The 57,671-nt window shown below is 67.0% G+C and carries 40 protein-coding genes and 1 pseudogene (1 of these 41 running past the window's edge); 15 read left to right on the top strand and 26 right to left on the bottom strand.

The window, feature by feature from the left end; translation table 11 throughout:
• The 6 genes from AC1D1A_RS14535 to AC1D1A_RS14510 form a co-directional block, all read right to left on the bottom strand.
• A protein-coding gene (locus tag AC1D1A_RS14535; protein ID WP_476948018.1) for an HAD hydrolase-like protein crosses the window boundary here: on the bottom strand, window positions 1-489 show its 5' portion. 273 nt of this gene lie to the left of the window's left edge; only the first 489 of its 762 coding nucleotides appear in the window; its start codon is at window positions 487-489; its stop codon lies off the left edge, out of view.
• Window positions 490-678: 189 nt separating this feature from the next.
• Complete coding sequence (gene uvrA, locus AC1D1A_RS14530; protein WP_476855939.1) at window positions 679-3,627, bottom strand: excinuclease ABC subunit UvrA; 2,949 nt, start codon at window positions 3,625-3,627, stop codon at window positions 679-681.
• A gap of 67 nt (window positions 3,628-3,694) precedes the next feature.
• Window positions 3,695-4,087: a GntR family transcriptional regulator gene (locus tag AC1D1A_RS14525; protein WP_476849612.1), complete on the bottom strand. Its 393-nt coding sequence runs from the start codon at window positions 4,085-4,087 to the stop codon at window positions 3,695-3,697.
• Window positions 4,084-5,925: an ABC transporter ATP-binding protein gene (locus AC1D1A_RS14520; protein ID WP_476948056.1), complete on the bottom strand. Its 1,842-nt coding sequence runs from the start codon at window positions 5,923-5,925 to the stop codon at window positions 4,084-4,086. The genes AC1D1A_RS14525 and AC1D1A_RS14520 overlap by 4 nt, the downstream gene beginning before the upstream one ends.
• 113 nt (window positions 5,926-6,038) lie before the next feature.
• Window positions 6,039-7,844, bottom strand: a complete 1,806-nt coding sequence (locus AC1D1A_RS14515) for an ABC transporter ATP-binding protein (protein ID WP_476948017.1) — start codon at window positions 7,842-7,844, stop codon at window positions 6,039-6,041.
• A 119-nt stretch (window positions 7,845-7,963) separates the two neighbouring features.
• Window positions 7,964-8,743, bottom strand: a complete 780-nt coding sequence (locus tag AC1D1A_RS14510; RefSeq protein ID WP_476948016.1) for a trans-aconitate 2-methyltransferase — start codon at window positions 8,741-8,743, stop codon at window positions 7,964-7,966.
• 156 nt (window positions 8,744-8,899) lie between these two features.
• Here AC1D1A_RS14510 and AC1D1A_RS14505 point away from each other — a divergent pair, with 156 nt between their 5' ends.
• From AC1D1A_RS14505 to AC1D1A_RS14495, 3 genes are all read left to right on the top strand, one after another.
• Window positions 8,900-11,446 carry a DEAD/DEAH box helicase gene (locus tag AC1D1A_RS14505; protein WP_476855940.1) on the top strand — a complete coding sequence of 849 codons (2,547 nt, stop codon included), beginning with the start codon at window positions 8,900-8,902 and terminating at the stop codon, window positions 11,444-11,446.
• A gap of 112 nt (window positions 11,447-11,558) precedes the next feature.
• The gene (locus AC1D1A_RS14500) at window positions 11,559-12,107 is read left to right on the top strand and encodes an N-acetyltransferase family protein (RefSeq protein ID WP_476948015.1); all 549 of its coding nucleotides are present in this window, start codon (window positions 11,559-11,561) and stop codon (window positions 12,105-12,107) included.
• Between the two features lie 19 nt (window positions 12,108-12,126).
• Window positions 12,127-13,485 (top strand): alpha/beta fold hydrolase, encoded by a 1,359-nt coding sequence (locus tag AC1D1A_RS14495; protein ID WP_476948055.1) that lies wholly within the window; start codon window positions 12,127-12,129, stop codon window positions 13,483-13,485.
• Between the two features lie 151 nt (window positions 13,486-13,636).
• On the opposite strand, the gene AC1D1A_RS14490 is transcribed toward AC1D1A_RS14495, so the two are convergent.
• The 3 genes from AC1D1A_RS14490 to coaE all read right to left on the bottom strand — a co-directional run bounded on the left by AC1D1A_RS14490 (window position 13,637) and on the right by coaE (window position 18,252).
• A complete protein-coding gene (locus tag AC1D1A_RS14490) occupies window positions 13,637-14,665 on the bottom strand; it encodes a TerC family protein (RefSeq protein WP_028276830.1) in 1,029 nt (342 codons plus the stop codon).
• A gap of 163 nt (window positions 14,666-14,828) precedes the next feature.
• Window positions 14,829-16,910, bottom strand: a complete 2,082-nt coding sequence (gene uvrB / locus AC1D1A_RS14485; protein ID WP_476948014.1) for an excinuclease ABC subunit UvrB — start codon at window positions 16,908-16,910, stop codon at window positions 14,829-14,831.
• Window positions 16,911-16,950: 40 nt separating this feature from the next.
• Entirely contained in the window at window positions 16,951-18,252 is a 1,302-nt protein-coding gene (gene coaE / locus AC1D1A_RS14480) for a dephospho-CoA kinase (protein WP_476948013.1), read from the bottom strand.
• A gap of 22 nt (window positions 18,253-18,274) precedes the next feature.
• Here coaE and AC1D1A_RS14475 point away from each other — a divergent pair, with 22 nt between their 5' ends.
• Both AC1D1A_RS14475 and AC1D1A_RS14470 read left to right on the top strand, forming a co-directional pair.
• Window positions 18,275-18,976, top strand: coding sequence for an IMPACT family protein (locus tag AC1D1A_RS14475; protein ID WP_476948012.1), 702 nt, complete (start codon window positions 18,275-18,277; stop codon window positions 18,974-18,976).
• A 4-nt stretch (window positions 18,977-18,980) separates the two neighbouring features.
• Window positions 18,981-19,610, top strand: coding sequence for a GNAT family N-acetyltransferase (locus AC1D1A_RS14470; protein WP_476948011.1), 630 nt, complete (start codon window positions 18,981-18,983; stop codon window positions 19,608-19,610).
• Between the two features lie 595 nt (window positions 19,611-20,205).
• On the opposite strand, the gene rpsA is transcribed toward AC1D1A_RS14470, so the two are convergent.
• The 3 genes from rpsA to polA form a co-directional block, all read right to left on the bottom strand.
• On the bottom strand, window positions 20,206-21,681 hold the full coding sequence (gene rpsA / locus AC1D1A_RS14465) for a 30S ribosomal protein S1 (RefSeq protein ID WP_018773018.1): 1,476 nt from the start codon (window positions 21,679-21,681) through the stop codon (window positions 20,206-20,208).
• A gap of 238 nt (window positions 21,682-21,919) precedes the next feature.
• Window positions 21,920-23,206: a GNAT family N-acetyltransferase gene (locus AC1D1A_RS14460; RefSeq protein WP_476948010.1), complete on the bottom strand. Its 1,287-nt coding sequence runs from the start codon at window positions 23,204-23,206 to the stop codon at window positions 21,920-21,922.
• A gap of 85 nt (window positions 23,207-23,291) precedes the next feature.
• Complete coding sequence (gene polA, locus AC1D1A_RS14455; RefSeq protein WP_476872571.1) at window positions 23,292-26,171, bottom strand: DNA polymerase I; 2,880 nt, start codon at window positions 26,169-26,171, stop codon at window positions 23,292-23,294.
• Between polA and AC1D1A_RS14450 the strand changes: the two genes are divergently transcribed.
• Window positions 26,170-26,634, top strand: a complete 465-nt coding sequence (locus AC1D1A_RS14450) for a hotdog fold thioesterase (RefSeq protein ID WP_476849603.1) — start codon at window positions 26,170-26,172, stop codon at window positions 26,632-26,634. The genes polA and AC1D1A_RS14450 overlap by 2 nt on opposite strands.
• Window positions 26,635-26,681: 47 nt before the next feature.
• On the opposite strand, the gene AC1D1A_RS14445 is transcribed toward AC1D1A_RS14450, so the two are convergent.
• From AC1D1A_RS14445 to AC1D1A_RS14415, 7 genes are all read right to left on the bottom strand, one after another.
• Entirely contained in the window at window positions 26,682-27,230 is a 549-nt protein-coding gene (locus AC1D1A_RS14445; RefSeq protein ID WP_476886588.1) for a dihydrofolate reductase family protein, read from the bottom strand.
• Window positions 27,231-27,304: 74 nt separating this feature from the next.
• The gene (locus AC1D1A_RS14440; protein ID WP_028276822.1) at window positions 27,305-27,526 is read right to left on the bottom strand and encodes a hypothetical protein; all 222 of its coding nucleotides are present in this window, start codon (window positions 27,524-27,526) and stop codon (window positions 27,305-27,307) included.
• The gene (locus AC1D1A_RS14435; RefSeq protein ID WP_230010221.1) at window positions 27,523-28,728 is read right to left on the bottom strand and encodes an inorganic phosphate transporter; all 1,206 of its coding nucleotides are present in this window, start codon (window positions 28,726-28,728) and stop codon (window positions 27,523-27,525) included. Before AC1D1A_RS14435 ends, AC1D1A_RS14440 begins: the two co-directional genes overlap by 4 nt.
• Window positions 28,729-28,993: 265 nt before the next feature.
• A complete protein-coding gene (locus AC1D1A_RS14430; protein WP_223917392.1) occupies window positions 28,994-29,680 on the bottom strand; it encodes a hypothetical protein in 687 nt (228 codons plus the stop codon).
• Window positions 29,681-29,783: 103 nt separating this feature from the next.
• Window positions 29,784-30,653, bottom strand: a complete 870-nt coding sequence (locus AC1D1A_RS14425; protein ID WP_223917390.1) for a universal stress protein — start codon at window positions 30,651-30,653, stop codon at window positions 29,784-29,786.
• Window positions 30,654-30,686: 33 nt separating this feature from the next.
• Window positions 30,687-32,003, bottom strand: a complete 1,317-nt coding sequence (locus AC1D1A_RS14420) for an erythromycin esterase family protein (protein WP_476849600.1) — start codon at window positions 32,001-32,003, stop codon at window positions 30,687-30,689.
• Complete coding sequence (locus AC1D1A_RS14415) at window positions 32,000-33,382, bottom strand: MBL fold metallo-hydrolase (RefSeq protein WP_476872578.1); 1,383 nt, start codon at window positions 33,380-33,382, stop codon at window positions 32,000-32,002. The genes AC1D1A_RS14420 and AC1D1A_RS14415 overlap by 4 nt, the downstream gene beginning before the upstream one ends.
• Window positions 33,383-33,721: 339 nt before the next feature.
• Here AC1D1A_RS14415 and AC1D1A_RS14410 point away from each other — a divergent pair, with 339 nt between their 5' ends.
• The gene (locus tag AC1D1A_RS14410) at window positions 33,722-35,461 is read left to right on the top strand and encodes a long-chain-fatty-acid--CoA ligase (protein ID WP_476858622.1); all 1,740 of its coding nucleotides are present in this window, start codon (window positions 33,722-33,724) and stop codon (window positions 35,459-35,461) included.
• A 43-nt stretch (window positions 35,462-35,504) separates the two neighbouring features.
• On the opposite strand, the gene AC1D1A_RS14405 is transcribed toward AC1D1A_RS14410, so the two are convergent.
• From AC1D1A_RS14405 to AC1D1A_RS14385, 5 genes are all read right to left on the bottom strand, one after another.
• Window positions 35,505-36,389 (bottom strand): hypothetical protein, encoded by an 885-nt coding sequence (locus AC1D1A_RS14405; protein ID WP_476886592.1) that lies wholly within the window; start codon window positions 36,387-36,389, stop codon window positions 35,505-35,507.
• Between the two features lies 1 nt (window position 36,390).
• Window positions 36,391-38,100, bottom strand: a complete 1,710-nt coding sequence (locus AC1D1A_RS14400; RefSeq protein WP_476931746.1) for a multicopper oxidase family protein — start codon at window positions 38,098-38,100, stop codon at window positions 36,391-36,393.
• 117 nt (window positions 38,101-38,217) lie between these two features.
• The gene (locus AC1D1A_RS14395; RefSeq protein WP_476948009.1) at window positions 38,218-43,596 is read right to left on the bottom strand and encodes a peroxidase family protein; all 5,379 of its coding nucleotides are present in this window, start codon (window positions 43,594-43,596) and stop codon (window positions 38,218-38,220) included.
• A 613-nt stretch (window positions 43,597-44,209) separates the two neighbouring features.
• Window positions 44,210-45,406, bottom strand: a complete 1,197-nt coding sequence (locus AC1D1A_RS14390) for a glycosyltransferase family 2 protein (RefSeq protein ID WP_253906778.1) — start codon at window positions 45,404-45,406, stop codon at window positions 44,210-44,212.
• Window positions 45,345-46,457: an SDR family NAD(P)-dependent oxidoreductase gene (locus tag AC1D1A_RS14385; RefSeq protein WP_476948008.1), complete on the bottom strand. Its 1,113-nt coding sequence runs from the start codon at window positions 46,455-46,457 to the stop codon at window positions 45,345-45,347. Before AC1D1A_RS14385 ends, AC1D1A_RS14390 begins: the two co-directional genes overlap by 62 nt.
• A 382-nt stretch (window positions 46,458-46,839) precedes the next feature.
• Here AC1D1A_RS14385 and AC1D1A_RS14380 point away from each other — a divergent pair, with 382 nt between their 5' ends.
• Window positions 46,840-49,188 carry an FdhF/YdeP family oxidoreductase gene (locus AC1D1A_RS14380; protein ID WP_476948007.1) on the top strand — a complete coding sequence of 783 codons (2,349 nt, stop codon included), beginning with the start codon at window positions 46,840-46,842 and terminating at the stop codon, window positions 49,186-49,188.
• A 202-nt stretch (window positions 49,189-49,390) separates the two neighbouring features.
• Here AC1D1A_RS14380 and AC1D1A_RS14375 read toward each other — a convergent pair whose 3' ends face one another.
• Complete coding sequence (locus AC1D1A_RS14375; RefSeq protein WP_476871529.1) at window positions 49,391-49,708, bottom strand: DUF6457 domain-containing protein; 318 nt, start codon at window positions 49,706-49,708, stop codon at window positions 49,391-49,393.
• A gap of 115 nt (window positions 49,709-49,823) precedes the next feature.
• On the bottom strand, window positions 49,824-50,813 hold the full coding sequence (locus AC1D1A_RS14370; protein WP_476871539.1) for a LysR family transcriptional regulator: 990 nt from the start codon (window positions 50,811-50,813) through the stop codon (window positions 49,824-49,826).
• Between the two features lie 131 nt (window positions 50,814-50,944).
• Here AC1D1A_RS14370 and AC1D1A_RS14365 point away from each other — a divergent pair, with 131 nt between their 5' ends.
• From AC1D1A_RS14365 to AC1D1A_RS14335, 7 genes and pseudogenes are all read left to right on the top strand, one after another.
• On the top strand, window positions 50,945-51,823 hold the full coding sequence (locus AC1D1A_RS14365; RefSeq protein ID WP_476871528.1) for an FAD binding domain-containing protein: 879 nt from the start codon (window positions 50,945-50,947) through the stop codon (window positions 51,821-51,823).
• A 5-nt stretch (window positions 51,824-51,828) separates the two neighbouring features.
• The gene (locus AC1D1A_RS14360) at window positions 51,829-52,410 is read left to right on the top strand and encodes a (2Fe-2S)-binding protein (protein ID WP_476871527.1); all 582 of its coding nucleotides are present in this window, start codon (window positions 51,829-51,831) and stop codon (window positions 52,408-52,410) included.
• On the top strand, window positions 52,407-54,800 hold the full coding sequence (locus AC1D1A_RS14355) for an aerobic carbon-monoxide dehydrogenase large subunit (RefSeq protein WP_476948006.1): 2,394 nt from the start codon (window positions 52,407-52,409) through the stop codon (window positions 54,798-54,800). The genes AC1D1A_RS14360 and AC1D1A_RS14355 overlap by 4 nt, the downstream gene beginning before the upstream one ends.
• Entirely contained in the window at window positions 54,800-55,783 is a 984-nt protein-coding gene (locus tag AC1D1A_RS14350; RefSeq protein ID WP_476849590.1) for an XdhC family protein, read from the top strand. The genes AC1D1A_RS14355 and AC1D1A_RS14350 overlap by 1 nt, the downstream gene beginning before the upstream one ends.
• Window positions 55,767-56,417 carry a nucleotidyltransferase family protein gene (locus AC1D1A_RS14345; protein ID WP_476849589.1) on the top strand — a complete coding sequence of 217 codons (651 nt, stop codon included), beginning with the start codon at window positions 55,767-55,769 and terminating at the stop codon, window positions 56,415-56,417. Before AC1D1A_RS14350 ends, AC1D1A_RS14345 begins: the two co-directional genes overlap by 17 nt.
• Window positions 56,414-57,337: an AAA family ATPase gene (locus AC1D1A_RS14340; protein WP_476849588.1), complete on the top strand. Its 924-nt coding sequence runs from the start codon at window positions 56,414-56,416 to the stop codon at window positions 57,335-57,337. Before AC1D1A_RS14345 ends, AC1D1A_RS14340 begins: the two co-directional genes overlap by 4 nt.
• Window positions 57,330-57,671, top strand: a pseudogene (locus AC1D1A_RS14335) (hypothetical protein); the annotation flags it as partial. The gene AC1D1A_RS14340 and the pseudogene AC1D1A_RS14335, both read left to right, overlap by 8 nt.

Here is a 57,671-nt window from a genome sequence, read left to right as displayed (position 1 = left end):
GGCGACGATGCCGACCTTACCTTCGGGAACGGAGCCTTCGGGGGCGGAGCCCGCTCCCGGGCTGGCGGCCTCGTCGGCGGCGGAGCCCCGGATGCTGTGGAAGAGCCCGGCGATGCCGTGATGCGCCAGTACAATGCGGGCAAGCCCTTCCGGCTTCTGGGTCGCGACGGCGATGGGCCGGCCCGCGGCGACGAAGTCCTCGAGGAGGCCGCGGATTCCCGGGTACAGCCTGCTCTGCGCGATTCCCGTGGATGCGTAGTGAGCACGGTAGATGCGAATGGCGTCGTCCAGCTGTGCGGCCGGAACGCCGGCGATTTCCGTCAGGGAATGGCTGAGCTTGGGCCCAATCATGGCGTCCATCCGGGACTTGTCCGGAACCGGCAGGCCAAGCTCGGTGAGGGCCGCGGCGATACCGTCGGTAATACCCCCGGCGGGATCGACAAGAGTGCCGTCAAGGTCAAAGATTACGGGCACTGTTGTATGCGTCACCGGCTTAGTTTCTCATGAGTGTGCGGTTGCCAGAAATTCGCATGCTCCTTCAGGAATACATCGGGAATACATCAGGGGCTACATCACGCGATCCATCAGCGGATACATCCGGTGGAGACGTCCCTGCGGGCGGGGACGCGTGCGGCGGAAGCTTACCTGGCCCGCCGCACGGTCCCTGGCAGCCGGTGTTCAGGCGAGGAGCTCGGCGAGGAACGCAGCCGTGTGGCTCTCGCTCGACTTGGCCACCTGCTCGGGGGTGCCGGAGGCGACCACACGGCCGCCACCGGACCCGCCGTCGGGGCCAAGGTCCACGATCCAGTCGGCGCTCTTGATGACGTCGAGGTTGTGTTCGATCGTGATCACCGTGTTGCCCTTCTCTACGAGGCCCTGGAGCACCATGAGGAGCTTGCGGATGTCCTCGAAGTGCAGGCCCGTGGTGGGCTCGTCCAGGACGTAGACGCTGCGGCCGTTGGAGCGTTTCTGAAGCTCGGCTGCGAGCTTCACGCGCTGGGCCTCGCCGCCGGAGAGCGTGGTGGCGGGCTGGCCCAGCCGGACGTAGCCAAGGCCGACGTCGACGAGCGTGTTGAGGTGCCGAGCGATCGGCGAGAAGGCCGCGAAGAACTCGGCCCCTTCCTCGATGGGCATGTTCAGCACGTCCGCGATGGTCTTGCCCTTGTAGTGGACCTCCAGGGTTTCGCGGTTGTACCGGGCGCCGTGGCAGACCTCGCAGGGGACGTAGACGTCCGGCAGGAAGTTCATCTCGATCTTCAGGGTGCCGTCGCCGGAGCAGGCCTCGCAGCGGCCGCCCTTGACGTTGAAGGAGAACCGGCCCGGGAGGTAGCCGCGGACCTTGGCCTCGGTGGTCTCGGCGAAGAGCTTGCGGATGTTGTCGAACACGCCGGTATAAGTGGCCGGGTTCGAGCGCGGGGTGCGGCCGATCGGGCTCTGGTCGACGTGCACCACCTTGTCCAGGTGTTCGAGGCCCTGGACGGACTTGTGCCTGCCGGCCACCTGCTTGGCGCCGTTGAGCTTGTTGGCGAGCACCTTGTAGAGGATCTCGTTGACCAGGGTGGACTTGCCCGAGCCGCTGACGCCGGTGACGGCGGTGAAGAGGCCCAGCGGGAAACTGGCGTCGATGTTCAGGAGGTTGTTCTCCTTCGCCCCGACCACCTTGAGCTCGCGCTTCTTGTCGTATTTGCGCCGCTTCTTCGGGATCTCGATTTTCCGCCGGCCGGAGAGGTAGTCGCCGGTGAGCGAATCCGTGTTTTCCAGCAGCTCCTGGTAGGACCCGGAATGGACCACCATGCCGCCGTGCTCGCCGGCGCCCGGTCCGATGTCCACCACCCAGTCGGCCTCGTGGATGGTGTCCTCGTCATGCTCCACGACGATCAGGGTGTTGCCGAGGTCCCGGAGCCGGGTGAGTGTCTCGATCAGGCGGCGGTTGTCCCGCTGGTGCAGGCCAATCGAGGGCTCGTCGAGGACGTACAGTACGCCCACGAGGCCGGAGCCGATCTGGGTGGCCAAACGGATGCGCTGGGCTTCGCCGCCGGACAGGGTGCCGGAGGGCCGCTCCAGGTTCAGGTACTCGAGTCCGACGTCGAGGAGGAAGGTCAGGCGGGCCTGGATCTCCTTGAGGACCTGGTGGGCGATCTGGGCCTCGCGGCCGGTGAGGACGAGGTTTTCGAGGAAGTCGGCGCATTCCCGCATGGGCAGCGCGGCGACCTCGGCGATTGACTTGCCGTTGATCAGCACCGAGAGCGACGCAGGGTTCAGCCGGGCACCGTTGCAGGCCGGGCACGGGACCTGGCGCATGTATTCCTCGTAGCGGTCGCGCGCATAGTCGGAATCGGTCTCGCCATGCTTGCGGTGGACGTACTGCACGACGCCCTCAAAACCGGTGCTGTACTTGCGTTCCCGGCCGAAGCGGTTGCGGTATTGCACCACCACCTTGTGGTCCTTGCCGTGCAGGACGGTCTGCCGGACGTCGGTGTCGAGCTTCTCCCACGCCGTCGTCATGGAGAAGCCGAGTTCCTCGGCGAGACCGGCCAGCAGCCGGTTCCAGTACTCCGTGGTGGCGGTGCCCAGGGACCACGGCGCAATGGCCCCCTCGGAGAGCGAGAGCTCGGGGTTGGGGATGAGGAGTTCCTCGTCGACCTCCAGCTTGGTGCCGATGCCGCTGCACGCGCTGCAGGCGCCGAAAGGGTTGTTGAATGAGAAGGAGCGGGGCTCGATCTCGTCGATCGCCAGGGGGTGCTCGTTGGGGCAGGCGAGGTGTTCTGAGAACGCCCTGATCCGCTCGGGATCGTCTGCTTCGAGGTCGACGAATTCGGCCAATATGCGGCCCTCCGCCAGTCCGAGGGCGGTTTCGACCGAGTCGGTCAGGCGCTGGCTGATACCTTCCTTGACCACGAGGCGGTCCACCACCACTTCGATGGTGTGCTTGAACTGCTTGCCCAGCTTCGGCGGATCACTCAGGTGGACGAGCTCGCCGTCCACCCGGGCCCGCGAGTAGCCCTTGGCGGTGAGTTCCTTGAAGAGGTCCACGAATTCGCCCTTGCGGCCGCGGACCACGGGTGCCAGCACCTGGAAGCGGGTGCCGTCCGGGAGCTCGAGCAGCTGGTCGACGATCTGCTGCGGGGTCTGCTTGGTCACGGGCTCCCCGCAGACGGGGCAGTGCGGCCGGCCCACACGGGCCCAGAGCAGGCGCATGTAGTCGTAAATCTCGGTGATGGTGCCCACGGTCGAGCGAGGGTTCTTGGACGTGGACTTCTGGTCGATGGACACCGCCGGCGAGAGGCCCTCGATGAAGTCGACGTCGGGCTTGTCCACCTGGCCCAGGAACTGCCGGGCGTAGGCGGAGAGGGATTCGACGTAGCGGCGCTGGCCCTCGGCGAAGATGGTGTCGAACGCGAGGGAGGACTTTCCGGAGCCGGACAGGCCGGTGAACACGATCATGGCATCGCGCGGCAGGTCCAGGTCCACGTTGCGCAGGTTGTGCTCGCGGGCGCCCTTGACGACGAGGCGCGTCATGTCCGGACGCTTCAGGACGGGGCGGGACGGGGCCGCATCCCGGACTGCCAGCGGCTCGACGGCGGAATGGACTTCAACGGCTGGATCTTCAGCTACAGCTTTAGGCACGAATCTAATGCTAATCGAAAACTTCTTCGAAAAACTATTCCGCGCGCCACGGGCGGCGCCGGATGTGCTATTGGCGGTCGTAGGCGGCGGCCAGCAGCTGCACGGCCTCGGCGAAACTGGCGCCCTGGGCTTTGGCGGCCGCGGCGAACTCGGCGGCGGCGGCGGACAGCGAACTCCAGGCGGCATCGCGGGCACACACAACGGTCCCGTTGCGGCCCTTCGTCACTACGACGCCGGCGGCCTCGAGTTCCTTGTAGGCCCGCGCCACGGTGTGCGGGGCCACGCCCAGTTCGCCGGCCAGGCTCCGCACGGCCGGAAGCCTGGTGCCCGGCGCGAGTGTGCCGTTGTCGGCGCGTTCGATCACGTAGAGCCGCAGCTGTTCGAAGAGCGGGACGGAGCTGGCCGGATTGGTCCGCCAGGATCCGGGAAAACGCTCCCCCACGGCGTCCGCGGGGCTCACTGTTCGGCCTCCTGGACGGCCGGGACCTGTTCGCGGCCGGCGAACTGGGCCTCGTACAAATCCTTGTAGAGCCCCTGCCGGGCCACCAGCTGCGGGTGGGTGCCGTGTTCAACGATTCGTCCGTGGTCCATGACGAGAATTAGATCAGCGTCCCGGACCGTGGACAAACGGTGCGCGATCACGAAGCTCGTGTGACCGGCCCGCAGCTGCTCCATGGCATGCCGGATCTGCACCTCAGTGCGGCTGTCGACGGAGCTCGTCGCCTCGTCCAGCACCATGATGCTGCGCCCGGCGAGCTGCGCCCGTGCGATCGAGACGAGCTGGCGCTGGCCCCGGCTCAGGGAATCGCCGTCGTTGCCGAGCATCGTGGCGTAGCCGGCCGGCAGGGACCGGACAAACTGGTCCACGTGGCTGGCGCGGGCCGCCGCGACGATATCGGCTTCGGCGGCGCCGGGCCGGCCGTATTCGATGTTCTCCCGGATGCTGCCGGTAAACAGCCAGGCATCCTGCAGGACGATTCCGAAGGCGCGCCGCAGCTCGTCCCGCGGGATGGTGGCGATGTCCGTCGAGTCCACCAGGATCCGGCCGGAGTCGAGTTCGTAGAAGCGCATCAGGAGGTTGACCACGGTGGTCTTGCCGGCACCGGTGTGTCCCACGATCGCCACGGTCTGTCCCGGGTCCACCGTGAAGGAGAGGTCCTTCACCACGGGGGTGCCGGGGCTGTAGCTGAAGCTGACGTGCTCGAACGTGACCCGGCCCGCCACTGCGCCGGGATCCAGCAGGTCCCCGGGCGTGCCCGGGGCAGGGGCTTTGCGTCCGTTGGAGGATTTGCGCGGGACATGGAGCTTTCGCGCGGCCGTGAAGCCTTGCAGCTTGCCGGCGCCGTTCGCCAAAACGGCCGGCACGGCGCTGTCCGCAGGGATCTCCGGGGCGTCCAGCAGCTCAAACACCCGCTCCGCCGAGGCCAGGCAGGACTGCACGAGAGTCAGCATGCCGCCGATCTGGCTCACCGGCTGGCTAAAGAGACGGGAGAACTGGACAAAGGCCTGGATGCCGCCGATCGTCAAGAGCCCCGCGGTGACCTGCAGCGCCCCCACAACAGCAATTGCGATGTAGTTGAGGTTGGCGACAAACACCAGCAGCGGCTGCACGATGCCGGACAAATACTGGGCGCGGGTGCTCGATCGGGTGAGCTTCTCGTTGCGCTCCCGGAAGCTCGCCGCCGACTCTTCCTGCCGGCCGAAGGCCTTGACCACTTCATGCCCGGTGAAGAACTCCTCGAGTTGGGCAGTCAGCGCCCCCGTGCTGCTCCACTGCTCCTTGAAATGCGCCTGGGAGTGCCGGGCCACGAGCACGGTGATCATCGTGGACACGGGCACCGAGAGGATCGCGATCAGCGCCAGCAGCGGCGAGAGCCACAGCATCATGGCGAGAGCGGCCGAGAGCATCAGGACGGCCATGATCAGCTGGTTGAGGAGCTGGTTGAGCGCCTGGGAGATATTGTCGACGTCGTTCGTGGCCCGGCTGAGCACGTCGCCGCGGCGCTGCTCCTCGAAATGGCTGGACGGCAGCACATGGAGTTTTTGTTCCACGGAGCCGCGGAGGCCGTAGCTGAGGCGCTGCACCGCGGTGGCGGTCAGGCTGCCCTGGATCCAGCTGAACAGCGACGCCCCGACGTACATGGCCGAAACGGCCAGTAGCCGCTCGGCCAGCTGTTGCTCGTCGAGGGAGCCGCCCAGGAAGCCGTCGACGACGACGTCGGTGGCGTCGCCCAGCACCTTGGGCGCCGCCACGTTGAGTGTCACGAACGCGCAGGTCGCGGCGATGACGCCGGCCATCCGCCACTTCAGCGGCAACAGCAGGCCAAGCAGCCGGGCGGCGGTGTGCCATTTGATGCGCTCCGGCACGCCGGGTCCCGCAACGGTCCCGGCGCGGTGTGCCCGCGCGCGGCTCACGGGGCTTCCTCCAGCACCAGCTGGGACGCGGCAATTTCCTGGTAGCTGGGCGAGGACTCCATGAGTTCGCTGTGCGTGCCCTGCGCGACCACCCGGCCGCCCTCCAGGACGAGGATCAGCCCGGCGTCCACGATTGTTGACACCCGCTCGGCCACGATCAGCACGGTCGCCGAGCGCAGCAGCGGCTCGATCGCCGCCCGGAGCCTGATGTCGGTGCCGTAGTCCAGAGCCGAGAAACTGTCGTCGAAGAGGTAGGCGGGGGCCCGCTTGAGCAGGGCCCGCGCGATGCACAGGCGCTGCCGTTCGCCGCCGGAGAAGTTGGTGCCGCCCTGGCTTACGGGCGTGTCGAGCCCGAGCGGCAGGGCGCGGACAAAGTCGGCGGCCTGGGCAGCTTCAAGCGCCTGCCATATTTCGGGCTCGCTCGCGGCGGGCGCCCCGAACCGGAGGTTCCCCGCGACCGTGTCCGCGAACAGGTAGGACTGCTGCGGGACTATTGCGATCAGGCCGCGCAGGTCGTCCAGGGGCATCGCCCGCACGTTCTCCCCGCCGATGCTGATCTCTCCGGCCGTCGCGTCGAGGAAACGCGGCAGCAGGTTCAGGAGTGTCGTCTTGCCGCTGCCGGTCGCGCCGATGATCGCCGTCGTGGTACCGGCCCTGGCGGTGAAGGAGACGCCGTCCAGCACGGGTGCTTCGGCGCCGGGGTAAGCGAAGGACACGTTCCGGAACTCGACAGCGCCGGAGCGGCCCGGGGCGCCGGCGACGGCGGGCGCACCGGCGGTGCCCGCCGCACTGGCCCCGCCGGCCGGAATGGTGGCAGCGGTGGCCCCGGCGGGAACGGCCGGATCCGCGATGGCCGGTTCCGTGTCCAGCACCTCGCGGATCCGTTCCGCGCAGGCCGCCGCCCGGGGGGCGGTCATGAAGACGTACATCGCCATCATGATGGCAATCAGGATCTGCAGGATGTAGGCGATGAACGCCGTCAGCGCCCCCAGCCGCATTTCGCCGGCGTCGATGCGATGGCCGCCGAACCACACCACGAACACGGAGGAGATGTTGACCACGAACATGATCATCGGCATCATCGCCGCCACCAGGAGGGCGGATTGCAGATTGTTCCGGGTGAGGTCCTTGTTGGCTTCATCGAACCGGCGGACCTCGTGGTCCTGCCGGACAAAGCCGCGGATGACATTCGCGCCGATGATCTGCTCCCGCAGCACCCGGCCGATCCGGTCCAGAAGGCCCTGGCCCTGGCGGTACAGGGGAATCAGGCGGCGGACGATCACCGTCATGATCACCGTCAGGACCGGGATCACCACAACCACAATCCAGGACAGCACCACGTCCTGGTGCACGGCCAGCACGATGCCGCCGATGAAGATCGCCGGTGCGGCAATCAGCATGATGAACACCAGGACGGCGAGGTTTTGGATCTGGGCGACGTCGTTGGTGGCACGGGTCACGAGGCTGGGCGCACCGAAAAGGCCCACCTCCTGGGAGGAGAAGGACTGCACCTTCGCGAAGAGCTCCCCGCGCAGCTGGCCGCCAATCTCCATGGCGACCACGGCGCCCAGATATCCGGCCGCGACGGCCGTGATCACCTGGACGGCAGCGATTCCGGCCATCCAGGCCCCGAGGTGGAGGATCTCCCCGGTGTCCCCGCCGATGATGCCGTCGTCGATGATCGCGGCATTCAGGGTGGGCAGGAGCAGGTTGGCGGTGGCTTGCACGAGCTGCAGCACAACGATGGCCAGCACGGTCCCTTTATGCGCGGACAACAGCCGCGACGTCAGGCCTATAAGCACTGAACCTCCATTACTAGCCCAGGGCCCGGAATGGTGATCAGCCTAACGGCCGCCCCACACCGCCACGTCATTGTAAGCCCCATTCCGGAGTGCTTCGTGTCATGCGGCTGACACGCCGCCTACCCGATCTTCTGCGCCACCGCGAACGTGCGGCGGAACGGGAAGACCGTCCCGTGCCGGCCTGCCGGATATGCGTCGTCCAGCCGTGCCGAATACTCGGCCTCGAACTCCCTGGCCTCGTCGTCGGGGAGGGCCGCGAGGACCGGCCTGAGTCCGGTTCCGCGGACCCACTCCAAAACGGGGTTGGCGCCTGGGAGCAGCTGAAGGTACGTGGTCTCCCAGGCGTCGGCGGCACAACCGGCGTCGAGCATGATCTCCAGATATTCCGCTGCCTCCCCCACCACGTCGTCGTGGCGGAGCACCCCGGCGAGCCGCCCCGCCCAGGCCGGAGAATCGGCCAGCTCCCGCATCAGGGTGTGCGACGGTGCATTGAAGTTCCCCGGCACTTGCAGCGCGAACCAGGCGCCCGGTTTGAGGGCATCGAGCCATAGGGGCAGGAGCTTTCGGTGGCCGGGCACCCACTGCAGGGCCGCGTTGGTGACCACCACGTCCGTGTCCCCGGACGGCAGCCAGTGCTCAATGTCGGCCAGCTCGTAGGAAAGATTGGCCGCCGCGGCTGCGTGGTCCTTGGAAGTGGCCAGCATTTCCGGCGACGAATCCAGACCCACCACCTGCGCGCCCGGCCAGCGGTCCGCGAGCGTCGCGGTCAGGTTGCCGGGACCGCAGCCGAGGTCCACCACGTGCCGCGGGGCTTCGGCGTGAATCCGACCGGTCAGATCAAAAAATGGTCTGTCCCGGTAGTCCCCGAACTGCACATATTTCTCCGGATCCCACTTCATGGCTGCCTCCAGTTCCCGGCACGTTGTCCTAACCGAAGCCTAGTCCCGGCCCGTGGGCCAGCCAAGGAAGCACGCCTGCGCTGCGGGCGGCTCACGGCGCGCGCCCGCACTGCGTGCGGTGCCGCGGCTACCACGCGGGCACTAAGCTGGACAGCAATGAAACTCGTTGATCAGCTCCCCGCCCCGGCCGCCCGTATCCCCGGCAGGACGGGCCTGGACCCGGACGAGCTCTACACCCGGTTTGTCGAGTGGACCGAGACCCGCGGCCTGGCCCTGTACACCGCCCAGGACGAGGCCATCATGGAGCTGGCCACCGGCTCAAACGTCATCCTGGCCACCCCGACCGGGTCCGGGAAATCCCTCGTGGCCATTGCCGCGCACTTCCAGGCCATGGCCCGCGGGCAGCGGAGCTACTACACCGCCCCGATCAAGGCCCTCGTCTCGGAAAAGTTCTTCGCCCTCTGTGAGATCTTCGGCGCCGACAACGTCGGCATGATCACCGGCGACTCCGGCGTGAACCAGGACGCCCCAATCATCTGCTGCACGGCCGAGATCCTGGCCAACATCGCCCTGCGTGAAGGTTCTGCGGCGCAGCTCGGCGCCGTGATCATGGACGAGTTCCACTTCTACTCGGACCCGCAGCGCGGCTGGGCGTGGCAGGTGCCGCTGCTTGAACTGCCCCAGGCGCAGTTCCTGCTGATGTCGGCGACGCTCGGCGATGTCAGCCGGTTCGAGGACGGCCTCAGCGACCTGACCGGCCGCACGACGACGACCGTCAGTTCCGCGGAACGCCCCATCCCGCTGCACTACTACTACGAGCAGACTCCGGTCCACGAGACGCTGGAGGAGCTGCTCGCCACCAAGCAGGTCCCGGTCTACGTGGTCCACTTCAGCCAGGTCGAGGCGATCGACCGGGCCCAAAACCTGATGAGCATCAACGTCTGCACCCGCGAGGAAAAAGACAAGATCGCCGAGCTCATTGCGGGGTTCCGCTTCGCCGCAGGCTTCGGCAAGACCCTTAACCGCCTGGTCCGGCACGGGATCGGCGTTCACCACGCCGGCATGCTGCCGAAGTACCGCCGGCTGGTCGAACAGCTTGCCCAGGCCGGTCTGCTGAAGGTCATCTGTGGCACGGATACGCTCGGGGTGGGCATCAACGTGCCCATCCGCACCGTGCTGCTGACGGCACTGAGCAAATACGACGGCGTCCGCACCCGTCTGCTGAACTCCCGTGAGTTCCACCAGATCGCCGGGCGCGCCGGCCGCGCCGGCTATGACACCGCAGGAACCGTGGTGGTCCAGGCCCCGGAGCACGTGACGGAAAACGTGAAGGCGATGGCCAAGGCCACGGCCAAGTTCGGCGACGACCAGAAGAAGCTGCGACAGGTGGTCAAGAAGAAGCCCCCGGAAGGCTTCGTGTCCTGGGGCGAACCGACGTACAAGCGGCTGGTCGAGTCCGTTCCGGATCCGCTGACGTCGAGTTTCACCGTGACGCATGCGATGCTGATGAACCTGATGGAACGCCCCGGCGACCCGTTCCAGGCCGCCCGCCGCCTCCTCACCGAAAACCACGAGACCCGTCCGGCCCAGCTGCGGCTCATGAAGAAGGCCCTGGGAATCTACCGCGAGCTGCTCGCGGCCGGCGTCGTGGAGCGGATCCCGGCCGGGGAGCAGGGTGCTGACGGCCGCACGGTCCGGCTCACGGTCCATCTGCAGGCAAACTTTGCCCTCAACCAGCCGCTGTCCCCGTTCGCGCTGGCGGCGCTGGAGCTGCTGGACCCGGAGTCGCCGTCGTACGCCCTGGACGTGGTGTCGGTGATCGAGGCGACCCTGGAGAAGCCGCGGCAGATCCTCTCGGCACAGCAGAAGAAGGCGCGCGGCGAGGCGATCGCGGCGATGAAGGCCGACGGCATCGAGTACGACCAGCGGATGGCGATGCTCGAGGAGGTCACCTACCCGCAGCCGCTCGCCGGGATCCTCGGCGAGGCGTTCGACGTCTACCGCAAGGCCGCGCCCTGGGTCGGCGACTTCGAGCTCGCGCCCAAGTCCGTGGTCCGGGACATGTACGAGCGTGCCATGAACTTCGGCGAGTTCGTCCAGTTCTACGGCCTCGCCCGCTCGGAGGGGATCGTGCTGCGCTACCTCGCCGACGGTTTCAAGGCGCTCCGGCAGACGGTCCCGCAGGATGCCCTCCGTGAGGACCTCGAGGACCTCATCGCCTGGCTGGGCGAACTGGTCCGGCAGGTGGACTCCAGCCTGCTGGACGAATGGGAAGAGCTCACATCCGGCGCGGCGCCCACACCGCACGACGCTCCGCCGCCCCCGCCGCCGTCGCTGACCTCCAACATCCGGGCCTTCCGGGTGATGGTGCGCAACGAGATGTTCCGCCGCGTGGAGCTGTTCGCCGATGAGGCCGCCACCGCCCTGGGCGAGCTCGACGCCGGCTCCGGCTGGGACGCCGAGCGCTGGGAAGATGCCCTCGATGACTACTTTGATGAGCACAACGACATCGGCACCGGACCGGACGCCCGCGGTCCCGGGCTGCTGATCATCACCGAGGAACCCGGGGTGTGGAAGGTGCGGCAGATCTTCGATGACCCCGCCCGCAACCACGACTGGGGCATCTCCGCCGACGTGGACCTGGCGGCCTCGGACGAGTCCGGGACCGCCGTCGTCCGCGTCACGGACGTCAACCGGCTCTAGGCGGGACGGCACGGGGGCTGGTCGGCACAGGGGCGGGACGCAGGGCCTGGGCGGCGCCGGGCCGGCGCCGTCGCCCCAGCCTGGGCCTTCGCGCCGCGGGTAAACTCGGACAATGAGTGTAATCCGGCCTGCCACAGCGCATGACGTCCCTGCCATCCTGCAGATGATCCACGACCTCGCCCTCTACGAGAAGGAACCGGACGCCGTCCGGAACACCCCCGAGATGCTCACCGAGGTCCTTTTCGGCGAGCATCCCAAGGTCTTCGCCACCATGGCGGAGAACTCCGCGGGCGAGGTCCGCGGCTTCGCCCTCTGGTTCCTGAACTACTCCACGTGGGAGGGCGTCCACGGGATCTACCTCGAGGACCTCTACGTCCGGCCGGAGGCCCGCGGCGAGGGCCACGGCAAGGCACTGCTGCAGCACCTGGCAGCGACCGCCGTCGACCGGGGCTACGCGCGCGTCGAATGGAGTGTCCTGGACTGGAACGAGCCCTCCATCAACTTCTACAAGAACCTCGGCGCCCTGCCGATGGAGGAATGGTCCACCTTCCGCCTCACCGGAGCGGCGCTGACGGCCTTCGGCAGCCGCCCGGCAGTTGCCGGCGCCGACTCCCCTGCCGGCTCCAGCTCCGGTTCCCGCGAGGCGGCCACCCGTGGCTGATCTCCCAATGACGGGGCTCATGGGAGCCTCCCTGCTGGAGACTGCAACCAGCGCCGGGCGCAAAGTTCCGCACAGCGTCCGGGCACGACACGCCTACCGGGGAATGCGGACCGCGGAACATTACTTCCAGGTCCCCCTGGACCACTTCAGCGAGGCGGGGCGCCGCGGCGAAACCATCTCCGTGTTCGCCCGCGAGTACGTGTCCACCGAACACAGCGAGGCAGAGGCCGCCGGGCTGCCCTGGCTGCTTTTCCTGCAGGGCGGTCCCGGCGGGCGTGGAAACCGGTTCCCGTCGCTGGGCGGCTGGAGCAAGGCCGCCGCGAAGGACTTCCGGATCCTCATGCTGGACCAGCGCGGCACCGGCCTGTCCTCGCCCGTCGACCGCAACACGCTGCCGCTGCGCGGCACCGACGCGGAGCAGGCTGACTACCTGACGCACTTCCGCGCCGACTCGATCGTTGCCGACGCCGAAGCGATCAGGGCAGCCCTGGACTCCGCCCCCTGGACCATCTACGGCCAGAGCTACGGCGGTTTCTGCGCGCTCAGCTACCTTTCCTTCGCCCCCGAGGGGCTGCGCGAGGTCCTCGTGACGGGCGGGCTGGCCCCGCTGGGCGGCTCCGCCGACCGAGTGTACCGGGCCACGTTCCAGCGGGTCGCGGCCCGGAACGCCGAATACTTTGACTGGTATCCCGAGGACCGGGCCGCCGTCACCCGGATCGCCCGGCACCTGCGGGAAACGGAGGAGGTGCTGCCCGACGGCGGCCGGCTCACGGTGGAACGGTTCCAGATGGTGGGCTCGTTCCTGGGCGGCAACACCCGGGTGGACGCACTGCACCACCTGCTCGAGGACGCCTTCGTGGCCACACCGGGCGGCGACCGTCTCTCGGACACCTTCCTGGAGCAGGTCCGGGGCCTCGTGTCCCGGGCCGCGAACCCGTTGTACGCGTTGATGCACGAATCCATTTACGCCCAGGACGGTGCCACCAACTGGGCCGCCTGGCGCGTGCTGGAGGAATTCCCCGAGTTCCGCCCCGACGCCGGCGAACCGCTTCTGACCGGGGAAATGGTGTACCCCTGGTATTTCGAGCAGGACCCGGCCCTGCACCCGCTGCAGGACGTGGCCCGGCTCCTGGCCGAAATGGACGGCTGGGCACCCCTCTACGACCCGGAGCGACTGGCGCTGAACACCGTGCCCGTCGCCGCGGCCGTCTACACCGACGACATCTACGTGGACCGGGAGCTGTCCCTGGAGACGGCGGCCGCGGTCCGGGGCCTGCAGGTCTGGGAAACCGGCGACTTCCACCACGACGGCATCGCGGACGACGGCGAGGCGATCTTCGGGCGCCTGCTGGGGATGGCACGTTCCGCCCGACGGTGACCCGGGCGCGGCCAGGCACGGGCCCGGGCCGATGGCGCCCGGCTTAGCAGGTACTGCTTAAACAGGTACGGCGCCGGACCCGTGAGGGTCCAGCGCCGTACTGCTATGTGCCGCGAGGTGTGTCCTGCACTCTCACCCCGGCGGTTTGGTACTAGTCGACGTCGCTCAGGCTCTTGCGGGAGTCCTCTTCCAGCCGGGCATCCAGCTTCGACTTGGACGCCTTGGAGCTCATGAGGCTGGCGACCACCGCGACGACGATGGTGCCGATGATCACACCGAGCGAGACGTAGGTGGGGATCTCGGGGGCCCATTCGATGTGCTGGCCGCCGTTGATAAAGGGCAGCTCGTTGACGTGCATGGCGTGCAGGACCAGCTTCACACCGATGAACGCCAGGATCACGGACAGGGCGTGCTTGAGGTAGATGAGCCGGTTCATGAGGCCGCCGAGCAGGAAGTACAGCTGGCGCAGCCCCATGAGGGCAAAGATGTTGGCGGTGAAGACGATGAAGGCGCTCTGGGTGAGGCCGAAAATGGCCGGAATGGAGTCGACAGCGAAGAGCAGGTCCGTCATGCCGATGGTCACGAAGACGATCAGCATCGGGGTGAACACCTTCTTGCCGTCAACGACGGTGCGGAGCTTGCCGCCGTCGAACTTCTCGGACATCGGCAGGACCCGGCGGATCCGGGCGATCAGCGGGTTTTCCTTGTCTTCCTCGTCCTCGCCCTCGTCCTGGGCCTGCTTCCAGGCGGTCCAGAGCAGGAAGGCGCCGAAGATGTAGAAGACCCAGCTGAACTGCTCGATCACGATCGCGCCGAGCATGATGAAGATGCCGCGGAGGATCAGGGCGATGATGATGCCCACCATGAGCACTTCCTGCTGATACTTTCTCGGTACCGAGAAGCGCGCCATGATGATGATGAAGACGAACAGGTTGTCGATGCTCAGGCTGTATTCGGTCACCCAGCCGGCGATGAACTGGCCGCCGAATTCCGGGCCGGTGAAGGCGAACATGGCGCCGGCGAAGACCAGGGCCAGGGCCACGTAGAACGCGACCCACAGTCCGGCTTCTTTCATGGAGGGCTCATGCGGGCGTTTGAGGACCATCAGCAGGTCGATGGCCAGAATGACGCCGAGGACGACAAACGAGCCGATCTCGAACCACAGGGGAAGCTCGGGCACGGGGGAAATACCTTTCGTAGGGTACAGCTCAGCGGTGTAAGTCTCTCCGACCGCCGGCGCATGACGCTGCCTGGCTGCCCGCTACGCCCGGCGCGGCATCGTAGCCGTGCGTGTTGACGATCGTAGCGTTTGGGATACTCCCCTACGTTTGACCGAGTTTACCCTAGGCGTGCCCCGCGGATTGCATTTGCCGCAGTTCCTTCTTCAAATCCCCCACCTCGTCGCGCAGCCGGGCGGCCAGTTCGAACTGCAGCTCCCCGGCTGCGGCGTGCATCTGTTCGGTCAGCTGTTCGATCAGCCCGACGAGGTCCTCGGCCGGCGCGGCGGCGAGCCCGTCCGCACGGATGAGCGAGGTGCCCTTGCCCTTGCCGCGGTTCTTCCCGGCCGCGGCCAGCAGCTCGCGGGTGTCCGCGTCTTCCTTGGCCAGCTGGTCGGTGATGTCCGCGATCTTCTTCCGGAGCGGCTGGGGATCGATCCCGTTCTCCGTGTTGTAGGCCACCTGGATGGCGCGGCGGCGGTTGGTCTCGTCGATGGCATGGGCCATCGAATCGGTGATGCGGTCCGCGTACATGTGCACCTGGCCGGAGACGTTTCGGGCGGCACGCCCGATGGTCTGGATCAGGGACGTCGAGGAGCGCAGGAAGCCTTCCTTGTCCGCGTCCAGGATGCTGACCAGCGACACCTCCGGGAGGTCCAGGCCTTCACGGAGCAGGTTGATGCCGACGAGGACGTCGAAGACACCCATCCGCAGTTCGCGCAGGAGTTCCACCCGGCGGAGGGTGTCGACGTCGGAGTGCAGGTATTCCACCTTCACGCCATGGCCCAGCAGGTAGTCCGTCAGGTCCTCGGCCATCCGCTTGGTCAGGGTGGTGACCAGGACCCGCTCGTTCTTCGCGGTGCGGGTCCGGATTTCGGCCAGCAGGTCATCGATCTGCCCCTTCGTGGGCTTGACGACGACCTCGGGGTCGATCAGGCCGGTGGGGCGGATGATCTGCTGGACGAAGCCGTCGGACTTGCCGAGCTCGTACTTGCCCGGCGTCGCGGACAGGTAGACGGTCTGGCCCACGCGGTCCTGGAACTCGTCCCATTTGAGCGGGCGGTTGTCCATCGCCGAGGGCAGCCGGAAGCCGTGGTCCACGAGGTTCCGTTTGCGGGACATGTCGCCCTCGTACATGGCGCCGATCTGCGGCACGGTGACGTGGGATTCATCGATCACCAGGAGGAAGTCGTCCGGGAAGTAGTCGATCAGGCAGTGCGGCGCGGTTCCGCGGGCCCGGCCGTCGATGTGCGAGGAATAGTTCTCGATGCCGTTGCAGAAGCCCATCTGCTGCATCATTTCCAGGTCATAGGTGGTGCGCATCCGGAGCCGTTGGGCCTCGACCAGCTTGTTCTGGCTTTCCAGCACGGCTAGGCGCTCGGCCAGTTCGTCTTCGATCCGCTTGATCGCCCGGCCCATCCGTTCCGGACCGGCGACGTAGTGCGAGGCGGGGAAGACGTACATTTCGTTCTCGTCCCGGAGCACTTCGCCGGTCAGCGGGTGCAGGGTCTGGATATTCTCGATCTCGTCACCGAAAAACTCGATCCGGATCGCCAGTTCCTCGTACATCGGGATGATTTCCACGGTGTCGCCGCGGACCCGGAACGTGCCGCGGTGGAAGTCCATGTCGTTGCGGGTGTACTGCATGGAGACGAACTTTCGGAGCAGGTCGTCACGGTTCATCTCCGCCCCCTTGCGGAGGGTCACCATCCCGGCGATGTATTCTTCCGGGGTGCCGAGGCCGTAGATGCAGGAGACGGTGGCAACCACGATCACGTCGCGGCGGGTCAGCAGCGCGTTGGTCGCGGAGTGGCGGAGCCGTTCGACTTCCTCGTTGACGGAGGAGTCCTTCTCGATGAAGGTGTCCGTCTGGGCGACGTAGGCCTCCGGCTGGTAGTAGTCGTAGTAGGACACGAAGTATTCCACGGCGTTGTTCGGCAGCAGTTCGCGGAATTCGTTGGCCAGCTGCGCGGCGAGGGTTTTGTTCTGCACCATCACCAGGGTGGGCCGCTGGACCTGCTCGATCAGCCAGGCCGTGGTCGCGCTCTTACCGGTACCGGTGGCGCCAAGCAGCACGACGTCTTTTTCGCCGTTCTGGATGCGCTCAGTCAGCTCTGCGATGGCGGCCGGCTGGTCACCCGCCGGCTGGAACTCACTGATGACCTCGAAGGGCGCCACGACGCGGTTGATTTCCTGGGCAAGACTCATGTACCTAATCTACCGCCGGGCTGTGACAGGATGCCCTGATTCAGCTTTGGGCAGTACCGGGGCCGGCGGCAGGTGCCGTTGCGGTGGCGCCGCCGCCGGTGCCGGCACCGGCGTCGTCTGCTCCGGCGTCGTCCGCGTACGACGGCGGTTGCCATCCCGTGCGCTTCACCCACGCTTCCATCCGGGGCCAGGCATACCCGGTGAACCAGCCCTCCTTGTCGGCCGCGTAGCCGGCGGTGGACTTGTCGACGCCGTGCAGCCCGGCGACCCGTTGCTTTTCGGCCACATAGTCCGTCCGGGCTTCGGGATCGGCGCGCAGCCAGTCGCGGAAGCACAGCGCGTACCGCCAGCCCGGCGAGCCGGCCGCGCGGAGGTGGAGATTCACCGGCCGGCCGGGGTCGGCGTTGCCGTGCAGCCGCTTGCCCCAGTCGGCAGGGTCCGGGTGCGAGGGTTTCGGGTTGTCGGCGATGATGCCGGGCCAGCGCGGGAATCCTGCGTTGGCCAACAGCGGCGCGATCCGGTCCGCGGTGTCGAGGTCCCGGACGCTGAGCTGGAGGTCGATCACATCTTTGGCGTCGAGGCCAGGGACGGCCGTGGACCCGAGGTGGTCGACGGCCAGGACATCCTGCGGGACCGCTGCCCGCAGCCTGGCGATCAGCCGCGCGGCCTGCGCTGCCCAGGCCGGATCGGCCGGGGCGAGGACCGGCCCCGCCGTCCGCGGGGCGATCTTTTGCTCCTTGAGGTTCAGTGCGAACGGCCTAAGCCGCTCCTCCCACAGCGCGTCGACCGCGTGCCGGAGGTCCTCCGGGGTGCCCGAGTTGTCCAGCACGACGTCCGCGGCGGCCAGCCGGTCCTCGCGGCCCGCCTGGGCTGCCATCCGGGCGCGCGCCTCGTCGGCGGTCATGTTGCGGTGTTCGGCCATGCGGCGGACCCGGACGTCGTCGGGGGCATCCACCACGACCACCAGATGGAAGTTCTTCCCTTGCCCGGTTTCGACCAGGAGCGGGATGTCCTGGACCACGACGGCGCCGGCCGGGGCGGCGGCGACCATCGCCGCGGCGCGCTCCCGCACCAGGGGGTGGACGATGCCGTTCAGCGCGGCCAGGCGCTCCGGATCACCGAAGACCAGGGCACCGAGCCGGGCCCGGTCCAGCCGGCCTTCCGGGGTCAGGACGGCGGCACCGAAGGCTTCCACCACACTGGCCAGCCCGGGCGTACCAGGTTCCACGACCTCCCGGGCCAGCGCGTCGGCGTCGACAAGCACTGCTCCAAGGTCGCGCAGGCGCGCGGCAACCATGGACTTCCCCGAGGCGATTCCGCCGGTCAACCCGATCTTCAACACCTCACCAGACTAAACTGAACCGGTGGCAGATGCGGCGGAATCCCCCGAGAGCAGGACGGCCGTCTACACCACCCTCGCAGCGGGGCCCGGGTTTCGGCACGAAATCGAGGTCAAGCGGTCCCGTTTCATCACCGTGCTGGCCCGCACGGCGGACGAGGACGCCGCCCGGGCCGTCCTCGGCGGGTTGCGCCGGGAATTCCATGACGCCCGGCATCACTGCTTCGCCTTCGTGCTCGGCCCCGACCGGGACATCCAGCGTTCCAACGACGACGGCGAGCCGTCCGGCACCGCGGGCATCCCCATGCTCGAGGCGCTGCTGAAGCGGGAGACCGCACCCGGCGTCGCCGATCTCAGCGACGTCGCCGTCGTCGTCGTGCGCTATTTCGGCGGCATTCTCCTGGGTGCCGGCGGCCTGGTGCGGGCCTATTCCGAATCGGTGTCCGGAGCGCTGGAGCTGGCTCCCCTCGTGCGGCGCCGCCGGCTGCGCATTTGCTCGGTACCCGTCCAGCACGCCGTCGCCGGCCGGCTCGAGAACGATCTGCGCGCCGCGGGGTATGTCATGGCCGAAACCCGTTACGAGGCGCAGACTACTGTCCTGAGGCTCGCGCTGCCGGATGATCCGGAAGAACTGGCCCGGGCCGCGGACCGCGTGGCCGCCATGTCGGCCGGCAGCGCGTCGCTGCTGCCCGGAGAAACGGAGTGGATCGATGTGCCCATCAGCTGAGCCCGTGCCCGCGGTCGCGCTGCTTGACGTCAGCGAGGACGTTCTCGAACAGCTCCTGGAACTTGCGCTCCGGGACGCCGACGCCGACGAGGTCACCCCGCCGCTGGGCACGACCGCCGGCTGGAACACCGACCGGATCAGCTGGTTCCGCGAATTCCACCGCGCCGCCGCAGCCGGCCTGGACGGTCCCGCGGGGCAGAAGACGTGGGCCATCAGCTGCGACGGGCAGATGGCAGGGTCCGTGCGGCTCAGGCGGATGGACACGGAGCCGGCAGCAGCGGATGAGGGCTGGGCCGGTGGTGGCGGCTGGGCTGTTGGTGCCGCCGGGGCTGGGCCAGGTGGTGACGCCGGGGCTGTTGGTGCCGCCGGGGCCGTTGCAGGGGGTGGCGGCTGGGCGCTGGAGACCGGAATCTGGCTCGCCCGGAGCTTCCGCGGCCAGGGTGTGGGCCGCGAGGCGCTGCGCCTCGTAAGGGCTCGCGCCGCGTCGACCGGGGCAGCCGTCCTGGTAGCCGAGACGACGGCCGGCAATGTGGGAGCCCTCGCGTTGCTGAAGTACGCGGGCGCCGAACTGGTGACCGGTGCCGCCTCGCAGACGCACACGGTGCCGGTCATAGCGAAGATCCCGCTGCGCTGAAGGCATGGCACCCTGGGCCGGGCCCGGGCTCCCTTCCGTCATTGGACATGCCCCCGTCGTCAGCGCCTGGCTGCCGTCAAGGAGCCTACATTCCATGGCGCGGCCCCTTGCTTGTCCTGACGAGCAGGAAACGCGTGCAACGGCAGCCCGGTGCCTAGTGCCAGGAATGCGCATGTCCGGCACCAAGGCACGATGCGGGCGCCCGGCGCTGGACATGTCCCGCGCCCGGGGCCAGGACTGGGCACAATCCACAAATGTCCACGGCCCGGCTCGAAAAATGGGCATGTCCCCGGAGGGAGGGCCTCAAAAATGGGCATGTCCGGTGGTCCGGGCAACCGCAGGGCATGTCCGGCACCACGGCATGGCGCGGACCTTCCCGCACTGGACATGTCCCGCGCACGGGGCCAGGACCGGACACAATCCACAAATGTCCAAGGGCCGGCTCGAAAAATGGGCATGTCCCCGGAGGGAGGGCTTCAAAAATGGGCATGTCCCCCGGGGCACACAAAAAGGTGGCCGCCCCCGAGGGGACGGCCACCTTCAAGCTACAAACTGCCTGGCCTCAGGGAGCTGACTCCTTGAGGATCACGGGCAATTAGTTGCCGGTCAGCTTCTCGCGCAGAGCGGCAAGAGCCTCGTCCGAAGCAAGCGTGCCTGCACCGGTCTCGGCTGCAGCCGGCTCGGAGGAGTAGCTGGTGGTGCCGGAATCGCTCTCACCGGACGTTGCAGCTGCAGCGTCGTCGGCAGCGTGCTGGGCAACCTGCTTCTTGTGTGCTTCCCAGCGGGTCTGGGCGTCAGCGTACTGCTGCTCCCAGGCTGCGCGCTGGTTCTCGTAGCCTTCAAGCCACTCGTTGGACTCCGGGTCGAAGCCCTCCGGGTACTTGTAGTTGCCCTCTTCGTCGTACTCTGCGGCCATGCCGTAGAGAGCCGGATCGAATTCGGTGCTGTCGGCGTCGACGCCCTCGTTGGCCTGCTTGAGGGAGAGCGAGATGCGGCGGCGCTCGAGGTCGATGTCGATGACCTTGACGAACAGCTCGTCACCAACGGAGACAACCTGCTCGGCCAGCTCAACGTGGCGCACGGCGAGCTCGGAGATGTGGACCAGGCCTTCGATGCCGTCTTCAACGCGAACGAACGCGCCGAACGGAACGAGCTTGGTGACCTTACCCGGAACAACCTGGCCGAGGGCGTGGGTGCGGGCGAAGGTCTGCCACGGATCTTCCTGCGTAGCCTTGAGCGACAGGGAGACGCGCTCGCGGTCCAGGTCGACCTCGAGAACCTCGACGGTGACTTCCTGGCCAACTTCGACAACCTCGGACGGGTGGTCGATGTGCTTCCAGGACAGCTCGGAAACGTGAACCAGGCCGTCTACGCCGCCCAGGTCCACGAAGGCACCGAAGTTGACGATGGAGGAAACGACGCCGGGACGGACCTGGCCCTTTTCCAGCTTGTTGAGGAACGTGGAGCGGACCTCGGACTGGGTCTGCTCGAGCCATGCACGGCGGGACAGCACAACGTTGTTGCGGTTCTTGTCCAGCTCGATGATCTTGGCTTCGATCTGCTGACCGATGTACGGAGCGAGGTCGCGCACACGGCGCATCTCGACGAGGGATGCGGGCAGGAAGCCGCGCAGACCGATGTCGAGGATAAGACCACCCTTGACAACCTCGATGACGGTACCGGTGACAACACCGTCTTCTTCCTTGACCTTCTCGATGTCGCCCCAGGCACGCTCGTACTGAGCACGCTTCTTGGAGAGGATCAGGCGGCCTTCTTTGTCTTCCTTGGTGAGCACCAGGGCTTCGACCTGATCGCCAACGGAGACGACGTCTCCGGGGTCAACGTCGTGCTTGATGGAAAGCTCGCGGGAGGGAATGACACCTTCGGTCTTGTAACCGATGTCGAGCAGGACTTCGTCGCGGTCGACCTTGACGACGGTACCTTCGACGAGGTCTCCGTCGTTGAAGTACTTGATGGTGGCGTCGACAGCTGCGAGGAAGTCCTCAGCGGTACCGATGTCGTTAATGGCGACTACGGGGGTACCGGGCTTCTCGGTGGAGGTGATGGTCATGTAGTAGGGGCTCCGTTGTGGATAGTGAGTCGGTCAGGCAAACCGCTTCGCCGGCATTATGGAATGCAGGCCAAGAGCACGGCGTCACAGCAAGCGTTCCGCCGGGTCATCCTGATTTTGTGGATTGTAGATGCGCGCACGTAGTACGCGCCTGTTTAGTCTAGTCGTTTACGCGAACGCCGGTCAAAGCGCACGGGGCCGTCCGTGTCGCCTTAGGCGCCGAAATCGGACCGGAGGCCTAGAAGTGCGTGAGGCAGTGCGGTGAACGTTCGACGGCGAACATGAGGCGCGCCGTCAGCGCCCCCCCGGCGGTGTGCTCGGTGATCCGGCCGGCAGCTTTCAGCGTCACGGGACAAACGGCGCCCAGATAGATGGAGCCGAGGTCCGCAACATCAAGGGACAGGTCCGGCTCAGCCTCCGGAGCCGGCCGCACCGTGGCCTCTCCCCCGCTGACCGTGAGCGCGAAGGTGCCGGCCGCGAAGCCGAGACTGTCCCTGACCGCGAGAACGACCGTCCCGTCGGCCGAGTAGCGCCGGGCCCCCAGCACCCGGGCCGGGTCCAGGACGCGCAGCCACAGCATGTCGCGGTGGTCCGATGCCTCGACGCATCGCGGGTCCTCAAGCGCCCAGGTCAGGGGATCGTCCACCGGTGCATCCTGCCAGCTGATCCGGTCCACGAGGTCGATGCTGCCCAGGAACTGCCAGAGTTCCAGGTACGCGGCGTCATTCGCGGCCACGAGGTCCACGATCTCCATGGTGTACGGCTTGGCGTCCCACCCGGCGAATTTATAGGACACGTAGCCGTCCACGGTTCCGGCGGCGTCGTAGTGCAGGGCGCAGCGGATTGCCTCGTCCTCGCTGCCGTCCCGGCCGAGTATGCCCGAAGACCGCAGCCGGTACGCTTCCTGCCGCGAGATCGATCCGGGCATGGACGCGTGGACCCGACCAAAAACCTCGGGGGCCAGTTCCAGCAGGACCTTGCGGTCCGCAATCTCCACGGTGCCGGCGGGCGCATGGCGCAGCCGGAAGCGCGGCCCGGTGTCGACCTTGATGCTGCGCTCGAAGGTGGCCACACCGTAACCGAACCGCCCGTAGATCGAGGCCTCCGAGGCGGTCAGTGCCGCCAGCGCGACGCCGTCCGCCTTCGCCGCGGCAAGGTCCTCGGTCATCATCCGCCGCAGCAGTCCCTGCCGGCGGTGGGTCCCGCGCACCGTGACGGCCGTGACCAGCTGGGCTTCGAGCTGACGGCCGTAGCCGATGTTCAGGTCCTTGCGCAGGGTGGCGAAGGTCGCCACCGGGACGTCGGCAGCCAGCGAGTGGGCCGCAACGCCGTCGGCCTGGTAAACGCCGGTCATTTCACGGTTGTCCACGAGATACATGGCCATGATCTTGTCCGCGAAGTCGTCTTTGCGCGGCTCGTCGTAGAAGCCGATCCCGACCCCGCGCAGCCACGCCGTGCCTTGCGCGTAATCCGCCTCGTCCTTCGCGACCGCGCGGAACCGCCTGAGCTCGTACTTATCTGCCACGTACTTCTCCCCCTGAGAATCCCGGGTCCCGGCATAGCCGGAACGAATACTGCCCGACCGAAACCTTGCCGGTTCCGGTCCAGCTTTAGTGCCCCGCCTCGTACCAGCTGGAGCCAATGCCGATCTGGACGTCCAGCGGAACGCTGAGGTCCGCGGCCGAGCCCATTTGCTCGGTCACCAGCTTCTCCACGGCCTCGCGCTCACCCGCGGCGACTTCGAGGACAAGTTCATCATGGACCTGCAGGAGCATGCGCGATTTCAGGCCCCGTGCCGCCAGTTCCGCGTGCACACCCAGCATGGCGCGCTTGATGATGTCAGCCGCCGATCCCTGGATGGGCGAGTTCAGCGCGATGCGCTCCGCATTCTCACGCAGCTGGCGGTCGGTGCTGGTCAGGTCCGGGAGGTAGCGCCGGCGCCCCTCGATGGTGGCGGTGTAGCCGTCGATCCGGGCCTGGTCCACCACGCCGCGAAGGTAGTCGCGGACGGCGCCGAACCGGTCGAAGTAGTCCTTCATGAGGGTCCGCGCCTCGTCGACGGAGATCTCCAGCTGCTTGGACAGACCGAACGAGGTCAGCCCGTACGCGAGGCCATAGGACATCGCCTTGACCTTGGACCGCATGGCGCTGGTCACCTGGTCGGTGGGCACATGGAAAATGTTAGAGCCCACGAACCGGTGGAGGTCTTCGCCGTCCTTGTAGGCCTGGATCAGGCCGGCGTCGCCCGAGAGGTGCGCCATGATGCGCATTTCGATCTGCGAGTAGTCCGCGGAGAGCAGGCACTCGTAGCCCTCGCTGACCACAAAGATGCCGCGGACGCGCCGGCCTTCCTCGCTGCGGATGGGGATGTTCTGCAGGTTGGGGTTGTTGGAGGAGATCCGGCCCGTGGCTGCGACGTTCTGCGCGTACGTGGTGTGGATCCGGCCGTCTTCCGTGACGGACTTCTTCAGCGACTCCAGCATCTGGCGCAGCTTCGACGACTCCCGGTGCGCCATGAGCTGGACCAGGAATTCGTGCCCGGTCTTTTCCAGCAGGTTTTTGAGTGACGCGGCGTCGGTGGTGTAGCCGGACTTGATTTTCTTGGTCTTCGGCAACTGCAGTTCGTCGAACAGCACGGTCTGGAGCTGCTTCGGCGAACCGAGGTTGACCTCGTGGCCGATCGCGGCGAACGCCAGCTCCTGGGCGTTGTCGATCACCTTGGCGAGATCCGACAGCTGCTCGTCCATGCGGGGCATGTCGATGGCGATTCCCGCGAGTTCCATATCGGCGAGGACGCGGCTGACGGGCAGTTCCAGCGTGGTGAGCAGGTCCTGCGCTTTGCGTTCCGTCAGTTCTGATTCGAAGAAGCGGCTCAGGGCCTGCACGACGGCGGCGACGTGGACCAGCGCGCCCGCAGCGGCGGCGTCGTCGCCGTCGAACGCCAGCTCAAGCTGGCCTTCCTTGGCGGCCTCCGTGGAAACCGCGATGTTGAGGTGATGCTGTGCCAGCTCCGCAAGCTCGTAGCTGCGGCGGTCCGGCTGGATGAGGTAGCCGGAGATCGAGGTGTCATCCACCACGCCTTCCAGTTCCAGGCCGCGCGCGGTCAGGGCCTTCAGGGCAGCCTTGAACCCGTGCATGACCTTCGGTGCGTGGGCGTCGCGGAGCCATGCGGCCAGAACGTTTTCGGCGGCGGCGTCCTGGCTGGCCAGGTCGATATAGACGGCAGCGTCGTCGCGGACGATCGCCACCGCTGCGGCGTCCTCGCCGATCCGGCCGGGCACAACGTCGACCGCCACAGCGGAGCGCTTGCCGGCACCGGCCTCGAGGAACGCGCCAAGTTCGGCTGCGTCCGCCGGGATCACGAAGTCCGGGATGTCGAGGCTTTCCCGCTCGGCTTCGGTGACTTCACTGCCGTAGAGGGCGAAGAGCCGGGTCCGGATGGTCTTGAATTCCAGGGCGTCGAACAGCTCCTCGAGGGCTGCCTGGTCCGGCCGCGGGTCCGCGAGCTCGTCCAGCGTCACTGGCAGATCCAGGTCGGTGTGCAGCCTGTTGAGGCGCCGGTTGCGCTTGACGTCGTCAACGTATTCGCGCAGGGAGTCCCCCACCTTCCCGCCGATCGCGTCGAGGTTCTCCAGGACCCCCTCCAGTCCGCCGTAAAGGTTGATCCATTTCGCTGCCGTCTTGGGGCCGACGCCGGGAACACCGGGGAGGTTGTCCGCGGATTCCCCCACCAGGGCGGCGAGGTCCGAGTACTGGGCCGGGCTGACGAAGTACTTCTCCTGGATGGCGTCCGCGTCCATGCGGGGAATATCGCTGACACCCTTCTTGGGGTACAGGACGAAAACGTTGTCGGTGATGAGCTGGAAGGCGTCGCGGTCGCCTGAGACCAGCAGCACTTCGTAACCGGCCTTTTCCCCCATTGCGGCGAGGGTGGCCAGGATGTCGTCAGCTTCCCAACCGGGCATTTTGATGGTCTTGATGCCCCAGGCGCCCATGACCTTGTCGATGAGGTCGATCTGGCCGCTCATTTCGCGCGGGGTCTCGTTGCGTCCGCCCTTGTACTCGCTGTACTCGGCCTTGCGGTGCGTCGTGTCATCGGAGACGTCGAAGGCGACCGCCACGTGGGTGGGCTTTTGCTCCTTGATCAGGTTGATCAGCATGGACGTGAAGCCGTGGACGGCGTTCGTGTGCTGGCCCGTGGCGGTGGAGAACTTGTCCGCGGGCAGGGCGAAGAACGCCCGGAACGCCATGGAGTGCCCATCGAGGACGAGTAGCCGCGGCTGGTCCGTGATGGGAATCACGGGGGCCTCAGTGGCGGAAACCGACGCCGCGGCCCGGCTGGATTTTCCGGCACGCTTGGCCGCAACCCCTGAATCCGGCTCAGCTGCCAGGAGTTGGTCTGCGGCAGTGTCCGCGGAAAGGGAGGCTGCATTCTCGAGGGCAAGGGCCGGTTTGGTAGTTTCACTCACAGGTGCCAGCCTAGTTCCCATGATGGACAATTTCACGCCCGGCCCGTACGCGGCCGAGCTCGCTGCGGCCGGTGTACCCGAGGACATGCACGATTGGCTGGGCCAGTACGGCGTCGGAGCCCTTGTGGTGAAGATGGGGATCCGCTTCCTCGAGATGAGCCCGGAGCGCACTGTGGCCACCATGCCGGTGGCGGGGAACACCCAGGTGGCAGGCATCCTGCACGGCGGGGCCCACGTGGTCCTGGCCGAAACCCTGGGTTCGTTCGCGGCCGGCATGCATGCCGGACCGGACCGGCAGGCGCTCGGGATCGAGGTCGGGGCGACGCACCACCGGGCGATCTCCGAGGGCACCGTCACCGGCACCTGCACGGCCATTCACCTCGGCCGGACGCTCGCCACCCACGAAATCGTGATGACCGACGAGCTCGGCCGGCGGCTCTCCACCGCCCGGATCACGAACCTGATCCGCGATATCGCGCGCTAGGTCCGCGATAACGCGGAGGGCGACCGGCCCGGCGGCGCCGGATCCGGCTAGGGCCGGGCCGGGAAGCGGTAGCGCAGCTCCACGATGCCCCGGCCCAAGGTGCGGGAAGATGTCAACTCGAGCGGCGGCGTCGGGCCCGCCATAGGCAGCAACTGTTTGCCGCCGCCCAGGACCACGGGAATGACCGAGACAATCAGTTCGTCCAGCAGCCCGGCGTCAGCGAACTGCGCTGCGAGCACGCCTCCACCCACAACCCAGACGTTTCGGCCGCCGGCCGCTTCTTTGAGGTCGTCCACGAACTCGCCTACCGCCCCGCGCACGAACGTCACATCCGCGCCCTTCGGGGCGGCGTGCTCGTGACGGGTGAAGACCCAGGAGGGTGTGCCCGGATACGGCCAGGTGTCCGGTTCGTGCTCCCGAAGCCACGCGTACGTCTCGCCGCCCATGACGATGCAGCCGACGTCGGCCATGAACGCGTCATAGCTGTCCTGTCCGCCCTCAAAGCCGTCGAACTGCAGCAGCCAGGCGAGATTGTCGTCGGCAGTGGCGATGAACCCGTCGAGTGAGGACGCCACGAAGTATTGGAAGCTCACCATGGCCCCAGCCTAGCCACTGCGGTGGCCGGTGTCCCATCCCCCGAACGCAACGGCTGCACGGCCGCGGGGACGTCTTATTTGTGGAAGTAAGGAATGATCAGGTAGAGCCCGAAGAGAATGGCGGCGCCGCACAAAGCGAAGCACGTGTAAGCGAGCGGTCGGGTCCAGGCCGCCGGGGAGGTCCGGGTGTCCCCCGCGATGGCCGTGAGCCGGACGCCGAGGGAGTAGAGAACTACCACGGTTACAGCGGACACAAGCGTGGCACTCGCCACGCTGAACAGTTCCAGCCATTTCATCGCTGGGCACCGCCGTTCTTGATCGACTTGGTGGCGGACTTTTTCTTGCGGAACTGCACGGCCTGGCCGACTTCCTCGATCTCGACGGCGTTGTTGCTGCCCACAGGCGACTTCCGTGAGCGCACAAACATGTAGGCCACTGCGGCGGTGCCGGCTGTTGCCGCGATGATCACGCCTACGACCCCGGTCTGCACGAGCAGAGCCGTCAGCGCGCCCATGATTCCGGCGGCCGGCAGCGTGAACAGCCAGCCGATGGCAATCCGGCCGGCGGTTCCCCACCGCACCGTAGTGCCGCGGCGTCCCATGCCGGAGCCCACGACCGAGCCGGAGGCCACCTGCGTGGTGGACAGGGCGAAGCCCAGGTGCGAGGACGCCAGAATGGCTGTGGCGGTGCTGGTCTCGGCGGCAAAGCCCTGGGCGGGCTTCACTTCGGTGAGCCCCGAGCCCATGGTGCGGATGATCCGCCACCCGCCGGAATACGTGCCGATCGCGATGGCGAAGGCACAGGCGGTGATAACCCACCACTCCGGACCGGAGCCGGCAGGCTGCAGGCCGGCGGAGATCAGGACCAGGGTGATGATGCCCATCGTCTTCTGGGCGTCGTTGGTGCCGTGGGCCAACGCCACGAGGCTCGACGTGAAGACTTGACCGGTCCGGAATCCGCCGCGCTTCTGCGTGAGCTTGTCCCCGGTTTCGGGGTCATGGCGGGCGGTCAGGCCGTACGCCAGCCGCGTGCACAAGTAGGCTACGCCGCCCGCGATGATCGGGGCGAACACCGCGGGAAGAATGATCTTTTGGAGAATTGACTCGAAGTTGATCGCGTGGATGCCGATACCGGCAATCGCGGCCCCGATCAGGCCGCCGAAGAGGGCGTGGGAGGAACTGGACGGCAGGCCCTTGAGCCAGGTGATCATGTTCCAGAGGATGGCGCCCATCAGCCCGGCGAAGATGATGTCCGGGGTGATCTGGACCCCGTCCGAGCCTTCCTTGATGATGCCGCCCGAGACGGTCTTGGCGACTTCCGTGGAGAGGAACGCTCCCACGAGGTTCAGCACCGCCGCGAGGGCAACTGCTGTTTTCGGTTTGATGGCGCCGGTCGCGATGGGGGTAGCCATGGCGTTCGCGGTGTCATGAAATCCGTTGGTGAAGTCGAAGAACAGCGCCAGCGATATCACTAGCGCCACCATTACGGTGATTTCCACCTGTTGCCCAATCTGAAGTGTTCACGGTCGGCAGTTCCACATCCCCGTTGCTGCATGGCCACGACGTCCATTCGATGCCTGATCAGATGAATTCGGTGGCGCTAACGCGATTTGAAACCTTATCGATGGTACGTGGGAAAGACGGCTGGGCAAAACATGCCAGAAGTCCCTAAATTCAGTCCTCCTGTGCGGCACGGGCCTTCACGGTGGCGGTGCGGTGCCGGTCACAGCGGGCACCGCCCGGCTCCGCCGGCTGCGGCCCAGCTCAGACGGCCCGGCGGACGTCCGGCGCCGGGCCCGCGCCGAGCATCGAAGCGATCCTGTCCTCCAGTGCCGCTAGCGTCGCCTCGGGCAGCACGATGAGCCCGTCGAGTTCCCGGCGGGCGCGGCGGTAGGCCGTCTGCCGCTCGGCGGGAGTTGCGGCCGCGTCCGACGCTATCCGCAGAAGTTTCCGGGCTGTCTCGAGCCGCTGGCGTTCGGGACCGGTGAACTTGCTGTCCCTGATCCGTTTGGCTTCCCGTTCGGCGACGTCGAATGCGAGCTCAAAGCTGGTCACGGCCGCACGGTACTCCGCAAGCCGCGCGGCGGTCCTGACTTCCGCCGGGGCGGCGGGGCGCAGCCCGTCGGCCTCGCGTTTGGCCCGGAGGAAGGCCACGGTGAGGGGCTCCCGGACATCCGTCATGACCGGGTAGTCGATCAGCTTTCCCACGTCGAGTTCGTAATCCAGCCAGCGTTGGTTGACGGTGTCGTGCGCCTTCATGAGGGCCAGCACGTCGGCCTGGCTGGCCTGCTCTGCCTGCGCCGCCTGGTTCTTGAGCGTATAAAGCTCCACGCGGCGGCGGTGCCGGCGTTCGGCGGCTTTGGACCAGGACCGCGCCCACCCCCCGGCCAGTCCGCTCAGGGGAAAGACGAGCCACCAAAAGTGGGTGATGAAATTGAAGAAGGGGTCCACGGCATCATCCTCCCATCCGTTGGCGGCGCCGGAAAGCCCCCGCCAAAAGGGGGCTCTCCGGCCCGTTCCGGGACCTTGCCGGCACGGGTTGCTTGCCGGGCGGTCAGTCGCCGTGCTTGACCTTATGCACCTTCGTCACGATGGTGGGGCACGGCACGTTCAGGAGTACAGCGTGCGCGGTGGAGCCGAGCACGGTCCGGGAGAACCCGCCACGTCCGCGACTTCCAATCACCAACTCCCTGGCGTCGGCGGCGATATCCACGAGGGCCTTCGCCGGTTCGGTGTTCGTCTCAAGGCGCTGATGGACCACCAGGTCGGGGTATTTGTCGCCGAGCCCGGCGACCGACTCGGCGAGAACAATCCGGTCCTCTTCGACGATGCTCTCGGCGAGACCACTGGTCGGCAGCTGCTTCTCGACCCACCGGGCAGGGCTCTTGAACGCGAGGACCACGGTGAGCTCGTCTCCACCCCGGTCAGCTTCGGCGGCCGCGAAGGCGACGGCCTGCAGCGACTCCTCGGAGCCGTCCACGCCGACCACGACGCCCTTTGCCCCGGTGGCCGGTTTCGCCGGCACGACGGCTACCGGGCATTCCGAGGCCGAGACAACCTGCAGGGCCCGGTCCGTCATGGGACCGCCGCCCATCCAATGTTTGTCATGGCCGCCAACCACGATCATGGCTGCCTCCTTGGAGACTTCCCGGAGCACCGAGCCGCCGCTGCCATGACGGAGCTGGATGTCGACAGTGACGTCCGGGGCCTGTTCACGGGCGGCCGTCTCAGCGTCCCGAAGCAGGTCCATCCCCGATTCCCGGATGATCTCGTGGTACTGAAAATCCGGTGACATCCAGCGGTCGTCCACCGCGTGGACGACCGTGACCGGGAGCTTGTCCCGGGCGGCCCGGTCAAGGGCCCAGGCCAGGGCGGCGCTGCTGCCCGCGGACCCGTTGATGCCGACGATGATTGCTTTGCTCATGCTGATTCCTGCTTTCCTGGAATGCACACCGGCCTAGAATCCGGTGGGCTCGGTCTCGAACTCCGGTTCGCGGGGCGGGCGTTCATGGTGCACCGGACGCAGCGCTGCGGTGTGTTCCAGCCAGATGAGGGCGTCGTAGCGCTCCCCCATCCGGGTCGGAACGTAGTTTCCGGCGTCCCGTTCCGGGTGGTAGACGACGCCGATCGCCCGGTGTCCGAGCCATGTCGAAAGCCACGGCCCGGTCCTGTCGTCGCCGAACACCAGCACTGAGGGCACCCCCAGGGCCTGATGCAGGAAGTCTTCGTGGCTGCCCGGGCGCGCTTCCGGCACCGTCAGGATGCGTTCGGGGCGGCCCCACCCGTCGGAGGCGAGCACGGAGCCGCGGTGGGATGCGAAGCCGACCAGCAGCACGCCTTCGCCCGCGTGGCGTTCGCGCAGCAGCTGCCCGACGTTGACCAGGCCGTCCTGCGCCATGTCGGTGGCCCGGGCATCGCCGATGTGTGTGTTGTGTTCCCAGATCAGTCCCTTCGACGCCGGCCCGAGGTGCCTGCTGACCCGGTCGATGGTGTCGGCCATATGGTGGTCGCGGACGTTCCAGGACTGCCTGTCGCCGCGGACCATGATGCGGTAGTAGTGCTCGGCGTTGGCCGCGACTTCAGCGTTCTGGACGGCGTCGAAGGCGTCCTCCTCCTGCCGGCCGGGGCTGAAGGCCCGGTTCCTGACCTCGGTCAGGAGGGCCACGACGTCGGGCTCGCAGGACTGCGGCACCAGCCGCGTGCTCCAGGCATACTGGTGCGGGTCCTCGTGGTGGGGCAGGAAGCACTGCCAGGCGCGCTCCGCCGCGGGGACGGCGTCGGGAACGTTCGCCTGTAGCCAGCCGATGATTTCGCGCAGCGAATCCCAGAGCGAGTAGACATCCAGCCCGTAGAAGCCGACACGTTTGTCCAGCGGCCTGGCCAGGTTCCAGCTGCGCAGCCAGTCCAGGAACGCCGCGACTTCCTCGTTGGCCCACATCCAGGTTGGCCAGCGTTCGAAGCCGGCCAGCAGCGCGTGGACGCCCTGGTCCTTCCCCTCCTGGCCGCGGACCCATCGGTTGATCCGCCGGCAGTCGGGCCAGTCCCCTTCCACCCCAATCCAGTTGTAGCCTTCCTCCGCGATGAGCCGCCTGCTGAGGGTGTCGCGCCAGGTGTAGAACTCGTGGGTGCCGTGGGAGGCCTCGCCGATGGCGACAAAACGGCAGTCGGCCGCGCGCCGCACGAGGCCGTTGAGGTCCCGATCGGTTTTCAGCGGCCGGGCGAGATCGTGGACCTCCTTCAACACGGTGGTCCGGGTGACGGCCTCGGGGTTCATCTCGGATCCTCGATGTCGATCGTCTCCAGGTATTCGGGCACCCTGGCCCGCCAGCCGAGTTCGCGTTTGATCCTGATACGCAGGGCGTCGGACGCGTCCGGGTCACCGTGCGTGATGTAGGTCATCCGGGGCGCTACTTCTGCCGCCCTCATCCACGCGATGATGGCGTCGCCGTCGGCGTGCGCGGACAGGCTTTCCATCTGGATAACCTCGGCCCGCACCTTGACGTCTTCCCCGTAGATGCGCAACTCGCGTTCACCGGCAGCAAGGGTGGCCCCCCGCGTGCCGCTGGCCTGGTAGCCGCTGAGGATGATGGCGTTTTTCGGGTCGGGGCCGTACGCCGCGACGTGGTGCAGGATCCGTCCGCCCGTCAGCATGCCGCTGGCCGAGATGATGATCATGGGGCCGCCGCGCAGGTTCAGCAACTTGGATTCGTCCACGGTGCGGGTGAGTTTGGCCAGTTTGTACATGTCCACGTATTCCTCCCGCTTGAGCCGGTGTTCTTCGGGGTGGCGCTGGTACATTTCGGAGGCGTCGATGGCCATGGGGCTGTTTAGGTAGACCGGGATGCGAGGAATCGCGCCCTTGCGCAGGAGCCGGGACAGGTACAGCATCAGCGTTTCGGCCCGGCCGACGGCGAACGCGGCAAACATGATGACCCCTCCGCGTTTCGCGACCCGGTTGATGATCTCTCCCAGCAGCTTCTCCGGATCCTCAGTGGAGTGTTTCCGGTTGCCGTAGGTTGATTCGGTCACCAGGATGCCGGTTTCGCCGAGCGGGCGGGGCGGATACATGAACGGGTCATCGGCCCGGCCCAGGTCCCCGGTGAAGTGCACCGACTGGGAGCCCACCCGGACGTGCACCTGGGCGGCCCCCAGGATGTGTCCGGCCGGCACGAACGTCAACTCCATGCCACCGCCAAGGTCAAGGGGAACATCAAACCCGACGATTTTGAATCTGTTGAGGGACGCGACGGCGTCCGCAGCCGTGTAGAGGGGCAGGGCGGGATCATGCGCGGATGACCCCCGCTGCGAGGCATACCGGGCCTCCTCCTCCTGCAGGTGGCCGCTGTCCGGCAGGATGAGTTTGCATAGGTCTGTGGTGCCGGCCGTGGCGTACACGGGGCCGCCGAACCCGCCCCTGACCAGAGCAGGGACATATCCGGTGTGGTCCAGGTGCGCGTGGGTCAGCACCACGGCGTCGATGGACCGCGGCGGCACCGGAAAGGGCGCCCGGTTGCGCTCGCGGCTGCGCTTATAGCCCTGGAAGAGTCCGCAGTCCACCAGCACGCGCCCGCCGCCGGCGTCGATCAGGTAGCGTGAACCGGTCACGGTGTCGGTGGCACCAAGGAAGTTCAGGCTCGGCTGCTGCTGCTTCATGGCGCCCCCGTGGACCTTCTTCTTGCGTAAATTGTGCGTTAATTGCGCGCGAACCTGTGACCTGCGCAAACCTGTGACCAGCGCGAACCTGTGTCCTGAACGACCCCAGAGAAGTGCGCGGACCCGCGGCTCGCGGTGTACGCCCCAGCTTCCGCCCGGGCCTGCCGGGTGCCAAGGGCCAAAAGTCACCTCCGGGCCGGCGTCGGCCGCCGCCGGGGCCTCCGCGGCACGCGTCCAGGCGGGCCGCCCCCGGTAGGATTTCTTGATGGGCCCGGCCGGGCCCGAGGCCGGCAGCCCGGCACCGCCCAGCACAGCGCAGCCCAGTCGCAAGGACACACCATGAGCACCAAATCCGCAGGGCCCAGGCGTCCCGACCGCCCCTGGACCCGCCACTACAGCCCCGGGGTTCCCGCCAGCCTCAAGCTCCCGGAAGGGTCCCTCGTTGACCTGATGGACTCGTCGGTCCGGCGCTACGGGAAGAAGACCGCACTGGAATTCTTCGGAGCGCGTACCAGCTACCGGGACCTCGGCACCGCCATCAACAGGGCGGCCGCGGGCCTGAGGAAGCTCGGCGTCCGGGCCGGTGACCGGGTGGCGCTGGTCCTGCCGAACTGCCCGCAACACATCATCGCTTTCCACGCGGCACTGCGCCTGGGCGCCGTGGTCGTCGAACACAACCCCTTATATACGGACCGTGAGCTGCGCCACCAGTTCGAGGACCATGGCGCCACCGTCGCCGTTGTCTGGGACAAGGCCGTGGACAAGGTCCGCCAACTGCCGGCCGACGTCGGGCTGCAGAGCATCGTCTCCGTTGAGCTGATTCCGGCGATGCCGCTGCTGCAACGGGTCGCGCTGCGGCTCCCCGTGCCGGCGGCCCGCGCCGCCCGCGCCGCCTTGACCGCCGGCAAGCACACGCGCCGGACCGTGGCGCAGCCGGCGCGCCGGACCGTGCTGGCGTGGAAAGACCTCCTTGGCGCAGGCGACCTGAAGAAAAAGCATCCGCGCCCGGCCGCCACTGACCTGGCTGTCATCCAATACACGAGCGGCACCACGGGCCGGCCCAAAGGCGCCATGCTGACCCATGCCAACCTGCAGGCCAATGCCGCGCAGGGCCGCGCCTGGGTGCCGGGGCTCAAGGACGGCCGGGAAACCGTGTACGCGGTGCTGCCGATGTTCCACGCCTACGGCCTGACGCTGTGCATGACGTTTGCCCTGAGCATCGGCGCGAGGCTGGTGCTCTTCCCTAAGTTCGACGTCGACCTCGTGCTGAAGGCACACAGGAAGTCGCCTGCCACATTCCTGCCGGCGGTGCCGCCGATCTACGACCGCATCGCCGCCGCAGCCGCCGAGCGCGGTATCGCGCTGGACAGCATCCGCTTTTCCATCTCGGGGGCGATGAACCTGCCGACGGCGACGGTGGACACGTGGGAGAAGGCGACCGGGGGCTACCTGATCGAGGGCTACGGGCTGACGGAAACCTCGCCCATCGCCTTGGGCAACCCCTTCGGTCCCAGCCGGAAACCGGGAACCGTGGGGGTCCCGTTTCCCCTGACGGACATTCGTGTGGTGGACCCGCGGAACGTCCTCCTGGACCGCGCCCCGGGAGAGGAGGGCGAGCTCCTGGTCCGCGGCCCGCAGGTCTTTGCCGGCTACTGGAACCGGCCGAAGGAGACCGAGGAGGCGCTGCTGGAGGGCGGCTGGTTCCGGACCGGTGACATCGTCTCGGTAGATAAGGATGATTTCGTGACCGTCCGGGACCGGATCAAGGAACTGATCATCACGGGAGGCTTCAACGTCTCCCCCACGGAAGTTGAAGATGTCCTCTCCGGGTACCCCGGTGTCCGGGACGTGTGCGTGGTGGGACTGCCCCGCCCGGGCGGCGGCGAAGACGTGGTTGCCGCCGTCGTCCCGTCCGCGGGCTCCGGCCTGGACCCGGAGGCGCTGCTGGCGTTTGGCCGGGAGAACCTGGCCGCCTACAAGGTGCCGCGCCGCGTTGCCGTGGTGGATGAGCTGCCGCGTTCGCTGATCGGCAAGGTCCTGCGCCGCGAGATCCGGGACACACTCGTGGCCGGCCGGTAGCTTACCTCCGGCCGGCCACTGGTGCGCTCAGTGTCCGGACTCCTCAGTGTCCTGAATCGTCGGGGCCCGGGGTCGTCGCGGTTGTGCCGCTGCCCGAATCATCGCCGCCTTCCTCATGCGAGTGCGTCCCGCTGTCCCCCGCGGACGGTTCAGGCTCCGCCGGTTCCGGTTCGCGGGACATGTCCACTCCCTCCCCCGTGGTTGAACGGGGAGCCAGCGTCACGTCCGCTGGCTGGACCCCGGCGCCGCGGGCCATGCCGTTCCGCACGGATTCCACCAGCGAGTCGCTGAGCAGTGGTCCCGTGTACGTGACCGTCAGGGCTCCGCCATCCACCGACGTGCCGTAGTTCCCGAGCGCGTCCGAGAGAATGCCTTCCCTGGCGATGGAAGCGGCCAGGACTGCCGGATCGGCGGCAGCGACGCTGAACTGGAGGTCGTGGACCAGGACTGAGGCGACGTGGACATGCTCCACTCCGGGGTAGCTGCCCTCCGGGCCGAAGGCGCGCTCCGCCAGTCTCTCGGCGTCGTCGCTGGTGCTTCCGGGCGGAAGCGCCAGGATCAGTTCCGGCGCGAGGTGCTCCAGGATCGCTGGTTCGAGCACGTCCGGAGGGATGTCGGAAAGGACGATGCCGCCGGCAGCCGCGGTCTGCTCGAGCCGTGCGCGCGGCGCGCCTGGCGTTCCGCCCGCGGCGGGGTGGATGGCAATGACGGCGCGGCGTCGAACCATCAGCCCGTCGTGGCTCACGGCCGGGCGGCCGTTGCCGACGTCGGTCCCCGTCTCCAGGGACACGGGCGCGGCGCTCTGCACGGCTCCGGCGGTCGGCGCTGCCGTCGGCGAGGGCTGGGCCGGGGCCGGCGGTCCGCCTGTGCAGGCGCTCAGCGCCAGTACAAGCAGGGCCGCCGCGCCCAGCGTCCCAACGCGGCCCATCTCAGGTCCCCGCCGGCAGTCCGGGCCGGTACACCGGCGGGAACGCGTCCAGAGCAGTGGTGTCCAGGGTCGGCGGGTCGGAAGTGATGGGGTCGTTGGTGCGGAGGTCGCCCACGGAGAACTGCACCATCATGTCGTGGTCCTCATGGACCAGGTTGTGGCAGTGGATCATGTAACGCCCGCCCCCGCCGGTACCTGTGTCGAACTGCATGAGGGCGGTGATGGACTCGTTCTCGCCGGCGTAGAAGACATCCTTGGGGCCCTTTTCCCAGGCAAACGGCAGGCCGCCGTTGGTGTTTCTCGCGATGATCTTGGCGTCAATGAGGTGGATGTGTACCGGATGGAACCATCCCCCGGACGCGTTGATGATGGTCCATTGTTCGACGTCGAAGGGCTGGGGGTTGCCGAACAGCTTGGTGAACCCGGACTTCTCCACGTCGGCCCACGTGACGCCGTTGACGGTCCACTGTCCGTGGTCCCGGAAAAATTTCAGCTCGCGCTTCGCCTTGGCCATCGCCGGGGTGAGGCTCATGGTGGGGATGCCCCCCTTGGAGGCGTTGACGGAGCCGCCGTCGTCCAGGGTGGCCGGGATGCTGGAAATGGAGCCGGCCCCGGACCCGGAGTCGGCCACTACCTGGAAGCGCATGATCTTGTTGGTGTTCGCGAAGTCGATGTTGTTCTTGTTGCTGAGGTTCCGCAGCTCGATCAACTGGCCGGTCCGGTATTTCCGGAAATCGATCAGCACCTCATAGCGTTCCGCTGTGCCCTGCCGCCACGATTTCACGGCCTCCACTTTGGGCGTCATGCCGGCGTCGGTGCCCACCACGTAGATGGGGTCTCCGGTGGACAACGTGGGCCGGTAGGACCGTGAAATCGAGGCGTCGAGCACCCGGAAGCGGTAGATCCGGGGCTTGACCTTCATGGTGGGCCACGGCACGCCGTTGACCATGATGATGTCGCCCCAGAGTCCCTTGACGTCGTTGTCGTTGTAGGCGAGGGATCCGTCGGCGTTGAACATGGCGTCCGAGATCATGAGTGGTACGTCGAATTCGCCCTGCGGCAGTTGGGCACGCTCAAACTTGTCGGACAGTGGATAGAAGGCCGCGAGCCCCGAATACACGTTCTGGGCGGTGATGTGGTGCTTATGGTCGTGGTACCAGAGGGTCCGAGCCGTCTGAAAGTTGGGGTACCGGTAGTTCTTGACGTTTCCCGGGACGGTGATGTCGTTGGCGTAGCCGTCGTACTGCGGCAGCGACGCTGAGCCGTGCAGGTGGGTGACGGTATCAAAGCGGGCCGGCTGAACCAGTCCGGCGGCGGGCAGCGCGTTGCGGATCCGCACCTCGATCCGGGTGCCCTGGGTGGCCCGGATGGTTGGGCCGGGGAAGATGCCGTTGTAGCCCGCGACGGTGGTGTTCAGTCCGGGCAGGAAGTGGGCCTGGCCGAGCTTCTGGGTAAGGGCGTACCGGGCGAAAGGACGGGCCGGGTCGCCGCCGTCGAAGCCCGTCTGAAAGGGGACCAGTTCCGGCGGGCGGCGGAATACTCCCGCATAGGGAACAGGCATGTTCTGCGGTGCAAGAAGGCTGGCGGTGACCGGCGTCGCGGCCGGCGCGGTGGTGCCCGTCGTCGGGATGTCGTCGTCGCCGCCTTTGAAACCGGCAAGGCCGAGGGCGCCGACAGCGCCCAGTTTGAAAATTTCTCGTCGTGTAGTCATGGCCCCTCCAAGTGGGCAATAGTGCTGTATACCGTGTCGGAAAGTGGCTTTCCAACAAGTGAGGAAGCCGGCTGGCGGACCGTAGCGGCCCCGCCAGCCGGCGTTCTCAGACTGCTGTTACAGTGCTGTTCCCGTGGTGAATGTCCATGAACGGCTGGGCAACGGGTTGCCTGCCAGATCGCGGATCCGGGTGGTGCCACCGGTGATGATGACCCTGTACTGCGTGCTGGCGAGAAGCGTCGCACTGGGGTTGATTGTCAGCACCCTGGTTGTGGCGTTGTACGTCACCGCGACCGCGATGTCGGCCCCGGTGGAGGCCCGCACGATCCGGACGCTGCCGGCAGCGGCGAATCCGGTGATGGGCTCACTGAACGTCACCGTCGTGTTGCTGTTCCGCAGCACCCCTATGACTCCCGAAGCGGGGGTCGTGGAGGTGATGACCGGAAGAGGTCCCGACGTGAACGTCCACGTGCTCGTCGCCATCGTGTTGCCCGCAAGGTCACGGACGCCGGAGACAGTCACGGTGTAGAGGCGGTCTGCCGGCAGCGTTGCCACCGGGTTGAGCGTCGCGACGCGGGTCAGCGAATTGTAGGAAACGACGGCGGCGATCGCCGTGGTGCCCTGCCGCAGTTGGAAGTTCGTTCCCGTCACCCCCGTCACCGCTTCGCTAAACGTTGCCGTCACGTTGGCGCCCTGGCTGACCGACAATGCCCCCGGTGCAGGGGACCGCGCGGTCAGGGTGGGAGCCACGAATTCGGTACGTGGTGTCACCGCTGCGGTGCGGGCTGAGAATCCGCCCGTACCCACTGCGTTGACTGCGGCGACGTCGAACGTGTACGCCGTCCCGTTGGTCAGGCCCGTCACGAGGACGCTTCCGACGTTTCCGGTGACTGCCTGCGTCTTGATCAGGGCAGTTCCGGCGAAGGCCCGCACCGAGTAGCCGGTGATGGGCGATCCGCCGGTGTTCGTCGGAGCGGTCCACCTCACGGTCACCGAGGCATTCCCTGCCGTGGTCGTCCCGATGGTGGGCGCTCCCGGTACGGTTGCCGTCGTCGGGCTCACCGTGTTGGAGAGTGCCGAGAACGGGCTGTCACCGAGGGCGTTGCTGGCCAGCACCTGGAACCGGTACTGGGATCCGTTGGTCAGGCCGGTTACCACCAGGCTGGTGGCGCCTGCCGGAGCGGTGCGCAGGGCACCGACCTGGACGCCGGCCGGGTTAGTCGTCACGTCGAGCACCTTCACGGAAAAGGCGTCGGCAGGCCCGACCGTCGGGGCCGTCCAGCGAACCGTTGCCTGCCCGGGGCCGGCGGTTGCCGTGCCGATGACCGGAGCGCCTGGCAGTACGGTGTCGGAGAACTGCAGGAACTCGATGTTGCGGATCGTATCCGTGCCATCGACTCCAACGTTGTCCACCACCGTGGTGGTTGAGCCAGCCGAACCGATGGTGCCGGTGCCGCCTGTCGTGGTGATGGTGTAGTTGGCCCGCGGTCCGGAGAAGATCGCGACGTCCCGGTTGCCCGCGGTTTCGAGGGCGGTGGGGGTGACGAGTTCGCGGACAGCCACCAGGTTCCCCGGGTTGACGACGCCGGCCGCTACTGCGGCCGCCAGGGTCTGCGGGTTACCTGCCTGGTACGGGCGCTCCATGAGGTCGGTGGTGCCGATCTCTGCGCCCGCGTTGTCCCGCACGCTGATGCGGATCTTCAGGTACCGGTCGCCGTCGATGACGTCGTTGCCGCCCCTGCCCTCGAGCTTGTCGCTGCCGAGGCCGCCGACAAGGATGTTACCGTCGCCCCAGACCGGACCGGTCAGCGGGCAGACGCCCATCGGTGAGAGTGCCTCGACCGGCGCAAGCGGGGTGGTCGGTGCCGGCAGGATAGCCTGCAGGCCGGCGATCCGGTTGATGCCCGTCTGGTCGAGGACGTCGCAGCCACTGAAGCCTGCACCACCTACGGTGCTGGGCACTGCGTCGTCGCCACGGATGACGTCGTCGAACTTGGAACCGGAGTTGGCTTCCACTTCCTGCCACCGGTCGCGGTTGACCACGACGGGCAGCGGAACACCAACGAGGTTGTTGTTGATCTTCATGTCGTCGTCGGCTGCTACGGTGTCGTACTGGTGCGTGGCCCAGTCGAAGCCGGCAGCACCGGCGTAGCGGTCGATGGCCGCGTTGGACGTCATGATGTCGTCGCCACCCTCGGCGTCGTAGTCGTTCTCGCCAACCTGTCCAACGAAGATGTCGTTTCCGGGCTTCGTCTGGGCCGGGTCGTCGAAGAACGGAGCACCGTGATCGCCGATCAGCAGGTCCTGGCCGGAACCGCCTTGGATCCAGTCATCGCCGCCGTCACCGAACGTCGCATCGGCACCGTCACCGGACTGCACGAAGTCGTTTCCTTCGCCGGCAAACGTTTCGTTGTCGTTGGCTCCGCCGTTGGTGAAGTCCTGGCCGTCGCCGCCCATGTTGATGTCGTCTCCGATACCGGAGTTGAGGTAGTCGTTACCCGGACCGCCCTTGAGGACGTCGGCCCCGGACAGATCGGTGATCCTGTCGTTGCCGTCGCCGCCGAGTGCGATGTCGTCGCCGCCATTGCCTTCAATGACGTCGTCGCCTTCGTTGCCGAGGAACGTGTCGTTGTCGTTGCCGCCGGTGACCCGGTCAGCGTTGGCGGTGCCGTTGTACACCGATTGGCCGTTGATGCCGCTCGGATCGACCGTGTTCTTCTCCATGTACTGGATGGTGCCGTCCGGCTTGCGCAGGAGCAGCAGGTTCTCCTTGCACTCGCTGGTCGGGTCGTCGGCGACCGTGGCCCCCGAGGCCGTGTAGCCGGCCGGTGTACCGGCCAGGTTGCCCAGCTGGAACTTGCAGTCGGCGGTTCCGAAAGCATCCGCCTTGAGCGAGTGCGCGTTGGTGTTGCGCATGATCATCTCCGCGAAGGAGTTGCTCTCCAGCTGCGACCGCAGGTTCATGCCCGGCGTGCGCGCCAGGTAGTACAGGCGGTCACCGTTCTGCAGGTCGGTCATCTGGTTCTCGAACACGTAGTTGAACGTGCTGCCCAAGAGTCCGCCGAAGAGGTTGGTCTTCTCCGCCAGGCCGCCAACCCAGAGGTCGACCCGGTTCAGGCCGGTCTCCTGAGTGGCCCACGGTCCGGCACTGTTCATGAAGTCGCTCATGTCAGCCGTGGGAGGAGTCGCCAGGGTGCCCGGATCGACGATTGCCTTGGCCGCTGCCCGCTTGCCCGCCAGCGTGGTTTCGCTGGTGATGGTCGGGTAGGTGCCGTAGGCGGCAACAAAGTTGACCAGCGATTCCGGGTGCTTGAGGTTCTGCCCGAAGTCGGCCCAGCTCGTATACGGAGCCAATTGAGCGTCGCCCGTGGCGTCGTTGATCTGGCGCCGCAGCTCATTGAGCGGCGGGACGCCTTCGGAACGTGCACGGGTCATGTTGATCGTCGCCAGGTCCAGGGGAAGACCCAGCAGGTTGTTGCGCAGCGTGCCCGTCACGAACTCGTCGAGTTCGTTGCCGACCTGGTCGCTCATGCCCATGACGATGCTGCCTGCGGCCTCTTCCGAGGTCAGGGACCCCGCCGATCCGCCGTTGGTGTACTCGGGCGGGTTCAGGAAGCCATGGAGCAGGGAAATGGAGTTGTCGGTGCCGTCCGCGTTGGTGCGCGAGATCGTCTCCGTCAGCATAGAGTGGCCGAAGCGGTAGACCGCGTGGGCGAACTCCGCCCTCACGGCCGCGTTGAGGTCCGTGTGGTAGACGTGGAAGGGCTGGATCGCGGGTTGGACCTTGCGGCCGAACTCCTCGAACACCAGGTGCTGGTATTCCATTTCCGTGATGAACCGTGCCGCCTGGAACAGGCGTTCGCCGTTCCAGCCGTTGGCACCGGCAGCCAGCTTCCACTCCGCCAGTGCGGCGACGCCCTTGGCCGAAGTGTCGTTGGTCAGGGTGTTCTCGATGTCCGCGACGAGCCGGTCATGCTCGGAGTGGAACACCTGGTGGATGGTGGTCAGTCCGATGTTTTCGTTGACGCGGCCGTCACCGGCACAGAAGTGCGCGTTGAGCATTTCGTCGTCGTAAGTCCCGGCGGGCTGGTTCGCAAAATCTGCCGAGGCCGTGTTGTCGCTGTCCGGGGTGGGCGCGACGGGCGGCGTGGCAGGGTTGTGGTCCGCGTCCTGCGGCGACGGGTCGGCGTTGTGCGCGATGTCGGTCAGGAACGGAGTGTCGAAGTACCGCACGTTTGCCGGCACCGGGACAGGATTTGCCGTGTTGCCCTCAACGAGTCCGGTCAGCGTGACGTACTGCGGCAGGCCCCGGGCGGGGCCGGGGATGAACTTGCCGTACGGGTCAGCTGCGATCATCGGGATGTTGGTGACGTCCTTGTCCTCGAGCTTGAGGCCAAGGAAGATCGCTGCTTGCGACTTGACGTCCGCCCACGTGGCCATGCCGCCGGCGGTGGGGCCGGCAGGACCGCCCAGGAGCTTGCCGGTTGAAACCGGCCTGCCGGCGGCGTTGTTGATGTACTCCCGCAGGAACACCTGGTGCGAGGGGTGGGACGTGTAGGTCTGGGACTGGTCCACGTAGGGCGAGTCCGTGTTGGCGGCTTCCTGGACGTCATCCGCGGTGCCGAGGATGCCGTCGTTGCCGGGCTGGTTCTGGGCCCGGGTGAGGACCATGAACGCGTTCGGGCTGTTGGGGGCCACTTCGTCACCGGTACCGGCCTTGCCATCAGGGCCTACGGTAATCAGCGGGTCGTCGGCCTTGAGCGGCACGAACACCGTTCCGCCGCCCTTGACCGTCTGGTCCACGCCGTGGTCGAAGAACTGACCGAACAGGGTGAACAGGGAGTTGTACGGCGGGGAGAGGCCGACGTCGGTGGTGACGTTGGGGATGAACAGCGTGTCACCCGTGGGGACGCAGCCGGCCGGCACAGCCTCGACCGGCGGAGTCGCCAAGGGGTCAGGATCAGTGGTGCAGGGGAACAGACCGGGGTTGCCCTGGGTCCGGACCGGGAACCCGGCAGCAGCCACGGCGGCTGGATTGGTGGAGGTCTGGTCCACGATCAGATTGCTGATCTGGCGGGGCTGGGCGTCGAACACATTGCCCGACTTCTGTGCGTAGGAGGACGTGCCGGCAGGGCCGAACCCTGCGGGGACGGCGTCGGCGGTGTTAAACGACGGCGTCGCGTGACGCGGGAATAGCTGATCGGCGGCCCCATACGTTTCGCGGCCCTTGATCAGGTTGTTGCAGGAGCCGTCAACCGTACGGAGGCCGTAGGAGGTGAGGGCGTCCGGGATCTGGTTGGGGCCCGGCCCGACCAGCGCCCCGCAAGGGCCGGTCGCCGACGTCGTATTCGCGACGTGCGCCTCGGCGATCTTGATTTGCTTGAGGATATAGGCCAGGTCGGCCGCGGTGACGGTGAAGCCTGCGCCGACGGGTGCCGGCGCGGCGCTGGCGCCAAGCGCCGTTGTGGTGAGTCCAACAAAACTGAGCAAGGTCATCGCTGTCCCTGCCGCTACTGCGCGGGTCGGCCGGCTAAAGGCACGTCTTTGGCCTTCAACCTTCCTGCATGCGAACAAATTCATTGCACACCTGCCTCTTAGAGTGAGTGATGGTGCAACAGTGCTGGGTGATTCCTTGGGGAAAACTGGGACCGGTCGGTAACTTCGGATCCGGACCGCAGTCCGGTGCTTTCCGGGGCCTCTGGCCACCCGGACCATGCTCTGGGGCTACGTGCGCAGACGCTTTGGGCTACTCGCCCTGTGCTCGACGGCGCTGCCGCAGCCTACGCGGGAACGACCGCACGGGCGTACTGTCGACGAATAACGGCCGAGTAACGGATACCCCCCGAGGACCCGTTTTTTGGCCTCCGCTACCTGAGGCCGGCGCACAGCAGATCCCCAGCTTGCGCCAAGGTGGTGCTGGTAATGGTGGCCCGCACAGGAGCTGGACGGTGCACTCGATAGTGGCGGCATAGGCCCCCGGGTTGCCTGGGCAGACCCGGGGGCTTTGCGACCGTTTGACCCTTCTGGACCAGCGGGCGACGGTGGGCGCTCGAATGCCGCTGGCTGGCCGAGCCGCGAGCAGCGAGCTTGAGGGACAAGGGCACCCTGGCTATGTGCCGGCTACACCCACTGCGTTCCTTCGCCGTGGGCTCGTCGCACGGGAACCGCCAGAGCCGCGGCGAAACCTGATGAGTCCGAAGTTCTTCTCAGGAATTGCCATGGCAAAATACCAAACCATGCCGAGGGGCAGAATGATCAAGCTTGTGATGAGTGTGTAGAAAGGCATCAGCAAAAGCCAGCGATTCCGATTTTTCCAGTGGATGCCATAAATCATGCCGAAGTAAAGAACGGCCGCGGCCAGCAGTGACAGCCCGGGATGCACGAGCGCTTCCCACCGAAGAAGGAGAAAAGCAAACAGTACGACGCTGCCGTATGTCCAGAAGAACGGATGCCAAAAGCAGAAGCGGATATTCACAATATACAAGCGGAATTCCCCGCCCGCCCAGGCCAGGCGCTGCCGCCACCAGGCCCGCAGCGTCGCTGGTACCTCCGTGTTCACGGCGAACGGAATGTGTGTCATACGGTATCCAAGGCGCTCACCGAGCAGTCCTGTCTCAACATCATTCCCCTGGAAGAAGAGTGAATGCTGCGCCATGATGGCACGCATTGCGGATGTTGTTCCTGCGTGGCATGCCCCGCTCAGAAGCCACGGCATGACGAACCTGAGGCGCATGGCCAGGCGGTACTCATGCCGCTGCAACTGGACCAAGGCGGGACCCTCCGCCTGCGGCACCAGTTCAATGGAGGCGACATCGTCACCCCGCCTCCGAAGCTCTCCCACCAGCTCTGACAGCGGGCGGACCGACGTCGTGTCCGCATCCAGACATACGACGTATTCAGCGTCAACGGCAGATTCCAGTGCGTCCCGAATGACTCGGTCACGGACTGTACCGCCAGTTCGGCGACCAGTTCCGGCAGAAGGCGCAACGTAATCGCTGAGGAATACCCGGAAACCATGAGTCGTCGCAATTTGGTCGAGCGACTGCCTGAAGCCGTCGGACTCACCGGAGGTCGTACAGAGGATGACCTGGGAGCCGTAGCTGTGGAGAAAGTCGACGTTTGTCAAATAGCGGATATCGCCATAGATGGGAACCAGCACGTCGAATGACAAACCCTGAAGCGACTCACTGCCGGCTTCCCGGACCGCCGTTCCGAAGCGGCTGCTGCGGGCCGCCCCGACAGCGTCAACTAAGACTGCGAGAAGTGGCAGTGCCAAGAGCGCCAGAAGAGAGGCTGTCCAGTCCATCGTTTACCTTTCCGGCCGTATTGAATTCGAGGGCCTCGCGAACGAGTGCAGGATGCGCGCCGTGATCGACGAGCTCGCGAAGAAGTTCCAGTGCAGGGTCAATCGGATAGGTTCCAACATCGACCTTCAGGATGCGCGGATGAGGCGTGGCGTAGTGGGTTTCGCGCATGTCGAAAAGTTCCTCGGACATCTTTTCGCCGGGACGCAGGCCGGTGTACTCAACTGCAGGCATCGGGCAGTCAACCATTTCGACGTACCGGCGCAGCAGCGACTCGATCCGCACAGGGGCGCCCATGTCCAGCACGTACGTTTCCCCGCCGGAACCGAGGCAAGCGGCTTCGATCACCAGGCCGGCTGCTTCGGGGATGGTCATGAAGTAGCGTGCGACACCGGGATCGGTGATCCGGATCGGCTGTCCCCTCTCAATCTGAGTCATCAGCGTGGGCAGGAAGGAGCCTCGGCTGCCAAGAACATTTCCAAACCGGACACTTGCCAGTTTGGTCTCTGAGGTGCCGGCATACTTGCCGGCCACGTGCTCGGCGAGCCTCTTGGACCATCCCAATGCCGATGTCGGATTGGCCGCCTTGTCTGTGCTGATGTTGACAACCCTGCTGACACCTGCAGCAATTGCTGCTCGGACTACGGACTGGGTTCCAAAGACGTTGGTCTTGACTGCTGCCTCAGGTGCCCGCTCGAGAAGCGGCAGGTGCTTGTGGGCTGCGGCATGAAAGACGACATCCGGGTGGACCTCCTGCATGATGCGCCGCATGAGCTGTTCGTCCCGGATGTCGGCCAGCCGGTACACGTCGTCGTCCAGCAGCGCCAGGCCTTCCAGGTCCATTTGCAGGTTATAAAGGGCGAACTCGTCGTCGTCGATGCAGAAGACCTTGCCAGCTTCCAGCGTATGCATCTGGCGCACGATCTCTGAGCCGATGGAACCCCCGGCGCCCGTCACGAGGATGATTCTGCCTTGGATCAAAGCTTTCGCAGCAGACCCGTAAACGTGCATCGACTCTCTGCCAAGTAGTCGGTCGGCCCAAATCTTTTCCATCGCACTGCCCCCATGTTCACAAAATTGTTCGGCTTCTTATTGAGCAAATTCATCGCAGGACAGATCTCTTCGGCTCCGCCAGGAGGCGGCCGAACGCAAATGAATAACCCGCATGCCGCAGGGCCGTGACCCTGGAATCCGTTGGTTTTCCCCCACTGAGACCTTCCACCCCAACAACACACGGCTTCTTTCTCGGCAACACGAGTAGCTGGTACCTGTAAATGAGCGTGAGCGCTACTTGGTAAGGAGGACTTGCCTACGGGCACCGGCCGGTCAATTGCTTGCGGCGCTCCGATCAAGCTGATAGGCCTGACGGTAAGGTGCAGAGTGGCAGATCAGCACGCCGCCCCATCCGGGTGGTGGTTGCAGAAGGGAAGTTCACGTGACTCGCAAGACTCCTCACATCGAGGAACCGTCCGAAAAGGATCTCGTCGTCGGAGACGGGCCGAAAAGCTGGGCCGCCGGCGTCCCGGGCGTGTACCACTCCATGAAGCCAGCCATCGAACAGATGGGGCTGAACCGGACCCGCAAGACCGTCATGGCGATGAACCAGAAGGACGGCTTCGACTGTCCGAGCTGCGCGTGGCCGGATCCCCACCACCGCAAGGCATTCGAGTTCTGCGAGAACGGGGCCAAGGCGGTCACCTGGGAAGCGACCCCGGTGGTGGTTCCCGAAACTTTCTGGGCCGAGAATGCCGTCAGCGACCTGCGCAGCCAGACCGAGTACTGGCTTGGCATGCAGGGCCGCCTGACCGAACCGGTGTACAAGGCCGCCGGCGAGGACCACTACAAGGCGGTCAGCTGGGACGAGGCGCTCCGGCTCGTGGCCGACAAGCTCAAGGGTCTGGACTCCCCCGACCAGGCGGCGTTCTATACGAGCGGCCGGACCTCGAACGAGGCTGCCTTCCTCTACCAGCTCATGGTCCGCGGCTACGGCACCAACAACCTGCCGGACTGCTCCAATATGTGCCACGAATCCTCCGGCTGGGCCATGGGCCAGACCATCGGCATCGGCAAGGCGACGGTCAGCTTCGACGACTACGCCAAAGCCGACCTGATCATCATCATGGGCCAGAACCCCGGCACCAACCACCCCCGGATGATGACCGAACTCGAGGCGTGCAAGCGCAACGGCGGTGAGATCGTGGCCGTCAACCCCCTCCCCGAAGCGGGCCTGCGCCGGTACAAGAACCCGCAGCAGGTCAACGGGGTCGTCGGTCACGGCGTCCAGATCGCGGACCAGTTCCTCCAGATCCGGATCGGCGGGGACATGGCGCTGCTGCAGGCCGTGTCCAAGCGCGTGCTCGACGCCGAGGCCAAGAACCCCGGGACGGTCCTGGACCACGCCTTCCTGGCCGAACACTGCGAGGGGCTCGAGGAGCTCAAGGAACACCTCGCCGGGCTGGATGAAGGCACAGTGCTTGAGGCCACGGGCCTGCGCAGCGAGGACATCGATGAGCTGGCCGCCCGCTACCTCAAGGCCGAGAAAGTCATCATCACCTGGGCCATGGGCATCACCCAGCAGAAGAAGGGTGTTGCCACCATCAAGGAGATCATCAACCTCCTGCTGCTGCGCGGCAATATCGGCAAGCCAGGCGCCGGCGCCTCCCCCATCCGCGGGCACAGCAATGTGCAGGGCGACCGGACCATGGGCATCTGGGAGCAGATGCCGCAGTCCTTCATGGAGGCCCTCGGCGAGGAGTTCGACTTCGAGCCGCCCCGCGAACACGGCGCGGACGCCGTCGAGACCATCAACAAGATGCGCGCAGGCGAAATCAAGGTATTCGTCGCCCTGGGCGGCAACCTGGTGGGTGCCATCTCGGACACGAACGCCGCCGAGGCTGCGATGCAAAACACGGAGATGACGGTGCAAATCTCGACCAAGCTGAACCGCTCGCACACTGTGACGGGCCGCGAGGCCCTGATCCTCCCCACGATGGGCCGGACCGAGATCGATATCCAGGAATCCGGTCCCCAGTTCGTGTCGGTGGAGGACACCGTCTGCGCCGTGCACCCGTCCTGGGGCAGCGTCGAGCCGGTGTCCCACCATCTGCTCTCGGAGCCGGCCATCGTGAGCCGGCTGGGCAAACTCCTGGTGGGCGACAAGATCAGGGCCGACTGGGACGGCTATGAGAAGAACTACGACCTCATCCGGGACCATATTTCGCGCGTGGTGGGCGGCTGCAAGGACTACAACCAGCGGATCCGGCAGGAAGGCGGGTTTGTCCTCGCCCACGGTCCCCGCGACTCCCGCACTTTCCCCACGCCCACCGGCAAGGCCGTGCTGACCGCCAACGATCTTGAACTTGTCGAACGGCCGGAGGGAACCCTGATCCTGCAGAGCATGCGCTCCCACGACCAGTTCAACACCACCATCTACTCGCACAACGACCGCTACCGTGGCATCAAGAAGGGCCGCCATGTGGTGTTCGTGAACCCTGACGACATCGCCGAACTCGGCCTTGCGGACGGGCAATATGTGGACGTCCGCGGCGTATACGACGACGGTGAGGAACGCGTGGTGCGCAAGTTCCGTGTGGTGTCGTACCCCACGGCACGCGGTTGCGCTGCTGCCTATTACCCCGAAGCCAACGTGCTGGTGCCGCTGAACCACACGGCCGAAGGCAGCAACACGCCAGTCTCGAAGGCAGTCATCGTCCGGCTCGAGCCGAGCCTGGACCAGACGCCCGACGGCGCGGCAACAGCCCCTGCCGGCGTGGCGTCGCCCTAGTAGGCACCCGGTTCCACTGGCCGGGGCCGGGCCAGTCCGCACCACCGGACATGCCCCGCCCCGGCCACGGCGAGTGGACATAACACCAACATGCCCATGCCCGCGCCCCACCGCGGAGCATGTCCAGTGGCTGCGGACCGCGCGCATGGCGTGATCCCTGTGCACCAGGTCCGGCGTGCTTCCAGGGTGCTCGCGGGGCGGGCTACTGGGCCCTCTTGGTCCAGCCTTCTTCGTCCGGGCCGCCCGACTCGCCATGTTCGCAGAGCTCGATGACCTTGTTCGACGCGGCGTGCACAGCCTCCTGCGTGCCCTTGCGGCCCTTGGTGGACGCAGTACCCGCCGCGTAGCCCACGATGAACGCACTGATCGCGTCCGCATGCGGCCCGACGGCTTTGACCGATTCCTCCGCCACCTGGACGATCTTTTCGTGGTCGACTTCCAGGTCGAGGATCTGCAGCGCCTGGATCAGCCGGCTGCTCCAATGCCGCAGCGAGCTGTCTTCGTCTCGGGACAACGTCATTGCTACTCCTTCTCGCAGGGTGAATGGATCGTCTAACCCTCAAGGGGTAGCACCCGCCCCCGGCGTTGCGCAACGCGACACAGCGGCAGGCGGCAGGTGGCACGCAGGCGGCCCCTCAGCTCCAGAGCGCCACGTGGAACTTGGATCCCCGCCGTTCCAGCCCTCGGGAACCGCCGGGGGCCACCATGGCCGCGGTGGCGTCGGCGGTGCCGGCAAACCGTTGGAGGGTCCGCGCCATGGTGGTGGCCCGGCCGCGGTCCAGGGTACTGGCCCACCAGAGTCCGGAGATCGGCGTTCCGGCTACCGGCACACGGACCAGGGAACCGCTGCGGATTTCAGCCCGGACAATATGCCCCAGCGCCAGCATGGTTCCCTCTCCGGCCCTGACGGCGGCCAGGGCCTCCGTTTCGCTGCTCAACCGGACGATCTCCGGCGCCACCGACTGGGCAGCCAGCCACCGGCCCTCCTCGCTGGCCGCCTGAATGCCGGCGGGGCCGGCAAACCAGGGTCTGCGCACCAGTTCGGCCGGCGCGACCGGCCCGTGGAGGGCGGCGATCGGATGCCCGGCGGCCGCCACGACGATCCGCTGGTACCGCAGGAACGGGACGGAGTCGATGCCGACGTCGCCAGTACCGTTGGCGAGGGAGCCGTTGCGGGCGGCGGGCCTGGCCCCCAAAGCGATGTCATAGACGCGTTCCCGCATCAGCGAGGCGATGTCCTCGGCCTCCTCCACCACCACATCGACGGAGGCCCCGGGAACCCGGCGGGTGAAAAGGTCGAGCAGGCGCCCCGCCGCGTGCTCGGCAAACGGCGCCGTCGCCACGATTTTCAGGCGCCCGGTCTCGGTCTGGGCATGTGCCACCTCCCACCGGGCCCGGTCCGCCAGTCCCACGATGTCCTGGGCATGTTCGGCGAGCGCCCGGCCGCCGGGAGTCAGCGCAATCCCGCCATGGGCGCGCACGAAGAGCGGGTCGCCCAGATCCTGCCTGAGTGCGGCGAGCGCCGTCGATACTGCCGGTTCGCTGACTCCGAGCTGGACGGCGGCCGCATGGAGGGAACCCAGCTTGGCCACCAGGGCGAACGTCCGCAACTGTCCCAATGTCATCGCCACGGCTTCATAACCTTTCGCTTATGACGATATTGACAGCCCTGTCAGGCCGGGGCAAGACTGACCTCAATCCGGCGCCAGGCAGCTGCTACTCCACGCCGCCGGCCTTTCGGAGTGAGGTAGGGACTATGCAGATTCCGGCTCCATTTGACTACGTGCGCGCCACTACGGTGGAGAACGCACTGGAACTCCTTGCCCGGTACGGACCCGAATCGCGGGTGGTTGCCGGCGGCCATAGCCTCCTGCCGATGATGAAGCTCCGCCTCTCCCGGCCCGAATGGCTGATCGACATCAATGACTTATACGAGCTCGATTTCATCCTCCGTGACGGCAACAAGCTAAGGGTCGGCGCCCTGACGCGCCACACCACCCTGCTCGAGTCGGACGAGGTGGCCGGGCTGTTCCCCATCGTTCGGGACGCCGAGCGGGTGATCGCCGACCCCGTGGTCCGCAACCGCGGCACCATTGGCGGCTCGCTCTGCCAGGCCGACCCGGCCGAGGACCTCTCCACGGTGTGTGATGTCCTGGGCGCCGAGGCAGTGATCCGCGGACCGGGCGGCGAGCGCATCCTGTCCATGTCCGAGTTCCACCGCGGACCCTATGAAACCGCGGTCGGGCACGATGAACTGCTCTGCGAACTCAGGTTCGGCATCCGCCCCCGGTCGGGCAGTGCCTATGAAAAGGTCGAACGCCGGGTCGGAGACTGGGCAGTCGGTGCCGCCGGTGCCGCTGTCACCCTCACCGCGGACGGCACTGTCGACGACGCCGCCGTCGGGCTCACCGCCCTGGGCCTCGACCACCCCCTGGCCGGGGCCGCCGCCGTGCTCCGCGGCCGGCATCCGGAGGAGGAGCTGTTCGCCGAGGCGGGCAGGCTGGCAGCGGAGGCCTGCGATCCGGTGGCTGACCAGCGCGGCCCCGTCGACTACAAGCGGCATCTCGCCGATGAGCTCACCCAACGGGTACTGCGGCGGGCCTGTGCCCGCGCCGCCCAGATGCAGGAAGGCTGAAGCCGATGCAGATCAGCATGACCGTGAACGGCACCGACGTCACGAGCGAGATTGAGCCCCGGGTGCTCCTGGTCCACTACATCCGCGAGGTCCTGGGCCTCACCGGTACGCACTGGGGATGCGACACAAGCAACTGCGGGACGTGCGTGGTCCTGATGGACGGACAGCCCGTGAAGTCCTGCACCGTCCTGGCCGCCATGGCCGCGGGGCACGACATCCGCACCGTCGAGGGGCTGGCCAGCGGCGGCACCCTCGACCCCGTCCAGCAGGGTTTCATGGAAGAGCACGGGCTGCAGTGTGGCTTCTGCACCCCGGGGATGATGCTCACGGCCCGCGCGCTGCTGGATAAGAATCCGCACCCGGACGACGCCGAGATCCGGCAGGCTATTTCCGGGCAGATCTGCCGGTGCACGGGCTACGCCACGATTGTCCGCTCGGTGCAGTGGGCCGCCGCCCACCCGGCCGGCGGCGGCGCGGACGATGCGCCGGCAGCCGAGGAAGGCCTGGCCGACACGGACACCGCCGTCCCGGATGCCCGCGTCCCGGATGTCACGGCGGAAACAGAAGACACGGAGGTGAAGGCATGACCGTCATCCATGACCGGCCGTCAAACCCGGCCGCAGGCGATGAGGACCGTCCGATCGGCTATGGCCGCATCCAGCGGAAGGAAGACCCGCGCTTCGTGCGCGGCAAGGGGCACTACGTGGACGACATCGTGCTGCCGGGGATGCTGCACGGCGCCATCCTGCGCGCTCCGGTGGCGCACGCCCGGCTCGTGTCCATCGACACCACCAACGCCCTCGCGCATCCGAAAGTGGTCGCAGTCATCACCGGCAAGGACCTTCTGGGCCTCAAGCTCGCGTGGGCGCCGACACTATCGGCGGATGTCCAGGCCGTGCTGGTGACCGACAAAGTCCGGTTCCAGGGGCAGGAAGTCGCGTTTGTCGTGGCCGAGGACCGTTACGCCGCACGGGACGCCCTGGAGCTGATCGACGTCGAATACGAAGTCCTTCCCCCGCTGGTGGACGCCCGCAAGTCACTGGACCCGGACGCCCCGGTGATCCGCGATGAGATCGAGGGCCGGACGGACAACCGGATCTTCGACTGGGAGATGGGCGACAAGGCCGAAACTGATGCGGTGTTCGCCTCCGCGGATGTTGTGGTCAGCCAGGAGATCGTCTACCCGCGGGTCCATCCCGCACCGATGGAGACGTGCGGCGCCGTCGCCGATTTCGACGCCGTCAACGGCAAGCTGACGCTCTACGAGACCACCCAGGCACCGCACGCGCACCGGACCCTGTTCGCGATCGTCGCCGGCATCCCCGAGCACAAGATCCGGATCGTCTCCCCCGATATCGGCGGCGGTTTCGGCAACAAGGTCGGGATCTATCCCGGCTACATCCTCGCCGTCGTCGGTTCGATCGTCTCCGGCCGCCCGGTCAAGTGGGTGGAGGACCGCTCCGAGAACCTGATGTCGACCTCGTTCGCCCGGGACTACATCATGCAGGGCGAAATCGCGGCGACCAGGGACGGCAAGATCCTCGCCCTGCGCACCCACGTGCTGGCCGACCACGGCGCGTTCAACGCCACGGCCCAGCCCACCAAGAACCCGGCCGGATTCTTCTCCATCTTCACCGGCAGCTACGACCTCGCGGCCGCCCACTGCTCCGTCACCGGCGTCTATACCAACAAGGCGCCCGGCGGGGTCGCGTACGCGTGCTCGTTCCGGGTTACCGAGGCCGTGTACCTCGTGGAGCGGATGGTCGACATCCTTGCCCGCAAGCTGGACATGGACCCGGCGGAACTGCGGCTGAAGAACTTCATCAAGCCGGAGCAGTTCCCCTATGCCAACAAGACCGGCTGGGTCTACGACTCGGGCAACTACGAGGCCGCCATGCGCCTCTCGATGCAGCTCGCCGGATACGAGGACCTCCGCCGCGAGCAGGCCGAGAAACGCGAACGCGGGGAACTCATGGGCATCGGGGTTTCCTTCTTCACGGAAGTCGTCGGAGCCGGGCCAAGGAAGCACTTCGACATTGTGGGCCTCGGCATGGCCGACGGCGCTGAACTGCGCGTCCACCCCACTGGCAAGGCCGTGGTGCGCATCTCGGTGCAGAGCCAGGGCCAGGGCCACGAGACCACCTTCGCCCAGATCGTGGCGGAAGAACTCGGCATCCCGCCGGAGGACATCGAGGTGGTGCACGGGGACACCGACCAGACGCCGTTCGGCTTGGGCACGTACGGCAGCCGTTCGACGCCGGTCAGCGGCGGCGCCGTGGCCCTTGTAGCCCGGAAGGTGCGCGAGAAGGCGAAACTGATCGCCGGGGCGATGCTGGAGACCCGCCCCGAGGACCTCGAATGGGAAAAGGGCCGCTGGTTCGTCAAAGGCGATCCGAGCGTCGGCAAGACCATGGCCGAGATCGCCATGGGCGCCCACGGCACCGTTGCCTTGCCTGAGGGCGTGGACGGAAACCTCGACGCCGAGGTCACCTACGACCCGCCGAACCTGACCTTCCCGTTCGGCGCCTACATCTGCGTCGTCGACATCGATCCCGGCACGGGGCAGGTCAAAGTGCGGCGCTTCATCGCGGTGGATGACTGCGGCACCAGGATCAACCCGATGATCATCGAAGGCCAGGTGCATGGCGGGCTGACGGACGGTGTGGGCATGGCCCTGATGGAGATCATCGAGTTCGACGAGGACGGCAACTGCCTCGCCGGGTCCTTCATGGACTACCTGATCCCCACGGCCATGGAAGTGCCGGACTGGGAAACCGGATTCACTGTCACGCCCTCCCCGCACCACCCGATCGGGGCGAAGGGCATCGGCGAGTCCGCCACAGTCGGCTCACCGCCGGCGATCGTCAACGCTATTGTCGATGCCCTGGCGCCGTTCGGCGTCACACATATGGACATGCCCTGCACCCCGGCCCGCGTCTGGGCTGCCATGCAGGGCCGGGCCCGGCCGCCGATCTGATGGCCTCCACCGCAGGATCCCTGGCCGCCAGGGCCGATGAACTCGCCAGCCGCCGCGAGCCGTTCGTCCATGCCACGGTGGTCCGCGCCCAGCATCCGACGAGCGCCCACGCCGGGGACACCGCCCTGGTGCTGCCCGGCGGAGAGATCCACGGCTTTGTGGGCGGAAACTGCGTGGAGGAGTCGGTGCGCGAGTACAGCCGGCAGGTCCTGGCCACCCAGGAACCCCTCCTGCTGCGGGTGCTGCCCGGAGAACCGTCCCGCACCGCGGAGGAAGGCGCCGTCGAGGTCACCAACCCGTGCCTGAGCGGCGGGGCGATCGAGATCTTCCTCCAGCCGCGGATTCCGGCGCCCCGTGTCGTGGTGGTGGGCACGACGCCGGTGGCGCAGGCCCTGGAAACGCTCGGCTCCGGCGTCGGCCTCGAAGTCGAACTGACGGACGGCGAATCCGCAGATCCCCGCGGGGACGACGCGGCATTGATTGTCGCCTCGCACGGAAAAGCGGAAGAGCGTGCCCTGGAAGCCGCCCTGCGGGCCGGTGTCCCCTACGTTGCCCTCGTGGCCAGTAGAACCCGCGGCGCCGCCGTCCTGGAATCCCTCGACGTCGACGACGCCCTGCGGCGGCGGGTTTTCACACCGGCCGGGCTGCAACTCGGCGCCCGGACCCCCGGGGAGATCGCCCTGTCCATCCTCGCCCAGCTGGTCGGTGAACGGTCCAGGGCGCGGCGCGCCGCCCCGCCCCTGGCGTCCGCTGCCGCGGCCGCCACGAGCTTCGGCACGGAGCCAGTACCATCGGAGCCAGTTCCATCCGAGCCGGCACCACCGGGGCCGGCGAGCGCGGTCGACCCGGTGTGCGGCATGTCTGTCCCGGCCCTCGAATCGTCCCTGCACCTGGTTCACGAAGGGGCCGCCGTCTACTTCTGCTCGCCCGGCTGCCGGGCCGCCTTCCGCAAAGATCCGGAACGCTATGCCGTTACGACCTGACCCGTTGCCGGCGGCAGAAAGCCCCGGGCCCCGGACCGCCGGCATCATCCTGGCCGCGGGCGGTTCCCGGCGACTGGGCCGGCCGAAGCAGCTGCTGCCCTACGGCGCCGGAGTGCTGCTCGATGCCGTCCTGGCGACTGCCCGGGACTGTGGCTTCGGCCAGACGGTGCTGGCCCTGGGCGGCGCAGCGGCCGACGTGGAGCGCACTGTGGACACCAGCGGCTGCGATGTGGTGCTCAACCCGGACTTCGGCGAAGGGTGCGCGTCCTCGATCGCCACGGCGCTCGCCGCCCTCCATCCGGGCACCAGCGCCGTCGTCCTGCTGCTCGGCGATCAGCCCGGTGTCCGGGCCGCGAGCGTCCGCGCAGTGCTTGGCGCCCTGCAGCCCACTCCTGCGCACACTGCCGGCATCGCGGTGTGCCGCTACGACGACGGCGTGGGCCACCCGATGGCGTTTGCCCGGCGCCTGCTGCCGGACCTGGCCGCCCTGCACGGGGACAAAGCCGTCTGGAAGCTCCTGGCACAGCGGGCGGACGACGTCGTCGAGGTCCGCACAGCCGGCCCCGTCCCCCCGGACGTCGACACCGAAGACGACTACCGGCGCCTCCTTGCCGGGCTGCTGGGGGCCCTATGACGGCGGCGGCGCGGGCTGGCGCGGAGGAGGACGTGCGGCGCCGGGTCCCGGATGTCGGATCGCTGATGGCCGCGCTGGACCGGGCCAACTACCTGGCCGACGTCGGACTGGCGACGGCCCTGTTCCTGGCTGTCCGCCTGCCGCAGCCCATCCTGCTCGAGGGCGAGGCGGGGGTCGGAAAGACGGAGGCCGCTAAGGCGCTGGCCGAGCTCCTCGACACCCCGCTGTACCGGCTGCAGTGCTACGAGGGAATCGACGCCGGTGAGGCCCTCTATGAGTGGAACCACCAGCGCCAGCTGCTCGGCATCCGGCTGGCCGAAGTCCGCGACACCGAGGTCACGGAAACGGACCTGTTTGCCTCCCAGTACCTGCTGCGGCGCCCGCTCCTGCAGGCGCTGGAACATCCCGGCCCGCGGCCTGCCGTGCTGCTCCTGGACGAGATCGACCGCGCCGACGCCGAATTCGAGGCCTTCACCTTTGAACTGCTGGCCGAATCCGCCGTCACCATCCCGGAGCTGGGCACAATCCGCGCCACCCATCCCCCCATCGTGATCCTGACCTCCAACCGGACCCGGGACCTTCACGACGCCCTGACCCGCCGCTGCCTGTACCACTGGATCGACTACCCGGGACCCGCCCGGATTGCCGAGATCGTGCGCCGCCGGGTTCCTGCCAGCAGYGGCCCGCTGGCCCTCCAGGCCGCTGCCGTCATCACCCGGCTGCGCACCCTGGACCTCGCCAAGCCGCCCGGGATCTCCGAGGCAATCGACTGGGTCTCGGCCCTGGCCGTGCTGGGGGTGGAGCGGATCGACCCCGGCACCACCGAGCAGACGTGGGGCTCCATCGTCAAGAACCGCGATGACCTCGAACTCGTCGGCTCCCGCGGCGCGGCCTGGCTCGTGGACGGCACCGATGGCTGAAGACCACGGCCCCGCCCAGAACAACAGTGCCACCGATCAGCCGCCGCAGCCGCCATTGGTCGAGGCGGCCGCCTTGTCCGCCGCGTTCGTCACGGCCATCCGGAGGGCCGGCCTGGCGACCTCGCCGGACCGGGCGGCGCGGCTCGCCGAGGCGCTCCACCTGATCCCCCCGGCCCGGCTTGAGCAGCTCTACTGGACCTGCCGCGTGGTGCTCGTGTCCGCCCGCGAAGAAGTGCCCGTGTTCGATGCCGTCTTCGCGGCCGTGTTCCGCGGGAACGCGCGAAGAAGTGCCCGTGTTCGATGCCGTCTTCGCGGCCGTGTTCCGCGGGAACGC

This window comes from Arthrobacter sp. P1_B9 (assembly GCF_056406495.1).
Note: the sequence above shows the minus strand (reverse complement) of the source record. Positions and strands in the feature narration are given on the sequence as shown.

Coding starts and splice junctions, on each gene's coding strand:
- AC1D1A_RS14360 (WP_476871527.1), top strand. CDS start 51,829: ATGCAGATCAGCATGACCGTGAACGGCACCGACGTCACGAGCGAGATT.
- AC1D1A_RS14520 (WP_476948056.1), bottom strand. CDS start 5,925: ATGGCCGGCGTCATCGCCGCGACCTGCGCGTTCGTGACACTCAACGTG.
- AC1D1A_RS14405 (WP_476886592.1), bottom strand. CDS start 36,389: ATGGGCCGCGTTGGGACGCTGGGCGCGGCGGCCCTGCTTGTACTGGCG.
- AC1D1A_RS14500 (WP_476948015.1), top strand. CDS start 11,559: ATGAGTGTAATCCGGCCTGCCACAGCGCATGACGTCCCTGCCATCCTG.
- AC1D1A_RS14510 (WP_476948016.1), bottom strand. CDS start 8,743: ATGAAGTGGGATCCGGAGAAATATGTGCAGTTCGGGGACTACCGGGAC.
- AC1D1A_RS14365 (WP_476871528.1), top strand. CDS start 50,945: ATGCAGATTCCGGCTCCATTTGACTACGTGCGCGCCACTACGGTGGAG.
- AC1D1A_RS14345 (WP_476849589.1), top strand. CDS start 55,767: ATGCCGTTACGACCTGACCCGTTGCCGGCGGCAGAAAGCCCCGGGCCC.
- AC1D1A_RS14370 (WP_476871539.1), bottom strand. CDS start 50,813: ATGACATTGGGACAGTTGCGGACGTTCGCCCTGGTGGCCAAGCTGGGT.
- AC1D1A_RS14400 (WP_476931746.1), bottom strand. CDS start 38,100: ATGACTACACGACGAGAAATTTTCAAACTGGGCGCTGTCGGCGCCCTC.
- AC1D1A_RS14420 (WP_476849600.1), bottom strand. CDS start 32,003: ATGAACCCCGAGGCCGTCACCCGGACCACCGTGTTGAAGGAGGTCCAC.
- AC1D1A_RS14355 (WP_476948006.1), top strand. CDS start 52,407: ATGACCGTCATCCATGACCGGCCGTCAAACCCGGCCGCAGGCGATGAG.
- AC1D1A_RS14395 (WP_476948009.1), bottom strand. CDS start 43,596: ATGACCTTGCTCAGTTTTGTTGGACTCACCACAACGGCGCTTGGCGCC.
- AC1D1A_RS14495 (WP_476948055.1), top strand. CDS start 12,127: ATGGGAGCCTCCCTGCTGGAGACTGCAACCAGCGCCGGGCGCAAAGTT.
- uvrB (WP_476948014.1), bottom strand. CDS start 16,910: ATGAGTCTTGCCCAGGAAATCAACCGCGTCGTGGCGCCCTTCGAGGTC.
- AC1D1A_RS14390 (WP_253906778.1), bottom strand. CDS start 45,406: ATGGACTGGACAGCCTCTCTTCTGGCGCTCTTGGCACTGCCACTTCTC.
- AC1D1A_RS14415 (WP_476872578.1), bottom strand. CDS start 33,382: ATGAAGCAGCAGCAGCCGAGCCTGAACTTCCTTGGTGCCACCGACACC.
- AC1D1A_RS14445 (WP_476886588.1), bottom strand. CDS start 27,230: ATGGTGAGCTTCCAATACTTCGTGGCGTCCTCACTCGACGGGTTCATC.
- AC1D1A_RS14410 (WP_476858622.1), top strand. CDS start 33,722: ATGAGCACCAAATCCGCAGGGCCCAGGCGTCCCGACCGCCCCTGGACC.
- AC1D1A_RS14385 (WP_476948008.1), bottom strand. CDS start 46,457: ATGGAAAAGATTTGGGCCGACCGACTACTTGGCAGAGAGTCGATGCAC.
- rpsA (WP_018773018.1), bottom strand. CDS start 21,681: ATGACCATCACCTCCACCGAGAAGCCCGGTACCCCCGTAGTCGCCATT.
- AC1D1A_RS14450 (WP_476849603.1), top strand. CDS start 26,170: ATGATGGACAATTTCACGCCCGGCCCGTACGCGGCCGAGCTCGCTGCG.
- AC1D1A_RS14440 (WP_028276822.1), bottom strand. CDS start 27,526: ATGAAATGGCTGGAACTGTTCAGCGTGGCGAGTGCCACGCTTGTGTCC.
- polA (WP_476872571.1), bottom strand. CDS start 26,171: ATGGGAACTAGGCTGGCACCTGTGAGTGAAACTACCAAACCGGCCCTT.
- AC1D1A_RS14375 (WP_476871529.1), bottom strand. CDS start 49,708: ATGACGTTGTCCCGAGACGAAGACAGCTCGCTGCGGCATTGGAGCAGC.
- AC1D1A_RS14425 (WP_223917390.1), bottom strand. CDS start 30,653: ATGAGCAAAGCAATCATCGTCGGCATCAACGGGTCCGCGGGCAGCAGC.
- AC1D1A_RS14350 (WP_476849590.1), top strand. CDS start 54,800: ATGGCCTCCACCGCAGGATCCCTGGCCGCCAGGGCCGATGAACTCGCC.
- AC1D1A_RS14505 (WP_476855940.1), top strand. CDS start 8,900: ATGAAACTCGTTGATCAGCTCCCCGCCCCGGCCGCCCGTATCCCCGGC.